Origin of the sequence: Thiomicrospira sp., assembly GCF_036568485.1 — a bacterium.
In the GTDB taxonomy this organism is placed as follows: Bacteria; Pseudomonadota; Gammaproteobacteria; order Thiomicrospirales; family Thiomicrospiraceae; genus Thiomicrospira.
This window is the reverse complement of sequence record NZ_DATCSL010000113.1, coordinates 1-41,593: the sequence shown is the minus strand read 5'-3', so window position 1 is coordinate 41,593 and position 41,593 is coordinate 1. Positions and strand designations below refer to the sequence as shown.

The window sequence follows — 41,593 nt, the reverse complement described above, 5'->3', positions numbered from 1 at the left end:
CGGTATGTGGATTTTTTGGTTGATATTATTCGTTATTATTGTTTTATTAATCAAAGTTATGGGCGTTCCATCAAAAAACTCAGAGAGCGCAATGGAATTGCTAAAAAAACGTTATGCGAATGGTGAGATTAATAAAGAAGAATTTGAAGAAATTAAAAAAACTTTGCAGTCTTAGGGTTTATTTGCAACTTAATCCTCAAGAAAAAGACTTCGATGACATTGACCGCCTTATTAAAAGCATGGGTAATTCATCGCCATACTGTTAGTAAGCAATCCATTAAATGAATAATTTAACTTGCAAAATATCATCACCAGGCCTGGTGAAACCGCTTATTTGATAGTGTTTTGCTAATGAAACAAATAAAAATATTCAATGAAACCGGGCTATAGTTCGGTTTGTGTTTCTATATAATAGAGCTTGCGGGATGGGGTGATGAGACCCTCGAGCCGATAAGTAAAACCTTGGGGCCAGACGCATTTAATGGTGAGCATCTCGCTTAATTGCCCGAGAAGCCTAAATTTCTTGCGAAGGCCGCCACCTGAACCCTCGGGTTCAGGGACCGTCGCTCCATTCCGTTCTTATTTCAGCCTCTGTGTGCTTGTTAGCATACCGAGGCTTTTTTGTTTAAGCTGATATTTTTGCGACGATCGCCTACAATCCCGGGTAGTGAACTCAGCAGATTGACAGGATAAATTTAATGACACAGCCGCTCTTAATTGAGACTTCTCAAAACCTTAACCAAGTCCGTCGTGACTTACGTGCAAGACGTAAAACATTGAGTATTTCTCAACAACGTCAGCACGCACAAGCCGCGACCCAAGCTTTATTGCGCAGTGCTTGGTTGCAACGTCCAAAACGTATCGCGGTATTTTTAGCGCAAGACGGCGAGCTGGGCACGAAAGATTTAATTCAAGCTTTGTGGCAACGGCATCATCAGGTTTATTTGCCGGTCATACAACCTAAAACCGGACATTTAAAATTTGCGGTTTATCGTGCCGACTCACGTTTGGTGCCGAATCGTTTTGATATCAATGAACCGTTGATTCAACGCGCCACTGATTTGTTGAAAGCACCACAGCTGGATTTAATAGTTCTGCCCTTGGTGGGTTTTGATAAAGAAGGTCGACGTTTAGGTATGGGCGGCGGTTTTTATGATAAAACCCTGGCCTTTAAGCTAAAACAGCCACACCGCAAACCGCGTTTGATTGGTTGGGCGCATGCGTGTCAAGAAGCAGTTGGTTTGATCTCACAGCCTTGGGATGTGCCGTTGGATGCATTGGTGACTGAAAAACGGATGCATAGGTTTTAATTGGCTCGATTTATCACAAGTCATTGTTTTTCTGAGCCTAGTTTGTTACAGAAACTACTCGGTTTGCAGAACCTATTCGGTTTCTTTTCGGAAAATCAGGTCTACCGAGCTTTTGCTATCGCTGCTGTCGCTTTTTAGGAGCCAGTCAGGCGTGAGTTGGTAGAAAATTTGTACCGCATTGTTTTGTTGTCCCGATAAGTCACGTGCGTAACGTACATACAAATCATCGGTTAAGGCTCGGCCTAACAATAAACTGCTCACTTGTTGATCTTGCACATCAAAATAAATATCTTCAATGCCTAAGGTTTGCGTGAGCTGGTTTAATAGCGGCGTATTGTTTTGAATTCCCAATTTATATAACGCTGACAAAACTTGCGATTCGTAGTTGGGTTCGGTGTCTAAATCACCCGCGCGACCAAACACCAGTAGGTTAATAATACGCGCTTGGGAAAGACTGGGCGTGGAGTAAAAAACAAAGCCCGGCTGGCTGGTGCTGCCGGTAATGTTTAAGCGAGCGGTGGTTTGATCAACCGTGCGGAATAGATTGACGTTTAATGCTGGATTAGCCATTACTCCGGTAAAATTAAAACTAGAACGATCAATTTCGATTCGGTTACGTCGGTCTAAATAGATATAACCTTCGCGTAATAAAACTTCGCCGAATGCGCGCAGATTTTGATCCTCTTCGGTTTGAACTAAACGCAATTCACCACCGAGATCGGCCTGAGCATCCAATAGGTTAATTTTAACTTCGTCGCCAAACCCAACTCGTAAATCTAGGTCTAATGTCAGATTTGATTCATCTTGTCCAATCGGTTGGTTTTGCTGATTGATGATGATCTCATCGCCATGTGGGCGTGCTTGCTGGTGCAAAGGCATGGAGTCCAAATTGACATAACTGTCATGCAGTTTCACGCCACCACTCAAATAAGCCAAGCCGTTGGTTAAGTCAAAAGCCAGTTCAGCTTGTGTATTCAAATGGGCAAAATTGGTTTTAAGCAGTTCAATCGAATCACTTTTGAGTTCAACTGCCAAATGCGGTCGGTTTTGTAAATCGGTTAAGTTCAGGCTTAACTCGGCTTGGCGACTTTCAGGCTGTTGCCAGCGCCCATGGGCTTTAATAGAGTCTTCAGCAACCTGAGCCTGTAAATGGATAGATTGTTCGGTTAACCCCAAGATGGGTAAATCAAAATCCAGCGCCATGCGTGCACGCGTATCATGTTGTGGATTATTCAGTTCACCAAATAGCGCGGTTTCTAAGTTAAGTTGGGTTTGCTTTAGAGTGATCCGTTCGGCTAAACGCTCGCCGATTTGCCATTCATTTAGCTGCAAACGTAAATGACCATCTAGTTCGGCTTGTGACCAGGCCTGGTGCTTGCGCAAGTTGACTTGTGCACTTAAACCACCGCTCTCATTCAAACCCGCAAAGCTGCTTAACTCGGCTTGCTGATTGGCGAGCTTAAAGTCAGTTTGCCAATCAGTCACACTAAGCGGCCACTCAAAACCTTGTTGCATTAATTGCAGATCCAGTTGTGGCACCTTAAGCGTTTGGCTTAAACGCAGATTATTTTGCCAATCGGCCTGACCTTGACCATTTAGGCGACCTTGCATTTGCAAGTCCTCCGGCAACCAAGGCTGGATCCAATCAATAATCGGCAAAGCATTAAACTGCCAGTTAGCTTGAGTGGCGTTTATTTCAAAACAAAGTTGAGCCAGTGAGTCTTGGTCGGAACGCAAACAGGTTTGGGCTAACTTTACTTGATTTGGTGCTTGCCAGTTGAGGTCGATGGGTTGATTTAAACGCCAGTTGCCAGTGATGGGGTTATTGATTTCTAACCAGTTTAGGCGCAAGGTTTGCGCCTGCCAGTTCGGGTTAGTTTCAAGCCACTGGGTTTCCAAACTTACTTGCGGATGTTGCCACAACAAATTCGTGGTTAAGCCCGCTTCAGATGACTGACGCGTTAGCTTGAATTGCTCAAATAGGGTGAGGGTTGGATTTTCAGCTGTGTTTTGAGCCAACTGTGATAGTTGCAAGTCCAGCTCAGCCCATTCGGGGCGGTTTAGGGGAATACGAGCCTTAAGTTGAGCTTGCTCTAATGAAAACGATTCGAACCCCAAAGGTTTAAAATCGGCTTTCAAATCCACCCAACCTTGGCTGAAAGATAGGGTTTCGCTTTGCATGTCGCGTTGACCTTTGGCTTGCAAGCTTAAGTTGGCTTGACCACTTAATTGTTTTGCTAGTTGCTGAAGTTGGTTGAGTTGGGCATTAAGCGTTAAATCAAACGCTTCTGCCCAGTGCCCCTGTATCTGCAGCTGGTTGTCGCCTAACACTGCCTGTGCTTGTCGGATTTGAATGTCTGATAAGTCTGGATTGGTTTCAATTTGAGCCTGAATACGGCCGATGTAAGCGCCATAATCCAAAGCAAGTTGCTCAATAGTCAGTGCATAATCTGTGTCGTTAATCCGTTGTGTGCCAACTTGACCCTTTAAGGTTAATCGCTCAGGTAAACCGGTTAAATTGAACGAGTTAAGCGTTAATTGGCTGGCACGTTCGCTCACATCCTCTAATTGATAACGCAAACTTGTATTGAGTTGATAATCCAGGTTGGGGCGCAACCAGTCGAGCCGAAAATCTTCAGCGTTCAGTGTGATATCCAAACCGTCGAGCGATAAAAGACTTTGGCCATTGAGTTCAAGTCTGCCCATTTGGTCGGATTGTGCCATCAGATCAAACTTTAAGGGTTGGTTGTCGGCGTATTCGACTTGCCAATCTATTTGCTTGGCAGCTAAATCATTCAATCTCAAACTCAGGTTGCCTTGACTTTGTAGTTGTTTGGTTTCAAGTTGATAACTAAATAAGCTATGTCCGTTTAATTGATGTAATCGCCATTCGGGGTTTAATAACGCTTCTAATTCTGTCCAGTCTGAACTCAGTGTTAGCTGAGTTGTATCGCGCTGAATACGATGTTGTGATTCAAGCTGATAAGGATGGGTGATCGACAAATCCAGCTCCAAATCGTTCAGTTCACCTTGCCATTTTGCTTGCCAAGCCAAGCTGGGGTTGGCAGGGTTAAGTTGATCTAAACCTGCCAACCCTTGTAATGTCAGATTCATCTCCCCAGAAAACTCGCGTGCGGTTTTGAAGTGAATCAATGCGTCGCCATTTAGTTGGTAGGGCGCGTAATCTAAACTTAGTTGATTTAACTGCAGTTTACGATCCCGCCATTGCAAGCCGACCGAAAGGTTGGGTAAGGCTTGGCTGGCTTGTTGATTCATTTGCAGAGATAACTGATCTAAGCTTAAATCATCTACTGTTAAAGCCAGTCCTAGCTGATCAACCAACGCAAATGGTTCAGTATTTGGTTCAACTGATTCTGGTGATTCATTAGAATTTATTCGCAGTTGTGCTTGTTGGATTGCTAGTTGGTTAAAGTGTAATTCCGATTGAATCAATGCCGAAAGTTGCCATTGCCATTGCAACTGTTCGACTTGTAGTTTCATTTGTGGGGTTTGAATGCGCAGCTTGTTAAGTTGCAAGCCATTTATGAGTCGGCCTTGACTGGATTCAACTTTGAGCTGGCCATGCGTTAGCCGATCCAAGTAAGGCCAAAGTTGGTTGGGCGCTTGGGGCGATAACAGCAACCAGCTCAAAATAGCCGCAGCGCTTAACACACTTAACCCCAGCAAGCTCAATAAACTAATTAAGCTGTACTTTAGTAAAGCTAGGCTTAGTGATGTTAGTCGATTCATCATAAATCTAACCCTATTGAAAAGTGCAGACGCCAATCTTGCTGATCTTCGGAGATTGGCCAGGCGATGTCAAATTTGGCGGTGCCGACTGGAGTAAAGCCACGTAAGCCAACCCCTGCACCAACCTTGAACTCATTGAGTTGATCGTCAAAAACTTGACCGGCATCACTGAACGCGCCCACACCTAGATATTTAGAGAAGCGGTAATCGGTTTCAAGGCTGCCTAGTATCATATTTTTGGCGCCCACCAAACCGGTGTCGGTTTCAACACCAATGCTTTCAAACCCATAGCCGCGTAGGTTTTCCCCACCCAGTAAATAGCGATAAGTGGCTGGTAAGCTGTCTGAGTCTTGGGCGGCACTCATTACACTTTTCGCTCGTGCGTGAAATCGCCAAAAATCAATCGGCGATACCACACCGCGAGCGCCCAGTTCGAGTTGTAAAAAATCCGTGTCGGACAAAATTTGTTGGGTTGCGCCTCGAAGCCCGCTGTCTAGTCGATAGCCTGCAGAAGGGTAAGCCTCATTGTTGACCCAGCGTTTTTGAAAATTGACTCCAGCTAATAGAGTTTGTTGAGTTTCATCGGCTTGGTCTTGGTAACGATAGGTTTCCGTTTCTAACGAAATAAATGAATTGAGTCGCCAAAAACGGTCGATTTGGTAAATATATTCAGGTGTAAAAGCGGTGCGAGAACGTTTCAAGTTGCTCGATTGAGTAGCCTCCCAACCCAACCCAATGTTCCAGCTTTGCTTACTTGGGCGTTGACCGGGGAGGCGATAATTAATATCAAAAGATTGCGCGCGTTCGCCAATCACACTTTCGATTTGATAATTATGGCCTTGTTGGTTGACGAGACGATTTTCAAACCCAAACAATAAGCGTGCACCTGTATCGCTGCCATATCCACCGCCTAGGTTATAGCGATGGCGCAAATTGTCTTCCAGTTCAACTTGAATCGGAATCGCGCCATCTTCTTCATCGCCAAATTGGGGTGCAATTCTGACTAGGCCGAAATATCCGCTGTCAATTAAACTTGTCTGCAGATCGGTTAGTGCATCACGCTGGTAACTGTCACCCGGTTGAAACTCAACAAATTTGGCTAGAAAGTCATCGTCTAACGCTTGGTTGCCAATAAATCGTACTTCGCCAAACTGGTAGGAAGATGCGGTATGAAGATGAATTTGAATATCTACCGCCTGATCATGCGGATAAACCCGAAACACACGCTGTTCAAAATCCGCGTCCATATAACCTTGATCTAAGGCGAGATTTGTAAGGTCGCGTAATGTGGCGCTGTAATCTTGGTGCTTGAAGATTTGGCCAGTTTTTAAACGCAGGTCAAATTGACGATATTGCGGCCAAACAGCCAAGTCTTTGCCAGGCCCTTTAATTTGAAGGTCAAGCTGACGAATTTTTACTGGTGCGCCTAACTTAATTTTAAACTGGGCGCGGGTCAGGCTGTCTGAGCGCGTCAGATCGCTTTGGATGCTGGCATCATAATAGCCTTGGGTTTTGAGTGTGTTCAGTAGTTCAGCTTCAGCCCGCTCAAACAAAAAGTTGGTTTGGGCAGGGAAGGCATCGTTTTCAAGGTGTGCAATTGACAGATTGCTACGTAATACTTTGATCAATTCGGTTTGATTGGCGGCATTGTGTTGGATCTGCACCTCAACGCGGGGCTGAGCTAAAACCGTGTTTGCAAAAAAACTGATACTGAATAAGCCAACAAACAGCCAAGTTGGGTGCGTGCGGGGATAAAAGTGCAGAGGAAGGCGAAAAAGCCACATGTTAATTCGTCGTAGACTCTTCAACCAAGCTTTGCATTAAGCCTTCAAGTTGTTTTTCCATGTGGTCGGTATATTGCAGGGTATCGCGTTTCATTTGCACATAGTCGTAACACAGGTTGAGGGCGACCATGAGAATCTTATTTTCGCCTTTAAGATGGGTGACTTGATCCAGCTTATCTTCCAATAAAGTAGCCGCTTCAACCAGCGCTTCACGTTCGCTATCCTCACAGGGGACTTCAAAGTGATGGTTCATCAATGTGAGGTGTAGCATTTTATGGGCTCCTATTAAGCGTCCTAGTGTCTTAAAAACGCGGGCTGGTTTGACGCGCACAGATAGGCTTTTGCTAAAAGCCTATGATATGATTGCGCCTTAATTATTGTAGCAAAAGACCGTTTTAGATGAACACAAAGTTAAGTTTTAACGAATATGCCGATGCGTTTGCGCCTTATTCACAATTAGAATCGGCTTCATTTGTACAAGGCATGTTGGTCGGGCAGTTGAGTAGCACGCCCAGTATTACTGAAGCTCAATGGATTAAACGCCTAGTTGATGAAAGTGGTTTGGGCGCGATTAAAGAGTCTTTTTTGGTCGCCTTGCATCAACTTTATATGGACACTTTGGCGGGGCTAAATAGTGCGGAGTGCGATTTTGAAATCTTGATGCCGGCTGATGATGAGCCTTTGGCTCAGCGCGCACGCCATTTGGCGGAGTGGTGCGAAGGTTTTTTATATGGCATGGGCTTGGGAAGTTTGGGCGAGCTGTCGCGAGAAGTCTCCGAGTTGTTAAATGATTTTGGTGAAATTTCATTATTAGAAGTGCCCGACGAGCCGGATGACAAAGCCGATGATAATTTAACCGAACTAGTTGAGTTCGTCCGCATGGGGGCGGTTATGGTGTATGACGAACTTAATCCTTTACCACAGCAACCGATTCCGATCCCGGAGTCAGATAAAAAACCTACTTTGCATTAATTTGTCTGAAGCCGCCAACTCGATTATTCACGGAAACCGATTATGAACTTTGCCCAACGTCGTCAAGATTTGCTCGAAAAACTGCCCGCCGGTAGTGTGGCGTTAATTCATTCCGGTGAAGAACAAATTCGCAACCGGGACGTCGAATATCCATTTCGAGCCGACAGCGATTTTATCTATCTTACCGGCTTTACCGAGCCAGATTCAGTATTGGTATTAATCCGCGCTGAAGTGTTAGCCGACACGGACTATGCAAAACCCAACCACCAGGCCTGGCTGTTTTGCCGTCCGAAAGATCCAGAGCAAGAAACTTGGCAAGGCAAACGCTTAGGTGTCGAAGCGGCCCCAACCCACTTAGAGCTAGACCAGGCCTGGTCGATTGATGATTTGGACGATATTGCGCCCCAATTCTTAACCCATGCCGATCAAGTTTATTTTAGTTTTGGTCAATTAGCTGATTGGAGTGGCCGGATGGCGGATTGGCTGTCTGAGCTTAAAACCCAAGTGCGTAAAGGCGTGCCCCTGCCCACCAGTTTGAATGATTTAGATAGCATATTGCATGAGCAACGCCTGTTTAAATCAGCGCAAGAAATTGAAGCTATGCGTGAAGCGGCGCAAATTTCGATTGCGGGTCATCTGGCTGGAATGCAAGCCACCAGGCCTGGTGCTTATGAATATCAAATCCAGAGTGCAATTGAACACGCATTCCGTTTAGGCGGTTCACCGCGTGTGGCGTTTAATACCATTGCGGCGGCCGGCGAAAATGCCTGTATTTTGCATTACACCGAAAACCAAACCCAGTTGCAAGATGGCGATTTGATCTTGCTGGATGCGGGCGCTGAATGGCAAGGCTACGCGGGCGATATTAGTCATACCTATCCGGTCAATGGGCGTTTTAGTGACGCACAAAAACAACTCTATAATCTGGTGCTAGAAGCCCAGAAAGCCGCCATTAAAGCCGTGCAACCTGGGCGGCTTTATCATTTAATGCACCAGGCGAGTGCCGAGGTAATTACGGTCGGTTTGATTGAGTTAGGTATCTTGCAGGGCGAGTTAGATGACTTGCTCGAAAAAGAGGCTTTTAAACGCTTCTTTATGCACGGCACGGGCCATTGGTTAGGTTTAGATGTGCATGATGTTGGGCGTTACAAAATCAAAGGTGAATGGCGTTGTTTTGAACCTGGCATGGTGGTGACGGTTGAACCTGGGCTTTATATTCCAAAAGGTTTAGAGGATGTGGATGTCCGCTGGCAGGGCATCGGCATTCGAATTGAAGATGATGTGCTGGTGACGGAAACAGGTCACGAAATATTAACCCAAGGCGCGCTGAAATTGCCGCGCACGGTCGAGGAGATAGAGCAGTGGATGCAAACCAACCGGATTTGAATACATTATCTGAACCTCAATATGACTGTGACTTGGTGATCGCGGGCGGCGGCCCAGTTGGACTTACCTTAGCGTTAGGCCTGGCGCAACGTGGTGCGCAGGTTGAGTTGATTGAGGCGATTGCACCCGAATCGGATCAACCTAATTCGTTTGACGGCCGCGTACTGGCCTTATCTGAAGGTTCGCGTCTGATATTGCAAGACTTAGATGTTTGGACTGATTTAAAACCTTATGTGACTGAAATTCACCATGTCCATGTATCGCAACAAGGTTATTTGGGTTTAACCCTGATGCACTCAGATGAGCTCGATGTGTCGGCGTTAGGCTACAGTATTCGCGCCAGTGATTTGGGACGTGTTTTGTGGCAAAAAGTACAAGCCAATACGGCGATCCGTTTGCATTGTCCGGCCAAGCTTTTAAGCTTTAAAGAGCAGGCCAACAGCGTATTGGTGACTCTACAGCAGGGCGAGCAAACTTTAGAACGTTCTACTCGTTTAGTGGTGGGCGCAGATGGAACTGATTCACAAGTTCGCCAAACAATGGGTTTAAAGCTGCAACAAAAACACTATGGTGCCTGGGCAATTTTAGCGCAAGTGGATACCGAAAAACCCCATCAAAACTGGGCGTTTGAGCGTTTTACCAATGAAGGGCCAGTCGCCTTGTTACCTCTCAATAGTGCGACTCACAAGCTAGTGTATGTGGCGTCGGACGAGCATTACCAAGCCCTGCTTGATTTGTCAGATGCCGACTTTCTGCAAGCTTTTAGTCAAAAAATGGGCGAGCGTTTTGGTGCCTATCAAAACCTGAGTCCTAGAGTAGCTTACCCGCTGAAAGAAACCTATGTGAAAGGTGTGGTCAAAGGTCATGCGGTTCTGATGGGCAACGCCTCACACACTCAGCACCCGGTGGCGGCGCAAGGTTTAAATTTGGGGTTACGAGATGTGGACGACTTCTTAAAAGGCTTGCAACCAGGCCTGGTGAATCTAACCGATTCGGCGTTTTTGGCGCATTATGAGCAACAACGTCAACAAGATCATCAAAAAGTGATGGGGTTAACCGATAGCCTCATTCGTATTTTTGAACATCCATCACCGCTGGTCGGTCATGCGCGTGGATTGGCGATGATGACCTTGCAAGCCTTACCCAAACTTAAACGCCGCCTCGCCCGATTTTCGATGCAAGGCGCAAAACAAGGAGCTGAAAGATGACTTCTTCACAAGATCCGTTAAAGTTTGAAGTCGTGATTGTTGGCGGCGGCATGGTCGGTGCGGCCACGGCATTGGGCTTGGCACAAGGTGGGGTCAAGGTCGCGTTACTTGAACGTGCTGAGCCTGATTTGAGCTGGTCAGATCAGGCGCCTTATCAGCCACGCGTGAGTGCTTTAACACGTGCTTCGGAAAATATTTTACGTAATTTAAATGCATGGTCGGGTATCGAACAACGCCGAGCGCATGCTTTTGTGTCGATGCGGATATGGGAAGAGGCCAGTGATGCCGAAATCAACTTTGATGCTGCCTCACTAAACGAACCTAATTTAGGTTATGTGGTGGAAAACCAAGTGATTCAGGCCGCCCTGTGGGAACAATTGAAACCGGCAGGGGTTCAGGTTTTTTGTGGTAAGCGCTTGCAAAGTTTACGGTTTGATCACCACCAGGCCTGGTTGTCGGTGGAAGACTTAGGCGAAATTCAAGCGACTTTGCTGGTTGGGGCGGATGGCGCTTTTTCTCAAGTTCGCACCTTGGCGGGGATAGGCCTGGATCAACATGATTATGCGCAATGTGCGGTGGTGGGTTGCGTGCGCACGCACGCGCCACATCAAGATACGTGTTGGCAGCGTTACCAAGCAGGTGGTCCTTTTGCTTACTTAGCAATGGATGAAAATGTCAGCTCGATTGCTTGGTATTTACCAGTTGAAAAAATGCAGTGGGCGTTGGATTTATCTGAAGAGGATTATCGCGCCGAGTTATTTAAAGCGTCGGATGGACGCTTGGGCGAGGTCACCCAAACTTGGGAGCGGGCTGCGTTTCCGCTAACGCGTCGTCATGCTCAACACTACGTTAAACCCAATTTAGCGTTGGTTGGCGATGCCGCGCATACGATTCATCCGCAAGCCGGTCAAGGCGTAAACTTAGGTTTGTTGGATGCAGCTACCTTGGTCGATGTGCTGTTACAAGCCAAGCAGGCAGGTGAATATTTGGGTGATCAGGCCGTGTTGCGTCGTTATGAACGCTGGCGTAAAGGTGATAATCTTATTGTTCAGCGTGCGATGGAAGGTTTTGATTGGTTATTTAAATCCGACCATGCGGTCAAGGATCAACTGCGTCAACGCTTATTACGTTTGACAAATATCGCTAAACCACTAAAAAACTGGCTCATTCAACAAGCCTTGTACGGACGAGATCCGTTACCGGCGCTGGCCAAAAAATCATCACACTAGATCGAACGATGGGTGAATATCGGCAAGCTCCAAACTGGGTGAAAATGCGGTTGTGTAAAGCATACAACCAGGCCTGGTGTTGGCTGAAAACGAACTTTACTTTGACATTTTAGTCATTAAAGCCTATATTCTCACGATCAATTTATTTTATGAAAAACCTATCTAATAGTAAGGGTAAACGCAATGGCCGATAGACGTCTCCAAGTGTTTCATACCGTAGCCAAAGTCATGAGTTTCACCAAAGCGGCAGAAACCTTGCACATGACCCAGCCGGCGGTCACTTTTCAGGTTAAACAACTCGAAGATTTCTTTAATACACGCTTATTTGATCGCACGCACAATAAAATCACGCTGACAGATGCTGGGCGTGTCGTGTATGAGTTTTCCGACAATATCCTAGAGCTGTATGAAAAAATGAACTCGCAGGTACGCGATCTAACCGGTGAGGTGTCGGGCAGTTTAGTGATTGGTGCAAGTACGACCATTGCCGAGTACATGTTGCCTTGCTTATTAGGTGCGTTTAAAAAGCAGTTTAAAGACGTTAATATTCGCCTACAAGTTGGTAACACCGATGCGATTGTATCGATGGTTGAAAACAACATGATCGATCTAGGCTTGGTAGAAGCGCCGGTTAACAACAAAAACCTGGAAGTAGAAGTCTGCCGCATCGACGAAATGCAAGTAATTTGCCCCATCGATCATCCATTAGCCAAACGCAGTGAAGTGACGATTGAGGATGTGCGTAAATACCCGTTTATTAACCGTGAAGAAGGCTCGGGTTCACGTTCGGTGATTGATACCTATGTGCGCGAACAAGGCCTAAGCATGAGCGATTTTAATATTGTGATGGAATTGGGTGCGCCTGAAGCCGTTAAAATGGCGGTGGAAGCGGATGTTGGTTTAGCGATTGTGTCACGTACGACTTTGATGAAAGAGTTGAAGTTGGGTACGTTAAAAGCTTTGCCGTTGAACCCGCCATTACGCCGACCTTTTTCACATGTGCGCCAGAAGCACAAATTCCGTCACCGTGCTGTAGGTGAGTTATTGGATTTTGCGGTGGCTTACTGTAAAGAAAAAGCCGTTGAACAAGGCTTTGACGTGCCCGACAAATCCGAACAACAACGTTATAGCACCCATTACGATTAAGCCAGCGGCTATATCGCCTAGTCATCCTAGCGTTTGAACGGGGGCAATGTTTCTGTTCAAATGCGCATTCCTCTGTATATCTTACATTGTTATTAATTGATTTAGATCAAGAAAATAGTCATTAATTTGGTTGTTTTTTTAGGTTTTATTCTTATTCGAAGTTTTCACAGTGTCTGTTTGTTAGCTTGATTAAGCTTTAGAGTTTTAACGAATTTTCTAAGGTTAATCAATAATATACAAGGAGCGGTACTATGTTGAATACAAAAATAACTAAGTGGGTGTTAGGTCTAGCAGGCCTGGTGTTATCGTTTAGCCTTTGGGCGGCACCAGTTAATGTGAATCAAGCCGATGCACAAAAAATTGCCAGTTCACTGAATGGTGTCGGCATGGTCAAAGCCCAAGCGATTGTTGAATACCGTGAACAACACGGTGATTTTAAAAGTCTAGATGATCTTGGAAAAGTAAAAGGTATTGGTCCTAAAACGCTAGAAAATAATGCCGATGATATAAAACTGGAAGGAAATTTACCTTAGTAATTAGGTAAGAAACATAAAAAACCGCCCAAGTGGCGGTTTTTTATGAGCTGAACCTTAGAATTATTTAAGGCTTGCGTGAAATGATCTCGCCTTTGCTGTTTAACTTCAAATCCCAACGATTATGAACCCATAAATACTGGGTTGGGTTGTTTTTAATAGCCTCTTCATAAATGGCGTGTAAACGAAGGGTGTCTTGTTCAACACTGTCGGATGGGAAATTTTCCAGTGCTGGTAAAAACGTTACAATATAGCGATTATCCGTTGTACGTTCGGTTAAGCAAGGTACCACCGCACAATCCGTTAGTTTGGCAAGTTTGGATGTGGCCGGATTGCTACGTGTCATATGTCCAAAAAACGGTACCTTTACATGTCCTCGTGATCGATAACGCTGATCCGGTAGAATCGTCATGCTTTCACCATTGCGCAATACCTTGAGCATGCCGCGCGTGTTGTGGTTTGCAATTGGATGTACCGAACGACCATCGGCAAGCGGGATCGATCGGCCTTTGGCGATTAAATAGTCCATTAGTGGATTGTCATGCGGGCGATAAATCGCGTTAAAGTGGGTTAAGAAAGACACAAATAAGCCAGTCATTTCAAGCGTGGTGAAGTGGGGCGCCAAAATCAATACACCTTTACCGCGTGCCTGAGCTTGCTCAAAGTTCTCCAAACCTTCGTAACTCACTAAGCTACGTTCAAATCCGTTATTTGGGTGTTTGCGATAATCGCCCCACCAAACAATCGCGGTTTCCATCAAACTGATGCCTAAAGACGCGAAATGCTCTTTTAGTAAGTTTTCAAGTTCGTTATTAGATAAGTCTGGAAATGCTTGTAGAATATTCTGCCGAGCCAATTTACGACGGCTGGCAGCGAGCCAATACATGCCTCGTCCTAAACTGCGACCAAACCTAAATTTGGTTTGGTAGGGCAGTAAACTCAGCAGTCGTAATAAGCCGACACCTAGCCAAATCCCCCAATATCGAGGGCATAAAAACTGTTTTTTAAATTGAATTGACTGGGTCTGAGACATGCGTTGTTTCCTCAAGTGCGCCTTGTTGATACAAACCGGCATAAAGTCCGTTAAGTGCCAAAAGTTGTTGATGATTGCCAAGCTCTTTGAGTTCGCCGTGCTCCATCACCACAATTTGATCCGCATTTTCGATCGTACTTAAACGGTGAGCAATAATAATCACAGTGCGATCACGGCGCAATTTATCCATCGCCACTTGAATCATCGCTTCGCTTTGATTATCCAAAGCCGAGGTGGCTTCATCTAGAATTAAAATCGGCGCATTCTTCAAAAACGCACGTGCAATCGCTAAACGTTGGCGTTGACCGCCGGATAATAGGGCACCATTGTCGCCAATTAAGGTATCTAAACCTTGTGGTAGTTTTTCAATAAACTCCCAGGCATGGGCATCTTTCGCCGCTTGCATAATTGCTTGTTCATCGTATTCGGTATGACCGTAAGCAATATTGGCGCGCACAGAATCATTAAACAACACCACATTTTGGCTAACAAACGCTATTTGTTGGCGCAGATAGTTCAAGTCAAACTCATTTAAAGGCGTGTCATCTAATAAAATGTCGCCATCGCTTGGCAGATAAAAACGTGCAATCAAATTCACTAATGTGGTTTTACCACTGCCAGATTGGCCGACTAAAGCCGTGGTTTTGTAGGGCGGAAAATCTAAACTGAAGTTTTTTAAAGCCAAACTATTGCTGTTTAGATATTGAAAGTTAACATTTTTAAATTCAATTTTGCCTTGAATAGCCGGGCGTAACTGGCCTGGATTCGCTTCTTCCGGTTGATCCAATAAATCAAAAATACTTTCTGAAGCGGCCATGCCTTTTTGAATTACAAGGTTGACGTTGGTTAAACGACGAATCGGTTCAAAGGTTAATGCCATGGCCGTAATGTAAGATAAAAGTTCGCCTGGGGTAAACGCATCCTGTGCGGATAATTGCATCGCAATATAAATGACGCCAGATAAAGCTAAGGCCGCTAATACTTGTACCAAGGGAACATTTAACGCCGCAACTTTGGTGACGCGCAGCGTGTGTTTAAACAACTCGTTGGCCGTATGGTGAAAGCGGTCTTGTTCGTAATGTTCGGCGCCATACATTTTAATGTCGCGGTGACCAACTAAGCCTTCTTCTAGTTGGTGGGTGAGTTGGCCCATATTACTCTGCATGTGTTTACTCGACTGGCGCATCAACTTACTGGCTTTATTAATAATCCAGGCGACGACGGGCCCGACCAATAGCATCAGTAAGGTTAATTCCCAAGAAATATAAAGCATGTAGCCAAATAGCGCCAATACAATCAAAGAGTCACGAATAATCACAATCCAGGCCTCGGATAAAGCGTTACTGGTTTGCGCGACATCGTAGGTGATTTTCGACATTAAAGTACCGGTCGAATATTGCTGAAAAATAGGCAAAGGCAAAAACTGCATTTTACGGTGCATATCGGCGCGAATTTGTAGAATCGCTTTTTGTGCAATCCACTGGCTTGCAACTTTACTAAAGTATTCAGCCACCCCTTTCACAATAAACACACCAGCAAGCATGAGGGGTAAGATTAAAAAACTGTCCGGATCTTTTTCAATCAAGCTTCGATCTACCAGATCTTTTAAAATGGCGGCGGTCGCAGGTTCCATCGCGGCAATCACCATTAGCATAAAAATAGTGAGCGCAATCATGCCCTTATAAAGCTTGATGTATCCTAATAATCGACGGTAGAGAGTAAGTGTGTTTTTATCAAACATAAAAATGGGAAGTGTTACCTTGTTGGTTTAAGTTGAGTTTATTCGCGTTTGAGGATTTTGTTAACCACAATATTCGCCCAGCCCGCGCTTTTAAATTGCGCATTTAACTTAGGTTTATCATAAACGGTTTCTAACCAAGTTAAAAAATCTATCTCGGGGTGGTCTTTTTGATAAGCAAAAAAACTATCAAAGAAAAAATCAAGCTTACCCGTGTCAGCCCAGCGAAAGTGGCCATATTTCATGCTCAGTTGTTTCACAGCGACATCAAGTGGTTCTTTTTCTATAAAGTGTTTATAAAACACACTCATTAACCCGGCGCGATCAGCACCGGATTTGCAATGGATTAAAATCGGATACTCAGCTGTTTCCAGGATTTTTTTGGCTTTTAAAACTTTCTCAACATCAGGCAAGCTTCGAGATGACATCGGGTGATTGATAAGCTGAATCCCAAATTTATCACAGGCTTCTTTTTCTAATAAATATTGGCCACTTTTATCAGCGCGGCGAAGGCTAATAATGGTTTTTAAACCATGTTTTTTTTGTAGTTTGGCAATAAACGCGGCAGAAGGGTGGTTGCTGCGAAATGCACGGGCAGATAAAGCATAAAAGTTGCGATACATTAAGCGTAAAATTTCATGGTCGACAAACCATGCGTCAAGATTTGCTTTTAGTCTTCCCCAGCGTGTATTTAACCTAGTCATTCGAAAATTCGATCTCACAAAATGACGCTATTTTACCTTTTTTGAAGGTTAAGTTAGAGGAAATGTTAGAATGCATGGTTTGGTTAAATAGCTTGATAAATTCGTGGGAAGATTCAATGTCTAAATTTCTTACGTCACATTGGTGGGCGACTTTTTTTATTTTATTTTTTCCTCTTGCTGTCATGTATGGCTATGTCGACTTTATCCGAGAGTCAGAAATTAATGCAAGAGTTGGGTGGCTACTTTTAATTGGCGGCCTTGCTTATTTATTTAGGCATAGTTTGTTACAAAAGTTTTTCCTAGCGATATTAATTGCCTTTGTCATTTCTGGTGCCTTGGATATTTTATATGCAGTCACATTTAGCGGTATTTTTAGAAGTGCCTCTTTAGAGGCCTTAATTTATACCGACTCCTCAGAGAGTTTAGAGTTCCTGATTGCCTATATAAGCTTAGAGAATAGCTTGTTATTTTTGGCTTATATTATTCTTTCTTATATCTCTTTAAGGCAGGTGGTTTTTCAAACAGCGACAAATAAAGTTCAGAAATCTTTAATTGTAATAGGCGTCTTAATGTTAGTTTTCGCCGTTCAGCAGATAAATGATCGTGGCCGCTATTTTGATGTTGTTCCAGGCTTTGCAGGCGTAGCGCTAGACTTTTCAAATGGACGCGATTCTTTAGAGGAAGTGACGCTACTAAGACAAAAGCTCTATGAAGACAACCCCTTTATTTCTGAAAAGAAATCGGATAAGCCACAAACCTATGTTGTTGTGATAGGCGAGTCGCTAAATAGGAATCACATGTCCTTGTACGGTTATCCGAGAGATACGACTCCCAATTTGGTTAGGTTGGCACCACAAAGTCATGTTTTTAAAGATGTGATTTCAGCATTTGCACAAACACGGCCATCATTGAGTGTTAGTTTGACTCAGGTGTCCAGTAATAAGCTCGATCAAACGCATTCGGCAATTAGCTTAATGGAGGTGTTTAAACGAGCGGGGTTTGAAACTTGGTGGATATCAAATCAGCAACCTTTACGCTATCCAACATCTGCTATTGCTTCGCTATCGGACCATGTGCACTTTATTAGCCACGACTTTTATGGTGTGGAACATTATAGGTACGATGGTTATATGACACCTTATTATGAGAAAGCACTGGCATCAGAAGCCAAACACAAGGTCATATTCGTGCACATGATGGGAAGTCATCTTCGGTATGAAAGTCGTTACCCGGCTCCTGAGCATGAGGTTTTTAATAATGCGAATGGTATTCGTGCCTATAGTGAGAGTCTATCAAGTGGACAGGTCCGTGACATAAACTATTATGATAATTCTGTACACTATACAGATAGTTTATTAGGAGACTGGATTGATAGACTCGCACAGACTGATGGTATTGCAGGATTGCTGTTTTTTGCTGATCATGGTGAGGAGATTTTTGATGTCAGAGACTTCAAAGGACATGGTCCAGATGCTGTGACCCATAATATGGTCGAAATCCCTTTAGTTTTTTGGCGTAATCAGGCCTATCAATCTGAGTTTTCAGAAGTTGATCGTCATCTTCAACAAATGAGGTCGACCCCGTTTATGTTGGATGAGCTTTTTCACTTAACTATTTGTTTAACGCAAGTAAAAACAGAGCTATATGACCCTAAACGTTCCTTGTGCAGTTTAGATTATCAACCTAAAGCACGCGTGCTTTATGGACAAAATTATGAGGACCTGATTCGATGAAATCGCCACATACGGGTTTAAAACGCATTTTTTACGCGGGTCTTTATTCTTGGAAAGGTTTTGTCGCCACCTGGAAGGGGGAGGCGGCGTTTCGTCAGGAAGTAGTGTTATTTGTACTAGTGTTACCGTTGGCTTTTTGGTTGGGTGATGAGCTGGTAGAGCGAATCTTGCTTATTGGTGTCTTATTGATCGTGCTTATTGTTGAATTGCTTAACTCCAGCTTGGAGACAGTAGTTGACCGGATTAGTGAAGATTATCACCCATTGTCTGGTCGAGCAAAAGATCAAGCATCCGCGGCCGTATTTGTTAGTTTTGCGCTGGCTTTATTAGTTTGGGGTGGGTTTATAGTAACTAAGCTCTCAAACTATTGGGCGGGCTAATGGATTGGGTGGCTGTGATACAATTGGCCCCAAATTTAACACATGTAAGAGGATGAAACCGTGATCGTCGTAACCGGTGGAGCAGGATTTATTGGTAGCAATATCGTCAAGGCGCTGAATGCACAAGGCCGTACCGATATTTTGGTGGTCGATAACTTAAAAAACGGCAAAAAGTTTATTAATATCGCCGATTGCGATATTGCAGACTATCTAGACAAAGAAGATTTTCAAGCACGAATTTTTTCCGAAGAAGGCCTGCCCAAAATCGATTGTGTATTCCACGAAGGCGCGTGTTCGGCTACCACCGAGTGGGATGGCAAATACGTGATGGACAATAATTACGAATACTCTAAAGATTTGCTGCACTTTTGCTTAGAGCGCAAAATACCATTTTTATATGCGTCTTCTGCTGCCACCTATGGCGATGGACCAGTGTTTATCGAAGAGCGTCAATATGAAAAACCATTAAACGTTTATGGTTACTCGAAGTTTCAGTTTGACCAATATGTGCGCCAGATTTTGCCGAAAGCACAAAGTCAGGTGGTCGGCTTCCGTTATTTTAATGTGTATGGCCCGCGCGAACAGCATAAAGGCGATATGGCAAGTGTGGCGTTTAAGTTGCACAACCAAGTTCTACGCGGTGAAAAACTCAAATTATTCGGCGCGTATGATGGTTACGAAGCTGGGATGCAAACCCGTGATTTTGTGTATATCGAAGATGTGGTTAAGGTCAATCTTTGGTTTATGGCGAATCCTGAACAATCCGGTATTTTCAACCTAGGCCCAGCTGCCGCTGAACCGTTTAGAAATATTGCCGAAGCGGTGATTAATTTTCATGGCAAAGGCGAAATCGAATTTATTCCTTTCCCAGAACATCTAAAAGGCGCGTATCAGAGCTTTACTCAGGCGGATAACAGCCGGTTACGCCAAGCTGGTTACACCGAAAAATTTCATACGGTGGCCGAAGGCGTAGAAAAATATCTGAGCTGGCTGACAGAAAATAAACACTTCTTAGATTTTACGAAATAACACTGTGCGAATTCTCATTATCAAAATGTCATCAATGGGGGATGTGTTTCACACCTTCCCAGCCTTAACCGATTTAATGCACGCCAAACCAGGCCTGGTGGTGGACTGGGTGGTAGAAGAAGCTTTCGCGGAAATTCCGACCTGGCATCCGCTGGTGGATCGAGTATTACCCATTGGCTTACGTCGCTGGCGAAAACAGCCGTTTTCAAAACAAACGCGTCAACAAAAAGCCGATTTTTTTGCCCGAGTAAATCAACAAAAGTACGACTTGGTATTGGATGCGCAAGGCTTGTTAAAAAGTGTTTGGGTCGCCCGACAGATTGACGCGCCTAAAGTCGGATTGGATTGGTCATCTGCACGCGAAAAATTCGCCAGTTTATTTTATGATCGCAAAATTCAGGTCGCAAAAGATCAGCATGCAATTACCCGTTTGCGTGAACTATTTGCCAAAGCGTTAAATTATCCTGTTCCTACCTCGCCAATAGCATACGGTTTAAACCACCAGGCCTGGTCATCACTGAGTGAGTTGGATCAGCAGCCTTATGTGGTGTGTTTACACGCAACCACCTGGGAAACCAAATATTGGACAGAAGATTACTGGCAACAGCTCATTAGCAAGCTCAACCAACAAGGTTTAAAAGTCGTCTTACCCTGGGGTAATAAAGAAGAAAAAGCGCGTTCCGATCGCTTAGCCGCCAAGCACCAGGCCTGGTGCCCGCCCCAACAACTCAAACTGACCGATATGGCGCGCTTACTTAAACATGCTCAAGCCGTTGTATCAGTGGACACCGGTTTATCACACGTAGCGGCAGCGTTAGAGGTACCAATGGTCGTGTTATACCGGGTTACTGACCCCAAGCTCGTCGGCGCACTTGGGCAACAAGTCACGCATTTGTGTTCACCTTTAGCACCGAATTACATTAAAAAATTCAAGCCAGGCCAAGCTCAACAATCCTTACAAGGATTATCGGTAGAGGATGTGTTACAAACGCTTAGAGTGAAGGGCGTTTATCATGGCTAGAGTTCTTTATATGCCTTCCACGCCGCTCAACGTATTGGTGAGTGCTGCATTAGCGAATGCGCGTCGTGAAACGGATCAAGCGGAACTTTGGTTAATTGACCAAAAACAGCTAGAAAATAACCCATATTTACAAGCCTTACAAAACTGGCCGCAAAGCCCATTTAAGCAAATCCGAATTTTGCCCGGAAAAGCAAAAGGGCGCGCCAAACTCGCAGAACGCAAAGCTAACTTTGGCGCGATTAGCCAAGGTTTAAAGCTTTTTCAACCGGATGTGATTGCGGTAGGCAGTGATCGTCGCATCGAATTTCAATATGCCATGCATCAGTTAAAAAAACACCAACCGGTCGCACAAGGTTGGTACCTAGATGACGGCTTATACTCCTATGCTGGACGACCGCATCACGCCATAAAAGATGGTATTAACAGTTTTATTAAAAAGCTGAGTTATGGCTTATGGTGGCAAGAACCTAAAACCGTGGGCGCGTCAAATTGGATCAACCAGGCCTGGTTGTTTCAACCACAGCAAGCCGTTGAGTTGCTTAAACGTAAACCCATGCACAAGCTAGAATCCAACTGGTTTTCTGCACCAGAGGTGCAATCACTGAGTCAAGCCGTCACAAATCAATTTGATTTAAAAGCTGGCGATTTAAGTCAAATTAATTATGTCATTATTATTTCGCATCCAAATAATCAGCTCAAAATGAAAGACTATGCGCGACGTATTAAGCGCTTTGTAATGCAATTAAGTGCTCAAGGTAAACGTATTGCGTTAAAATACCACCCGCGTCAAGAAGGCGAGGATGCCTTAGATTTGGCGGAGTCTGATTTGGTGATGCTTATTCCAAGCAGATTAGCGTTTGAATTTGTATTGCCACTACTGCCAAGTGGGGCCATGGTACTTGGTGATGTGGGTAGCGTTCTGCTCACGACTAAGTGGCTACGTGAGGATTTAGAACCGATCGCGGTGTTAGACGATAATGATCCGTTTCAGCAGAAATTTGAGTCAATTTTTCGTCTAAATAAAATAAATATTTATAAAAACTATGACTTTTTGCAGTCCCAAATGTTAGGTGAAACGGTTGGATAAACTCGTCTTATTTTCGGCCAGTAAAGATCAAAAAAAATATTTTACAGATTTTATTAAACACCTAAGTCTACCAATCAAAATGGTGCACTATAAATCACTTTGGTTCCCGGCATTCGGCGTTCATTTCCCTGTAGGGCAAATTAACAAACAAGTTGACTTGCTTTTGACACGAAAAAAAAATAGCGCAAAAGGAAACCAAAAGTCCAAACTTTATTGGCTCCTATTTACTTGGCTTTATCGCCAAAAAGCAAAATGGCTCTATCGTCTTTATCTTGGTTGGTTAAATAAGTTAGACGCAGGGTTGATTGGGGTTTGGAACGGAAAAAAATTTAGGCAGGCTATCTTGGTATTGGCAGCTGAACAAGTTGGAAAAAAAGTCGTCTATTTTGAAAGAGGGCCATTGCCAGGATATTCATGTATTGACCCTAAAGGGGTTAACGCTTTTAGTTCTATTCCACGCTCAGTCGAATTTTATAAAAAACGGGCGCAGCATGTCCAGATTAAAAAAAAGTCCAAAACAGTGTTAGCCCGTCCGCAAGGGTTGCCTGAACATTATGTTTTTGTGCCTTTTCAAGTTGTCGAAGATAGTAATATCTATCTTCACTCGCCTTGGATTAGAAGCATGCGCCATTTATACCATGTATTAGAGTTAGCACTTGAGTCTTGCCCCAGAGTCCATTTTGTCATCAAGCCTCATCCAGCTTGTCCAGAAAACTATGAAGATTTAATAGCTTTAAATAATCCAAATATAAGATTTGTTCAAGATGTAACATCGCAAGCTTTAGTTGAATATGCTCAAGCCGTTCTAACCGTCAATTCAACGGTTGGAATTGAAGCTCTGATGGCGCATAAAAAAGTGATTGTGTTAGGCGATGCATTATATGGCTTTGAGCCCTTAACTTTACCCGTGACTGGTCAAACGCAGCTTGAAACGACAGTCTGCCGGTTGGATAAATGGCAGCTGGATCAACAATTGATTGATTGCTTTCTTGATTATCTGGAGAAAGATTATGCAATTGAAGGGGATGCTATGAAAACACCAACAGAAAAACATTGGCAACAGGTGTCAACAAAATTGAGCATGATTCTAAGTGGAAAACCCATGGCATCTATTGGATTAAAAGACTAGCTATGCATTACATACTTCTTACCCATAAGATTGAAGGCGGCGGACTGCAGGCTGTAGTCCGTGCGCAAGCGGAAATTCTAATGTTGGCAGGTCATCAGGTGACCGTGATATGTAATAAAGAAGACCCGAGTACGGTTAAGTCTAGTGCTGACTTTAAAGTTGAAAGTATTAAGTTTCATACATGGACGGGTAGGAGGCAGCTTAAACGACTACTGCAATCACTTGACGATTTTCGTGTGTTGAGTCACAGCTTTGATGCTTATTGGGCAATGTTTTGGTTATCTCAATATAAAGGAAAAACCTATTATTTTGTTCATGTAGATTATTTTGCGATGTACTACAAAAAAACAACGCCTCTTAAAAATTTTGAGCGCTCTTTTAATTACAAACTTTTGTTTAATGGAAAGAATATAGTATTTGTATCAAAAGGTGCAGAGGCATCTATGTTAAACAAGATTGGTGTCAAACCAAACCGAAGCGCAGTTATTTATCCGCCTATGGATTTGAAAAAAATCCATAGGTTATCAGATACTGAGGCACATCTGGTTTTACCAAAAAAATATTATATTTCTTTAGGAAGGCTTGCTAAAAGAAAAAATGTAGCCTTAACCATTGAGGCTTTTTCAAAGTTTCGAGAAGAGGATGAACATTTAGTTATTGTAGGTGATGGTGAGGATATGACTAGTCTAAAAGATCAAGTAATTGCACTTGACCTCCGGGACAGAGTCCTATTTTTGGGATGGCAACAAAACCCTTATCCTATTCTTAAAAAAGCTGAAGCGCTGATTATGTCATCAAATATTGAGGGGTTTGGCTTAAATATTGTTGAAGCTATGTCATTAGGTGTCCCAGTGATTTCAACGGATGCGCCATCAGGCCCGAGAGAAATACTTGAGCCGGAGTATTCGGACTGTTTATCATCAGTCGGCGATCTTGAAGACTTGGTAAGCAAAATCGCTAGGTTTAAGCTTAACAGGTGCGAGTCGAGATTTAACCCTGAAGCCTTAAAAGCTCATGTGCTCAAGTTTAATAATATTCAAGTTGCACAACAGCTGCTCGGTTTTACTCATGCAAATACGAAGGCAGAAGATGCACTGGTTTAATTACATAAAAAATTTCTTTAAGACAAAAACAGTAAATGATCGTTTGGTTATGACGATTTTATGTCGCAACGAAGTTGATATTATTGAAGCTAATATCCGCACCCACGCAAAACTTGGTGTGGATGCTTTTGTGGTAATGGATAATGGTTCTACAGATGGCACGCGTGCCATACTTTCTGAACTAGAAAGTGAGTTTGAACTTCATATTATTGACCAGCCTTCGCAAACCTATCAGCAGGCCAAGTGGATGAAGCAATTGGCAATTTATGCCAGAGATAAGCTTAAAGCTAACTGGGTTATTAGCAATGACGCAGACGAGTTTTGGATACCGCAAGATAGCAAAAAAAGCTTAAAAGATTATTTGAATCATAGAGATTCAGTCGTTACGGTTAAACGTCATAATATGGTTTTAACCGAAGATGCACTGCGGCCTGATTACCACTTCAGCCAAGCAAAATATTATGTGCAATACCCTATTTGTTATGACAAAAGCGCGCAAATGAATGATCAACAAATATCAATGATATTTGCGCCGTTAAGCCCGAAAGTGATTACAAACCCGAATGGATTTATAAAAATTTCAGGTGGTAATCACAGGGCAAAGCATATTGGAAAAGTGTTCACGGCAAGAACAGAATATGGTATTACCGTATTTCATTACCCCATTCGATCATGGGCTCAGTTTGAGGCCAATATCAAACACCGAAAAGAACTACTTAAAAATCCGAATGCAAGAATGGGGAATCATTATAGGCGATGGGTTAAAATGCTTGATGAGGGGCAACTTTTTGAAGAGTTTAAGAGTTTTTCGTGTTCAAAAGAAGCTGTTACACAGCTTTCATTGCTTGGTGTTATTTCATCAAAAAAGATGAGTTTGTATTTTAAATAATTGTATGAGTGGTATTTATAGTGAATGGTAGGCTTGAATATATCGGTAATATACAAAAAAATATTCTACAGTTTTTTATATATACCTTGTTAGTTGGATTTTTGGGTAGCTTAGTGGTCGAAAATTATTTCGCTAAAGGTTACGTTTATGTAACGATGCTGCTTGGATTTGCTTTTATTGTTTACTTTAACTATAAAAAAATTATTTTTTCAAAAAACGAAGAGACTTTAATTTTATTTGGAGTTGGCGCATTTTTACTAGTGCTTTCAGGTTTTTTCTTTCAAGACCCTGACTATACTGTTTTTCCTAGGGCTGTAGAAAGCCAGTCTAAACATCTTCTACCACTATTACTTTTGCCAATGTTTTATTTTATAAGAAAGAATATTTCAATTAAATTTTTAGCTCTGTGTTTATTATTTGGTGCATTTGCATCATTTTTTATTACTATTTTGGCGTATTTTGAAGGTTTCCTAACTCATGGTGCAAGAGGTGGAGGGCAGATACATGGTTCTCCAATCATTTATGGAAACCTTTCTATGCTTTTTGGGGTGCTTTCACTAACATTGTCATTGTATTTCTATCCAAAAAAATACAAGTTATTTATTTTATTATTAATAGGTGGCGGCTTAGGCATTCTTTCTAGCCTGTTTTCAGGGAGTAGGGGGGGGTGGATAGTATTGTTAACATTGCCTTTTTTTATAATATTTTCATTAGGGATTTCAAACAGAAGAAAAATAATTTTATATTATTTTTTATTTCTGGTTGCTTCAGGAATTTTTATTTTATCAACCTCTAATATGATAAGTTACAGAATTAATTTGTTTTTTGACGAAATTAATTTGCTTATGAATGATCCAAGTTATTCGGGAGGGTCACTGGGCTCAAGACTAGTTTTTTGGGGTATTTCTGTAAAAGCTTTCCTTTCTAGCCCCTTAATTGGTATAGGTGCAGGTGAGTTTTATGCTTTTAAAAAAGAGTTATTGGAGGCGGGTCTCGTACCAGACCATTTAGCTAACTTTAAACATGCGCATAATGAATACTTAAGTATTTTATCTAATCATGGATTGATTGGCGTATCTTTTTATCTTTTCTTTTTTGTTTGGTTGCTTACTCTATTTTATAGATATGTTAAAAGCTCGGTAGATGAAGTAAGAAGATTCGGAGTTTTAGGGGTTGTGGCAGTTTTTTGCTATTTAGAGTTCTCTTTAACGGAGTCATTTCTTACTAGTCAGTTGGGACTGCCTGCTTTTTACTTTATTATTTCTTTACTGATCTTTCTGGCTGAACGCTATCAAGGTTATTCAGTGCAATCAAAGCAAAAGGTCCTGCAATGAAAGTCGCAATAGTTGGAACCGGATACGTTGGCTTGTCACTAGCTATATTGTTAGCTCAGCACCACGAAGTGGTAGCGTTGGATATTATTAAGAAAAAAATTGATTTACTTAATAATAAAAAATCACCGATTATTGATACAGAAATTGAACACTTTTTAGCGAATAAACCTCTTAACTTTACGGCCACGCTTGACCCAAGCCAAGCTTATAAAGACGCTGAATTTGTCATTATCGCCACGCCAACCGACTATGACACGCAGACCAATACCTTCAACACCAAATCCGTAGAAGCTGTGATTAAAGAGGTGTTGGCAATTAATCCGAATGCGATCATGATCATTAAGTCAACGGTTCCGGTGGGTTATACCGCTTCAGTAAAAGCCAAGTTTAATACCGATAACATTATGTTCTCACCAGAGTTTTTGCGTGAAGGCAAAGCGCTTTGGGATAACCTTCATCCATCGCGTGTTGTGATAGGGGAACAATCAGAGCGTGCACAAATCTTTGCCAACTTATTGATTGAAGGAGCAGAAAAGTCCAAAGACGAGATCCCGGTGCTTTTTACTGATGCCACTGAAGCTGAAGCGATTAAATTATTTTCAAACACTTACTTAGCTTTGCGTGTCGCTTACTTTAACGAGTTAGATACCTATTGTGAAACCCACGGCTTAAGCAGCAAACAAGTTATCCAAGGTGTTGGCTTAGATCCACGTATAGGTGATCACTACAACAATCCAAGCTTTGGCTACGGTGGCTACTGTCTACCTAAAGATACCAAACAGCTGCTTGCCAACTACAATGATGTACCTCAAAACTTAATCAAAGCGATCGTCGACTCCAACACCACAAGAAAAGAGTTTATCGCCGACCAAATTATTAAGCGCAACCCCAAAGTTGTCGGTATTCATCGCCTCATTATGAAACAAGGCAGCGACAACTTCCGGGCGAGTGCCATCCAAGGCGTGATGAAGCGCATTAAAGCCAAAGGTATCGAAGTCGTCATTTATGAACCAGTACTCAGTGAGCAAGGTGAGGCGGAGTTCTTCCGTTCAAAAGTCATAACAGATCTACAAGAGTTCAAAAAAACGTCCGACGTAATCATCGCTAATCGTCTAACAGATGACATTATGGATGTTAAAGACAAGGTGTACACTCGAGATTTATTTGGAAAAGACTAACCCAATTTTCAATGTTAAATTTTTAATTTTGAATGATAGTTGGTAGGTGCTGAGTTTGAAAACTGAAAACCTCGTTTTGGATAAGTCGTTTACTTTTTCTATTCGCATTGTGAAGGTCTATCAGTTTTTATCTAAAGAGCATAAGGAGTATGCGCTTTCAAAGCAATTGCTTAGAGCAGGTACTTCCATTGGAGCCAATATAAATGAAGCTCAAGCCGCTCAATCAGAAAAGGATTTTATTGGCAAGCTTAGTATTGCGAATAAAGAAGCGAGGGAGACCCATTATTGGTTACAACTTCTTACTGAAATGGGTTACCTAAACAACAAAGAACAGCATGTTGTTAGTTTATTAGAAGAAAGTATCGAACTGATTAAGTTGTTGACAAGCATTATCAAAACCACACAATTAAAAAATAAGAAATAGCTCAACTATGCAATTAAACATTCAAAACTCAAAACTAAAAATTTTAGTGACCGGCGCCGCGGGCTTTATCGGTTTCCACCTAATCCAAGCCCTAAAGCAATACAATCACAACATCGTCGGCATAGATAACCTAAACGACTACTACGACCCCCAACTAAAACTAGACCGCCTAAAAGCGCAAGGCTTCAAAAACGACGAAGTCGAAACAATGGCCGAAGGCTATAATTCAACATTAAAAATTAATAATTTAACATTCTACCGGCTTGACCTAGCCGATAGGGCAGGCATCGAAAACTTATTCAAAACCCACAAATTCGACATCGTTGTCAATCTCGGTGCCCAAGCCGGTGTGCGTTATTCAATCGAAAACCCACATGCCTACGTTGACAGCAACCTAGTCGGCTTCGTCAACATTCTAGAAGGCTGTCGTTACAGCAAAGTCAAACACCTCGTCTATGCCAGCTCCAGCTCGGTTTATGGCATGAACATCAAACAGCCCTTTAGCACCGAAGACCGAGTCGACTACCCAATTAGCCTGTATGCCGCTACCAAAAAGTCCAACGAACTGATGGCGCACACCTACAGTCACCTATACGGCATCCCAACCACTGGCCTAAGGTTTTTCACAGTCTATGGCCCAATGGGGCGCCCAGATATGGCGTACTTCTCCTTCACCAAAAAAATCCTAGCCGGTGAAACCATTGACGTATTCAACAACGGAGAAATGCAACGCGACTTCACTTACATAGACGACATCGTAGAAGGCATCACTCGCGTTATGCAAAAGCCCCCCATCATCCCGAGCAAAGCCGAGGGATCTCAAACCAGCAAAGAATCCCCCAAGCCCCAAAAAATCACCAATGCCCAAGCTCCTTACAAAGTCTACAACATCGGCAACAACCAACCCGTTAGCCTGAGACGTTTCATCACCGCCATCGAAACCGCTTGTGGCAAAAAAGCCAACGAAAATCTATTGCCCATGCAACCCGGTGATGTACCGATTACCTATGCTGATGTAGGTGAACTTATTGCCGATACAGGCTTTAAGCCCGAAACAAGCATAGAAGAGGGGATATGCAAGTTTGTGGATTGGTATAGAGGCTATTATCAAAAATAGGTTCAAACAATAACGTTAAAAAATAAGAATAATTTCTGGAGGAATGCGATGCAGAATCAACAGTCGATAAATTACCAAGACGATGAAATAGACCTGTTTGAATTGTTTCAAACCCTATGGCAGCAAAAATGGTTAATTTTAGCGACCACTTTGATTGCGCCACTATTGGCTTTTGTGTTTACGGTTAGTCAGCCTGTTAAGCCTGATATGTTTCATGGTAAGGCTTTAATAGAAATTGGTGCATATGCATCTCATGATGGTGTAATTCATACGATAGAACGCACACAAGACTTAGCACTTATAATTAATCAGCAGTTAAAGGTCGAAGCTAATGTCCCCAAAGCTTCAGTCAAGCTTTTAGAGATCCAAATATCAAACATAGATCAAGAAAAATCGGCGGAGAAACTGCAAGAGGCGATAGATTTTGTGCTGGATCGCCATGAAAATTTTACTTCTAATCAGTTAAAAGAATATGTTATTCAACCCACCCAACTAGTCGGGCAGGCGAGCATTGAACGTGTTGCGGCCAAAGACAGGTTAAAACTCATTTTAGCTGTGGCCTTTGTTTTAGGTGGTATGTTGGGCGTGTTTATTGCCTTAATCCGTAATGCAATCCAAAAACGTCGCCAACAAAACGAATCGACTGTTTAAGATTAGGGGTCTCTATAAAAACATTATCATCCTGAACAAAGTGAAGAAACGAAGTCAGCGCAAAGTGAAACAAAGTCTGAATCTCGTGCCGACAAGCAGCTACTACATAAATGACTCATAATAATAAACGAGATCAGCCAAAAACTATGCATACGAAACAACTGAATCCGCTCACCAACACTACTATTATGGTCACCGGTGGGGCCGGTTTTATTGGCAGCGCATTGGTACGTCATCTTATTAAACATACCGACTATCTCGTTGTTAATGTCGATAAACTGACTTACGCTGGTAACCTTGCATCGCTTGATGAGGTGAGTGACAATCCGCGTTATACATTTGAGCAGGTTGATATTTGCGATGCCCAACAGCTCAAGCGTGTATTTGAGCAGTACCAACCAGGCCTGGTATTTCACCTGGCTGCTGAATCGCATGTTGATCGATCAATCGAATCGCCCGCTGCGTTTATTCAAACTAATATCGTCGGCACGTTTAACCTGCTTGAACAAGCCCGCACCTACCTAGCCGAACACCCGCAAAAACAAACCAACTTTCGCTTTATCCACGTTTCCACAGATGAAGTCTACGGTGATTTAGGGTTGTCTGGCATACCGAGTGATCACGATAAAGATTCTTCACCTGCGGTTCAGAATGACACAGTCTCTCGTCATCCTGAGCAAAGCGAAGAAACAAAGTCAGCGCGAAGTGAAACGAAGCCTGAATCTCCCAACCGCCCGTGCACCACCTCACAAGATTCTTCGGCGTTGCCTCAGAATGACTCAGGCTTGTGTCATCCTGAACAAAGTGAAGGATCTTCCAGCCGACTGTGCAAGACCTCACAAGATTCTCCAGCCGCATTCACCGAAACCAGTGCCTATAAACCTAGCTCACCTTACAGCGCCAGCAAAGCGGCTTCCGACCACCTTATCCAGGCCTGGTGGCGTACCTATAAACTACCTGGAATTCTGGTGCATTGCTCGAATAACTTCGGCCCATATCAATACGCCGAAAAACTCATTCCCAAGACCATTTTTAACGCCCTAAATGGTAAGCCCATCCCCATATACGGTAACGGCAAACAAATCCGGGACTGGCTCTATGTCGAGGACACAGTAAATGCCCTAATAACAATAGCCAAAGAAGGGCAGGTGGGTGAAACCTATAATGTCGGAGGCGGCAGTGAAAAAGCAAATATCGAAGTAGTAAATACCATTTGCGAAATCCTAGATGAGCTCGCCCCACACTATCCTAAGCAAATCCAAGAACCCTCAACCCAAAGCACTGTCATCCTGAGCGAAGTCGAAGAAACAAAGTCAGCGCGAAGTGAAACGAAGCCTGAATCTCCCAACCGCTTGTGCATCACCTCACAAGATTCTTCGGCGTTGCCTCAGAATGACACAGTCACCTGTCATCCTGAACAAAGTGAAGGATCTCCCAGCCGCCTGTGCACCACATCAAAAGATTCTTCACCTTCAGTTCAAAACGACAGCTATAAACACCTCATAATCCACGTCAAAGACCGTCCAGGCCATGACGTACGTTACGCAATAGACGCCAGTAAAATTCAACGCGAACTTGGCTGGGCGCCACAAGAAACCATTGAGTCCGGCATTCGAAAAACAGTGCAATGGTATCTTAACAACCAGGCCTGGTATTCAAAGTGTAGCCACGATTACTAAGTTTATATTTCTACGTTCTAATGCTCGAAATAGTTCAGGTACTCGTGTAAACTCTTCTTAAAATTCAAATATTGAACACTAAGTTTTGAGATGTTCTGCACGCACACTGTCATCCTGAACGAAGTGAAGGATCTCCAGAAGTTGGCACGAAAGAACAATTAAAAATAAAAGATTAGCACTGGAAAAAATGGATCCTGAAACACGCCTAAAAACCTTGCGCCACATAAGCACTGAGCCTAGCCAGCGCACACTAGCGGAAAAGCTCGGCTTTAGTATTGGTAAAACCAACTACGTGCTCAAGGCTTTAATCGAAAAAGGCTTAGTCAAAGCCGAACGTTTTGCCCAAAACCCTAATAAACTCGGTTATCGCTACGTACTCACCCCGCAAGGCATTCGTGAAAGGATTGATTTAACCGAACGATTCATCCAACGCAAACGCGAAGAATACGAACAGTTAACGCAAGAGTTGCACGATATCAATCGACACGCTTCTACGGCTGACAAACTGCAAGATGAAACAAACACGCCATCAAAAGCGGAAGCTATAAAACAAGAGAGTCAAATTTAAATGTGCGGAATTGTTGGTGGCATAGCTGAACGGAATGTAGTTCCGATTTTATTAGAAGGATTAAAAAGGCTGGAGTATCGTGGTTACGATTCATCCGGTATAGCTCTGATTAATTCGGAACAACAGCTAAGCCGCGTCCGCGCAATAGGCAAAATCAAAAACCTCGAACAAAAAATTGAAAACGGTGAAGACTTCACCGGCCATATCGGTATTGCCCACACACGTTGGGCAACCCACGGCGCACCAGCAGAAAACAATGCGCATCCACACATTTGTAATAATCGTGTTGCAATCGTTCACAACGGCATTATTGAAAACTACCAGCAGCTAAAAACCGAACAACTAGAACAAGGTTATCGTTTCACTTCCCAAACCGATACCGAAGTTATCGCCCACGCTATTTATCACACACTAGAAAACTCAGTCAATCAAGGCGATACCAGTTTATTGCAAGCCCTACAAACCACAATAAAAACCCTACAAGGCGCCTACGCGCTTGCCATAATCGACAAGCAAAATCCTGACACCCTAGTGGTTGCTCGCAAAGGCAGTCCGTTAGTCATCGGAATAGGCATAGGCGAACACTTTATTGCATCCGATGTGTCTGCTTTATTACCCGTTACACAAAACTTTATCTTCTTGGAAGAGGGGGATACCGCTCGAATCACACGGCTGACGGTAGAAATTTATAATGTAGACGGCCAACCTGTTGAGCGTGAAGTTAAACAATCCAGCCTGAGTGCCGCTTCGGTTGAACTGGGCGAACATCGTCACTACATGCATAAAGAGATTTTCGAGCAGCCGCAAGCCATTATCGACACCCTCGAAGGGCGCGTGACGCACGAAGAAGTACTGGCTAACGCCTTTGGTTATCAAGCGCAAGAGCATTTCAGCACGATCAAGCAAGTTCAAATTATCGCCTGCGGCACCAGCTACCATGCAGGCCTGGTGGCGAAATACTGGTTTGAAGATATTATCGGTTTAGCCTGTCAGGTCGAAGTCGCCAGCGAATACCGCTACCGCAACCCAGTCGTGCAAGACAACACACTATTCGTCACACTAAGCCAATCCGGCGAAACCGCCGACACGCTAGCCGCCCTGCAACAAATCAAAGAAAAGCGTGCCTGCCATTTTGAGTCATTGCTTCGTCATTCTGAGCGAAGCGAAGAATCTCCAGCCACTAAGTCCGTCATCCTGAGCGAAGCCGAAGGATCTCAATCCGGCGAGCAAGATTCTTCGTTTGCAACTCAGAATGACAGCAAACCGCTAAACATCCCCACATTAACCATCTGCAACGTAGCCGAATCGAGCCTTACCCGCGAATCCGACATGGTTTTCCTCACCCATGCGGGTCCGGAAATTGGTGTTGCCTCTACCAAAGCCTTTACTACCCAATTAGTCGCCTTAGCCTTATTGCTTTGTGTAATAGGCAAAGTCCAAAAACGCCTAGACTCTAGTCGCGAAGCCTTAATCGTTAAAGGCCTTCACACACTACCAGGCTTGGTGGAAAAAACGCTACAAAGTGAAGGCCTGATTAAAGAACTCGCCAACCATATCGCCACTAAAACCAGTGCGATATTCTTAGGGCGTGGCAGCATGTACCCAATTGCGATGGAAGCCGCGTTAAAACTAAAAGAAATCAGCTACATCCACGCCGAAGCCTATCCCGCAGGTGAGCTTAAACACGGCCCATTGGCATTAATAGATGAAAATATTCCCGTCATCGCCATAGCGCCGCATGACGAGTTGCTAGAAAAACTCAAGTCAAACCTGCAAGAAGTGAATGCGCGCGGCGGTCAGCTTTATGTATTTGAAGATGAAAAATCCAATGTTAATTCAGAGGAAGGCTTTCAAGTTATCAAAGCCACCGCTAATGTCGGGCGAGTAACCGCGCCCATAACGTTTAATATTCCGCTACAATTACTCGCTTATTACGTTGCGCTCGCCAAAGGCACAGATGTTGATAGGCCGAGGAATTTAGCCAAATCGGTAACGGTAGAGTGATAGCAAAAAATACCTTCTACAATTTTTTAGGGCTAGGCCTCCCTCTTATAGTTGCCATTTTTACAATTCCAGTTCTTATTGACACTCTGGGGGTTGCAAGGTTTGGTGTTTTAACGCTTGTATGGGCATTTGTAAGCTATGCAAGTCTATTGGATATGGGGCTAGGAAGAGCGTTAACTCTGGAATTGAGCACCATAAATGCTAAGCAAAAATATTTGAGAATTCCAAAGGTTTTAGGCACTACATATGTGTTAATGCTCGGTATTGGAATCGTATTGGGTTTAGTTGTAATTGTATTTTCTTCGAGTTTTACTGACTTGTTAAAGGGTTTAGATGGTAAAAATGAAGTCATTGCAACCATACAAATCATGGCTTTGACGATTCCATTTGTTATTCTATCTGCTGGTTCAAGAGGTATTCTTGAGGCTTATGGAAGATTTGACATAGTTAACTTAATCAGAGTACCAATTGGTGTTATGACCTTTCTGGGGCCGGTTATTGTTGTCTGGTTTTGGGACGTAAGGCTCGATTTTATTGCAGTTGCATTATTCTTGATTCGGGCCATTAGTTTTATACTCTATTTTTGGTATGCTCAAGTTAATCTTCCGGTATTACAAAGAAAGCTAAAAATAGATCTAAGGTACTCTAAGTCATTAGTTATTAATGGTGGCTGGATGACGGTTAGCAATGTGATAAGTCCCTTGATGGGGTATTTAGATCGATTCTTGATCGGAGCTTTAATAGGTGCAACGGCGGTATCTTATTATGCAACCCCGCACGAAATTATTACAAAGTTGTGGATTATACCTGGCGCACTTGCTGCTGTATTATTTCCGATTTTTGCTTCTAGGTTAGCAGGTAACGAAAAGAGTGAAGCCAATCTCTATAGCGACAGTGTAAATGTCATATTTTTTATTATGTTGCCTTTGTGTGCATTTTTTATGCTTTTTGAGCAAGAAATACTGACACTATGGGTAGGAGCAAGTTTCGCCACAGAAAGTAAATATATACTCATGTTGTTATCACTTGGAATGTTAATAAATAGTTTGGCTATTGTTCCATTTACTTATATACAAGGCAAGGGCAAGGCTAAAGTTACGGCATATATACATTTAGTGGAGTTTCCTGTCTTTATTGGCTTTTTGTGGTGGTTGTTAAATGAGGTTGGTGTTGTCGGCGCCGCGATAGCATGGGTGATAAGGTTGCTGGTTGATACGGTTTTAATGTTATATTTTGCCTTAAAGTATTCAGAAAATGGTGAAGGCCGCATAGGCATCAGAAGCATTATGATTTATGTTTTTTCGATTGCATTTTTAACAATAGTAGTAATCAATGATTTACGTATAGATTTAAAAGCTTTGGTTCAAATCATGATTGGTCTGTCAGTGCTAATTTATTTTTTGATTAAATATAAAAACTTTAAAGGTGACTATGGAAACTAAGTTTGAACGCTACCCTTTGGTCACCATTGTAACGCCGACCTATAATCAAGCAGACTACCTTGCTGAAACAATAGAAAGCGTTCTGAATCAAAGTTACCCTAACATTGAATACATTGTAATCAATGATGGATCTACTGATCATACAGAGCAAGTATTGGATAGGTACCGGGATAGGGTAATATGCATATGCCAGGACAATATGGGGCAGTCCGCGACGCTTAATAAGGGTTGGGGGATATCCAAAGGTGAATATTTGAGCTATTTAAGTTCAGATGATATTTTGTACCCAAATGCAATTGAGAATCTTATTGAAGTTATAAATGAAAAAAAATATGTTTGTGTATTTCCTGATTCAAACTTAATTGACATAGGTGGAAAAGTAGTAAAAAAAAATATATGTAAAGAGTTTGACTTAGAAAAGCTAGTAGTTGATCAGGAGTGTTATATTGGACCTGGAGCAATATTTAAAAAATCTTCTTTGGAAAAGCATGGCGGATGGGATACAAGCCTGAAGTTAGCACCGGATAGAGAGTTTTGGATTCGAATATCACAGGATGGTGAATTTTATTTTCTTCAAAAAGTGCTTGCAGGATATAGATTACATCCAAGATCGATTTCTTACAGTGAAGTGTCAGAGAGTGTTTCTAATGAGTATTTAAGGGTATTGGATAATTACTTCAGTACTTTTATCGTTCCTGCGTCATTAAAGAAAAGAAAAAATGAGGCTTATGCCAAAGCCAAGTTAATAGTTGCAAGAAATTTTTTGCGTTCAGCTAGGTTTAAAAAAGCTTTCAAAGCTCATCGTGAAGCGATAGATTATTGGCCGAAAATATTGGCACCTAATTATACTTGGGTTTTATTGAGAAGTGTACTTGGTAAGCCGGTAAGATTGTTATTGGGTAAAATTAAAAGAATCGTATATCGAAAAAATTAAAATTAATTATGAGATTTTTATTTCCTAAAAGTATAAGGTTTTATGTTCCTTTAATTATAATTCAGTTTTATTTGTTTATTTCTGTTGGATTGTTTTTTTGGGGTCCATGGCCATGGCCCTATGAAAATGGGTTAAGTTTGTTTTTGTATTTAATTTTTTCACAATTTTTAATTTTACTGGGTTATTTTTTGGGGATATCGGTTTCATATAGAAATAATGCTGATTATTCTGTTTCTTTTTCAAAAAGATTTTATAGACTATCTATTATATTTTCAATTATTCTATTGGTACCTACAACCATTGCTAGAACAGGTCATTATTTTCCATTTTTTTTTACTGGTATTGAAGAAATAGGTGTTGCTTACAATATTGCACTACAAGCAAAAGAGAATATTGGTTTGTGGGTTAGTGCTGAATATTTAAGAATTGTTTTTAGTGTTTTTTTGATTTCGCTATATCCTTTAACTGTTTTTTATTGGCCAATTCTAACCTTGCGAGAAAAAATCATTAGTTTGGTTGTATTGATTTGGTTTCTTTCTATTTACATAACCACAGGTACTAATAAGTTTTTTGCAGATATTCTAATTACTATTTATTTTTTGTATTTGCTTCAAAGATATGCTTTTTACAACCCCGGATGGATGAAAAAAATCAAAATATTTATTTTTTTATTTTTTATGGCTATATTTTTTATTTATTTCTTTGCTTATGGGCAGCTTACAAGAGATGGTGGGGTTGGTGAGTTTGCTGTATTTAATACGGGGGCAGAATTAATATATGCTCAGAGATATGAAGGTTTGCCTGTTATTTTACAGGTTTTTGTAGAATCAATATCCAGGTATTTAACACAAGGATATTATGCTCTAGATTTGGCTTTTAGGGTAGAAAGCTCGCCATCTACATTTGGTTTAGGTGGGTCTTATTTTCTTGCTGAAAATGCTAACAGTTTGTTTGGTACTAGTTATTTTACAGAATCGTCCCTTCCCGGACTTATTGAATATCATTATGGATGGAGTATGTATCAACTTTGGCACTCTATATATCCTTGGCTGGCTTCTGATTTTGGATTTTTAGGTGCCCTTTTAATGCTTGGTTTTTTTTCATTTCTACTTGCCTTTTCTTGGAAAAGATCAGTTTTATATCGCGATCCTTTTATGGTAGTAATAGCTTATTTGACTATAATTTTATTTTTTTATGTCCCTGCAAATAATCAAGTGTTCCAGTTTGGTGAGTATTTAGTAGGATTTATGTCGTTATTTTTATACGCTTTCTTTTTTAGGAAAATTAAATGGAGAAAATAAAAGTATTGGTTTCTTTGTCTTATTATTTTCCTGCATACAGAGCTGGCGGGCCAGTTAAGACGTTGCAAAACATGGTGGAGCAGCTTGATAATTTTTATTTTTCGGTTGTTACTCGTGACAGAGATTTGGGCGATGAAAAGGCTTTCCATAACATTGAAATAAGCTCTTGGCAGCCTCTTGGTAAAGCATCGGTTATGTATCTATCACCAGAAAGTTTGTCTTTGAAAAATATAGTACAAGTTATTAATAATTCTGAGTTTGATGTTTTGTATTTAAACAGTTTTTTTGACTTTAATTTTACGATTAAGCCTTTGCTTGCTCGGAGATTTAGTTTAGTCAAGCCATGTCCAGTTGTGTTGGCACCTCGTGGTGAGTTTTCGCCTGGAGCATTGGAGCTGAAGTCGTTTAAGAAGAAGTTGTTTATTAAATTAGCAAGCTGGCTTGGCTTGTATCACGGTATTACTTGGCAGGCATCGAGTGAACTTGAAAAGCAAGATATTATTTCGGTGTTAAACATTGATCCTTCTTCCATATTTATAGCGAAGGATTTGCCGCCAGAGGTATCTGTAAGCATAGGTGACTTAGCTTTAAAGCCAAATGAAATTTGTAAGATTGTTTTTTTATCTCGTATCTCGCCAAAGAAGAACCTTGATTTTGCGTTGCAAGTGTTAGGTAAGGTTGAGTCTACTTTAGTTTTTGATATTTATGGTCCAATCGAGGATAAGGAATATTGGCAGACCTGTTTAGATTTGATTGAAAAGTTGCCTTCTAATATTGTGGTTAACTATTGTTGCGCGGTTACACCAGACCAAGTATCAGACGTTTTTTCTGGCTATGATTTATTTTTTTTTCCTACGCGAGGTGAAAACTATGGTCATGTCATTGCTGAATCCTTATCTGTTGGTACACCGGTATTGTTAAGTGATCAAACACCTTGGCAGAATTTAGAAAACGATAATTTGGGTTGGGATTTGTCGCTTGATTTAGACTTGTTTGCTAGAAAAATTGAAGAGGTTGCGAATATGGATGCACAATCTCGACTTAGCTGGCGACAGCAGGTTGCTGTAAACTCAGTGTCAAAAATAAACAACGAGCAAGATATTGCAGATAATATTGCGTTGTTTGAGTTTGCGTTGGAAAGTTTTAAAAATAATCATAAGGTAACGAAATGAGGGTTTTAGTTTTAGGTGTGACTGGAATGCTAGGCAGTGCGGTTTTTAAAAGCCTTTCTGAGCATCATGATGTATACGGCACAGCAAGGGGTAGTTCTGCTAAATCATTCTTTTCTGAAACGTTGCAGAAAAATTTGATAGTGGGTGTTGATGTGCTTGATCAGGATGCTTTGGTAGGCTTGTTAGCCAAGGTTCGCCCAGATGTGGTTGTTAACTGTGTAGGTCTTATTAAACAATTACCGAATGCAAAAGACCCATTGGTTGCTTTACCTCTGAATGCTATGTTCCCGCATCGTTTAGCTAGGTTGTGCGGTTTACAAGGCTCACGGTTGGTTCATATTAGTACAGATTGCGTGTTTTCAGGCGAAAAAGGCATGTACTTAGAAACTGATGAATCTGATGCCAAAGATTTATATGGCAAGTCTAAGTATATTGGTGAGCTTCATGATTATTCGCATTGTGTGACGCTGAGAACTTCAATTATTGGACATGAGTTAAACTCTAATGCTTCTTTAGTTGATTGGTTCTTATCACAAGAAGGGCAAGTTAAAGGATTCACTAAAGCGGTATTTTCCGGTTTGCCAACGGTTGAGTTAGCGCGGGTAATTCATGAGTTTGTTTTGCCGAATCCTTATCTGTCCGGCCTTTATCATGTATCAGCTGAGCCAATTGATAAGTGTACGCTGTTGAATTTGGTTAAAAATATTTATGGTGAAGAAATAGAAATTGTTGAAGATGATGCCGTAGTTATTGATCGCTCATTGGATTCCTCACGATTCAGCGTGGCAACGGGGTATTCGCCTAAAAGTTGGCCGGATTTAATTCAATTTATGTATGACAAGCGATAGAGAGTGTTTGATATGTTTAAAAATAAGGTACTGTTAATTACCGGTGGAACCGGGTCGTTTGGTAACGCGGTTTTGAAACGGTTTTTGGATTCGGATATTGGTGAAATTCGCATTTTTTCGCGCGATGAAAAGAAGCAGGATGATATGCGCAAAAAGTACTCTCACCCTAAATTAAAGTTTTATATTGGTGATGTACGTGATTACCGTTCGGTTTTGAATGCCACGCGTGGGGTGGATTTTATTTTTCATGCAGCAGCTTTGAAGCAAGTGCCTTCTTGCGAATTTCATCCGATGCAGGCTGTGAATACGAATATTTTAGGTACAGAAAATGTACTTGAGGCAGCGATTCAAAATGAAGTGAAGCGTGTAGTCTGTTTGAGTACCGATAAGGCGGTTTATCCAATCAATGCGATGGGTATATCTAAGGCGATGATGGAAAAGGTGATGGTCGCTAAGTCGCGCAATCTGGATGAAAACAAAACGGTGATTTGTGGGACACGTTATGGCAATGTGATGGCCTCTCGTGGTTCGGTGATACCTTTATTTGTTGATCAGATTCGAGCCGGGCAAGCTTTGACTATTACTGACCCAAATATGACGCGTTTTATGATGACATTGGCCGATGCGGTGGACTTGGTACTGTATGCCTTTGAACACGGCAATAATGGCGATATTTTTGTGCAAAAAGCACCTGCTGCTACGGTAGAGACTTTGGCAAAAGCCTTAGTTGGTTTGATGAATAAGCCGGAGCATCCTATCAATATTATTGGAACACGTCATGGCGAGAAATTGTTTGAAGCGTTATTAAGTCGCGAGGAAATGGTATGTGCTGAAGATTTGGGTGGCTATTTTAGAGTACCGCCGGATTTACGCGACTTAAACTATGCGAAATTTGTTGAGGTTGGGGAGGAGAAGATTTCACGTACTGAAGATTACAACTCACATAATACAGAAAGATTGGACGTGGCTGGTATGCAAAAGTTGTTGTTAAAGCTGGAGTTTATGCAGGCGATTGTGCGCGGGGAATATGTGTCACCAGAAGAATAAGGTTTAAAGGATGAAGAAATTAAAAGTGATGACGGTTGCAGGCACCCGACCAGAGTTGATTCGGTTGTCTTTAATTATTAGAAAGCTGGATGAATTTTGTGATCATGTTCTTGTTCACACAGGTCAGAATTATGACTTTGAATTGAACGAAGTATTTTTTAGTGATTTGGGTATTCGTAAGCCAGATTATTTTTTAAATGCGGCGGGGGCATCAAGTGCTGAAACGATTGGGAATGTAATCATCGCTGTTGATAAAGTTTTGGATGAGGTGAAACCGGAAGCTGTTTTAGTTTTGGGGGATACAAATAGCGGGATGGCGATTATGCCGGCCAAACGTCGTAAGATTCCGACCTTTCATATGGAAGCGGGTAATCGCTGCTTTGATCAACGTGTACCGGAAGAAATTAATCGCCGTATTATTGATCATATGTCGGATGTGAATTTGACTTATAGCACGATTGCGCGTGAATATTTGATGCGCGAAGGTTTGCCTGCAGATTTAGTGATTAAAACTGGTAGCCCGATGTTTGAAGTGTTGGATTATTTTAGACCTCAAATTGAGGCGTCTGATGTTCTTGAACGTTTAGGGTTGAAAGAACATGCATTTTTTGTAGTGAGTGCGCACCGTGAGGAAAATGTTGATTCAGAAAAGAACTTTGTAAAATTGGTCGAGTCGCTTAATACAGTTGCAGAAACTTATCAAATGCCGGTGATTGTTTCTACACACCCT

At 42.2% G+C, this 41,593-nt stretch carries 36 protein-coding genes and 2 pseudogenes; 32 read left to right on the top strand and 6 right to left on the bottom strand.

What is annotated here, in order from left to right:
* The first annotated feature begins 4 nt into the window (after window positions 1–4).
* Together VIM91_RS10760 and VIM91_RS10755 are read left to right on the top strand one after the other, a co-directional pair.
* Window positions 5–175: an SHOCT domain-containing protein gene (locus VIM91_RS10760; protein ID WP_331864814.1), complete on the top strand. Its 171-nt coding sequence runs from the start codon at window positions 5–7 to the stop codon at window positions 173–175.
* A 523-nt stretch (window positions 176–698) separates the two neighbouring features.
* Complete coding sequence (locus VIM91_RS10755) at window positions 699–1,310, top strand: 5-formyltetrahydrofolate cyclo-ligase (protein WP_331864813.1); 612 nt, start codon at window positions 699–701, stop codon at window positions 1,308–1,310.
* Between the two features lie 72 nt (window positions 1,311–1,382).
* Here VIM91_RS10755 and VIM91_RS10750 read toward each other — a convergent pair whose 3' ends face one another.
* Genes VIM91_RS10750 through VIM91_RS10740 form a run of 3 tightly spaced genes read right to left on the bottom strand, consistent with a single transcriptional unit; the run spans window position 1,383 to window position 7,115 of the window.
* Window positions 1,383–5,063 (bottom strand): translocation/assembly module TamB domain-containing protein, encoded by a 3,681-nt coding sequence (locus VIM91_RS10750; RefSeq protein WP_331864812.1) that lies wholly within the window; start codon window positions 5,061–5,063, stop codon window positions 1,383–1,385.
* Window positions 5,060–6,844 (bottom strand): autotransporter assembly complex protein TamA, encoded by a 1,785-nt coding sequence (locus VIM91_RS10745; protein ID WP_331864811.1) that lies wholly within the window; start codon window positions 6,842–6,844, stop codon window positions 5,060–5,062. The genes VIM91_RS10750 and VIM91_RS10745 overlap by 4 nt, the downstream gene beginning before the upstream one ends.
* A 1-nt stretch (window position 6,845) precedes the next feature.
* On the bottom strand, window positions 6,846–7,115 hold the full coding sequence (locus VIM91_RS10740; protein WP_331864810.1) for a cell division protein ZapA: 270 nt from the start codon (window positions 7,113–7,115) through the stop codon (window positions 6,846–6,848).
* Window positions 7,116–7,243: 128 nt separating this feature from the next.
* On the opposite strand from VIM91_RS10740, the gene VIM91_RS10735 reads away from it, so the two are divergent.
* The 6 genes from VIM91_RS10735 to VIM91_RS10710 all read left to right on the top strand — a co-directional run bounded on the left by VIM91_RS10735 (window position 7,244) and on the right by VIM91_RS10710 (window position 13,318).
* Entirely contained in the window at window positions 7,244–7,816 is a 573-nt protein-coding gene (locus VIM91_RS10735) for a YecA family protein (protein WP_331864809.1), read from the top strand.
* Between the two features lie 42 nt (window positions 7,817–7,858).
* On the top strand, window positions 7,859–9,202 hold the full coding sequence (gene pepP, locus VIM91_RS10730; RefSeq protein WP_331864808.1) for a Xaa-Pro aminopeptidase: 1,344 nt from the start codon (window positions 7,859–7,861) through the stop codon (window positions 9,200–9,202).
* Window positions 9,178–10,410: an FAD-dependent monooxygenase gene (locus VIM91_RS10725; protein WP_331864807.1), complete on the top strand. Its 1,233-nt coding sequence runs from the start codon at window positions 9,178–9,180 to the stop codon at window positions 10,408–10,410. Before pepP ends, VIM91_RS10725 begins: the two co-directional genes overlap by 25 nt.
* Complete coding sequence (locus VIM91_RS10720; RefSeq protein ID WP_331864806.1) at window positions 10,407–11,639, top strand: FAD-dependent oxidoreductase; 1,233 nt, start codon at window positions 10,407–10,409, stop codon at window positions 11,637–11,639. The genes VIM91_RS10725 and VIM91_RS10720 overlap by 4 nt, the downstream gene beginning before the upstream one ends.
* Before the next feature lie 183 nt (window positions 11,640–11,822).
* Window positions 11,823–12,785 (top strand): LysR family transcriptional regulator, encoded by a 963-nt coding sequence (locus VIM91_RS10715; RefSeq protein WP_331864805.1) that lies wholly within the window; start codon window positions 11,823–11,825, stop codon window positions 12,783–12,785.
* 251 nt (window positions 12,786–13,036) lie between these two features.
* Entirely contained in the window at window positions 13,037–13,318 is a 282-nt protein-coding gene (locus tag VIM91_RS10710; RefSeq protein ID WP_331864804.1) for a ComEA family DNA-binding protein, read from the top strand.
* A gap of 67 nt (window positions 13,319–13,385) precedes the next feature.
* Here the strand turns inward: VIM91_RS10710 and VIM91_RS10705 are convergent, their stop codons facing one another.
* Genes VIM91_RS10705 through VIM91_RS10695 form a run of 3 tightly spaced genes read right to left on the bottom strand, consistent with a single transcriptional unit; the run spans window position 13,386 to window position 16,793 of the window.
* On the bottom strand, window positions 13,386–14,351 hold the full coding sequence (locus tag VIM91_RS10705; protein ID WP_331864803.1) for a lipid A biosynthesis acyltransferase: 966 nt from the start codon (window positions 14,349–14,351) through the stop codon (window positions 13,386–13,388).
* On the bottom strand, window positions 14,323–16,092 hold the full coding sequence (gene msbA, locus VIM91_RS10700) for a lipid A export permease/ATP-binding protein MsbA (RefSeq protein ID WP_331864802.1): 1,770 nt from the start codon (window positions 16,090–16,092) through the stop codon (window positions 14,323–14,325). Before msbA ends, VIM91_RS10705 begins: the two co-directional genes overlap by 29 nt.
* A gap of 38 nt (window positions 16,093–16,130) precedes the next feature.
* Window positions 16,131–16,793 (bottom strand): fused DSP-PTPase phosphatase/NAD kinase-like protein, encoded by a 663-nt coding sequence (locus VIM91_RS10695; protein ID WP_331864801.1) that lies wholly within the window; start codon window positions 16,791–16,793, stop codon window positions 16,131–16,133.
* Between the two features lie 116 nt (window positions 16,794–16,909).
* Between VIM91_RS10695 and VIM91_RS10690 the strand changes: the two genes are divergently transcribed.
* The 24 genes and pseudogenes from VIM91_RS10690 to VIM91_RS10575 all read left to right on the top strand — a co-directional run.
* Window positions 16,910–18,526, top strand: coding sequence for a phosphoethanolamine transferase (locus VIM91_RS10690; protein WP_331864800.1), 1,617 nt, complete (start codon window positions 16,910–16,912; stop codon window positions 18,524–18,526).
* Window positions 18,523–18,906, top strand: coding sequence for a diacylglycerol kinase (locus VIM91_RS10685; protein WP_331864799.1), 384 nt, complete (start codon window positions 18,523–18,525; stop codon window positions 18,904–18,906). The genes VIM91_RS10690 and VIM91_RS10685 overlap by 4 nt, the downstream gene beginning before the upstream one ends.
* 60 nt (window positions 18,907–18,966) lie before the next feature.
* A complete protein-coding gene (rfaD, locus tag VIM91_RS10680) occupies window positions 18,967–19,935 on the top strand; it encodes an ADP-glyceromanno-heptose 6-epimerase (RefSeq protein ID WP_331864798.1) in 969 nt (322 codons plus the stop codon).
* Between the two features lie 4 nt (window positions 19,936–19,939).
* The gene (waaC, locus tag VIM91_RS10675; RefSeq protein ID WP_331864797.1) at window positions 19,940–20,956 is read left to right on the top strand and encodes a lipopolysaccharide heptosyltransferase I; all 1,017 of its coding nucleotides are present in this window, start codon (window positions 19,940–19,942) and stop codon (window positions 20,954–20,956) included.
* A complete protein-coding gene (locus VIM91_RS10670) occupies window positions 20,949–22,043 on the top strand; it encodes a hypothetical protein (RefSeq protein ID WP_331864796.1) in 1,095 nt (364 codons plus the stop codon). The genes waaC and VIM91_RS10670 overlap by 8 nt, the downstream gene beginning before the upstream one ends.
* On the top strand, window positions 22,036–23,172 hold the full coding sequence (locus tag VIM91_RS10665; RefSeq protein ID WP_331864795.1) for a hypothetical protein: 1,137 nt from the start codon (window positions 22,036–22,038) through the stop codon (window positions 23,170–23,172). Before VIM91_RS10670 ends, VIM91_RS10665 begins: the two co-directional genes overlap by 8 nt.
* Before the next feature lie 2 nt (window positions 23,173–23,174).
* Window positions 23,175–24,275, top strand: coding sequence for a glycosyltransferase (locus tag VIM91_RS10660; RefSeq protein ID WP_331864794.1), 1,101 nt, complete (start codon window positions 23,175–23,177; stop codon window positions 24,273–24,275).
* A complete protein-coding gene (locus VIM91_RS10655) occupies window positions 24,262–25,164 on the top strand; it encodes a glycosyltransferase family 2 protein (protein WP_331864793.1) in 903 nt (300 codons plus the stop codon). The genes VIM91_RS10660 and VIM91_RS10655 overlap by 14 nt, the downstream gene beginning before the upstream one ends.
* A 20-nt stretch (window positions 25,165–25,184) precedes the next feature.
* Window positions 25,185–26,498 carry an O-antigen ligase family protein gene (locus tag VIM91_RS10650; protein ID WP_331864792.1) on the top strand — a complete coding sequence of 438 codons (1,314 nt, stop codon included), beginning with the start codon at window positions 25,185–25,187 and terminating at the stop codon, window positions 26,496–26,498.
* Window positions 26,495–27,676 (top strand): nucleotide sugar dehydrogenase, encoded by a 1,182-nt coding sequence (locus VIM91_RS10645; RefSeq protein ID WP_331864791.1) that lies wholly within the window; start codon window positions 26,495–26,497, stop codon window positions 27,674–27,676. Before VIM91_RS10650 ends, VIM91_RS10645 begins: the two co-directional genes overlap by 4 nt.
* 55 nt (window positions 27,677–27,731) lie before the next feature.
* On the top strand, window positions 27,732–28,100 hold the full coding sequence (locus tag VIM91_RS10640; protein WP_331864790.1) for a four helix bundle protein: 369 nt from the start codon (window positions 27,732–27,734) through the stop codon (window positions 28,098–28,100).
* 7 nt (window positions 28,101–28,107) lie between these two features.
* Complete coding sequence (locus VIM91_RS10635; RefSeq protein WP_331864789.1) at window positions 28,108–29,217, top strand: NAD-dependent epimerase; 1,110 nt, start codon at window positions 28,108–28,110, stop codon at window positions 29,215–29,217.
* A 48-nt stretch (window positions 29,218–29,265) separates the two neighbouring features.
* Entirely contained in the window at window positions 29,266–29,868 is a 603-nt protein-coding gene (locus VIM91_RS10630) for a Wzz/FepE/Etk N-terminal domain-containing protein (protein ID WP_331864788.1), read from the top strand.
* 146 nt (window positions 29,869–30,014) lie between these two features.
* Window positions 30,015–31,109: pseudogene (locus VIM91_RS10625) on the top strand (dTDP-glucose 4,6-dehydratase); the annotation flags it as partial.
* 249 nt (window positions 31,110–31,358) lie between these two features.
* Window positions 31,359–31,547: pseudogene (locus VIM91_RS11855) on the top strand (GDP-mannose 4,6-dehydratase); the annotation flags it as partial.
* 187 nt (window positions 31,548–31,734) lie between these two features.
* The gene (locus VIM91_RS10615; RefSeq protein WP_331864787.1) at window positions 31,735–32,115 is read left to right on the top strand and encodes a MarR family EPS-associated transcriptional regulator; all 381 of its coding nucleotides are present in this window, start codon (window positions 31,735–31,737) and stop codon (window positions 32,113–32,115) included.
* A complete protein-coding gene (gene glmS, locus VIM91_RS10610) occupies window positions 32,116–34,119 on the top strand; it encodes a glutamine--fructose-6-phosphate transaminase (isomerizing) (protein WP_331864786.1) in 2,004 nt (667 codons plus the stop codon). It abuts the gene before it with no gap.
* On the top strand, window positions 34,116–35,561 hold the full coding sequence (locus VIM91_RS10605) for a flippase (protein ID WP_331864785.1): 1,446 nt from the start codon (window positions 34,116–34,118) through the stop codon (window positions 35,559–35,561). The genes glmS and VIM91_RS10605 overlap by 4 nt, the downstream gene beginning before the upstream one ends.
* A complete protein-coding gene (locus VIM91_RS10600) occupies window positions 35,551–36,495 on the top strand; it encodes a glycosyltransferase (protein WP_331864784.1) in 945 nt (314 codons plus the stop codon). The genes VIM91_RS10605 and VIM91_RS10600 overlap by 11 nt, the downstream gene beginning before the upstream one ends.
* Before the next feature lie 8 nt (window positions 36,496–36,503).
* A complete protein-coding gene (locus VIM91_RS10595; RefSeq protein WP_331864783.1) occupies window positions 36,504–37,796 on the top strand; it encodes an O-antigen polymerase in 1,293 nt (430 codons plus the stop codon).
* On the top strand, window positions 37,784–38,968 hold the full coding sequence (locus VIM91_RS10590) for a glycosyltransferase family 4 protein (RefSeq protein WP_331864782.1): 1,185 nt from the start codon (window positions 37,784–37,786) through the stop codon (window positions 38,966–38,968). Before VIM91_RS10595 ends, VIM91_RS10590 begins: the two co-directional genes overlap by 13 nt.
* Window positions 38,965–39,816 (top strand): SDR family oxidoreductase, encoded by an 852-nt coding sequence (locus VIM91_RS10585; RefSeq protein ID WP_331864781.1) that lies wholly within the window; start codon window positions 38,965–38,967, stop codon window positions 39,814–39,816. Before VIM91_RS10590 ends, VIM91_RS10585 begins: the two co-directional genes overlap by 4 nt.
* 12 nt (window positions 39,817–39,828) lie before the next feature.
* Window positions 39,829–40,863 (top strand): polysaccharide biosynthesis protein, encoded by a 1,035-nt coding sequence (locus VIM91_RS10580; protein WP_331864780.1) that lies wholly within the window; start codon window positions 39,829–39,831, stop codon window positions 40,861–40,863.
* 10 nt (window positions 40,864–40,873) lie between these two features.
* Window positions 40,874–41,593: UDP-N-acetyl glucosamine 2-epimerase (locus tag VIM91_RS10575; RefSeq protein WP_331864779.1), on the top strand; the 720-nt coding region annotated here is incomplete at its 3' end.

Bases quoted from the DNA above. Each gene is read 5' to 3' on its own strand.
- VIM91_RS10580 (WP_331864780.1), top strand. From the start codon at position 39,829: ATGTTTAAAAATAAGGTACTGTTAATTACCGGTGGAACCGGGTCGTTT.
- VIM91_RS10685 (WP_331864799.1), top strand. From the start codon at position 18,523: ATGAAATCGCCACATACGGGTTTAAAACGCATTTTTTACGCGGGTCTT.
- VIM91_RS10615 (WP_331864787.1), top strand. From the start codon at position 31,735: ATGGATCCTGAAACACGCCTAAAAACCTTGCGCCACATAAGCACTGAG.
- VIM91_RS10670 (WP_331864796.1), top strand. From the start codon at position 20,949: ATGGCTAGAGTTCTTTATATGCCTTCCACGCCGCTCAACGTATTGGTG.
- VIM91_RS10645 (WP_331864791.1), top strand. From the start codon at position 26,495: ATGAAAGTCGCAATAGTTGGAACCGGATACGTTGGCTTGTCACTAGCT.
- VIM91_RS10760 (WP_331864814.1), top strand. From the start codon at position 5: ATGTGGATTTTTTGGTTGATATTATTCGTTATTATTGTTTTATTAATC.
- VIM91_RS10590 (WP_331864782.1), top strand. From the start codon at position 37,784: ATGGAGAAAATAAAAGTATTGGTTTCTTTGTCTTATTATTTTCCTGCA.
- VIM91_RS10595 (WP_331864783.1), top strand. From the start codon at position 36,504: ATGAGATTTTTATTTCCTAAAAGTATAAGGTTTTATGTTCCTTTAATT.
- VIM91_RS10710 (WP_331864804.1), top strand. From the start codon at position 13,037: ATGTTGAATACAAAAATAACTAAGTGGGTGTTAGGTCTAGCAGGCCTG.
- glmS (WP_331864786.1), top strand. From the start codon at position 32,116: ATGTGCGGAATTGTTGGTGGCATAGCTGAACGGAATGTAGTTCCGATT.
- VIM91_RS10705 (WP_331864803.1), bottom strand. From the start codon at position 14,351: ATGTCTCAGACCCAGTCAATTCAATTTAAAAAACAGTTTTTATGCCCT.
- VIM91_RS10755 (WP_331864813.1), top strand. From the start codon at position 699: ATGACACAGCCGCTCTTAATTGAGACTTCTCAAAACCTTAACCAAGTC.
- VIM91_RS10750 (WP_331864812.1), bottom strand. From the start codon at position 5,063: ATGATGAATCGACTAACATCACTAAGCCTAGCTTTACTAAAGTACAGC.
- VIM91_RS10630 (WP_331864788.1), top strand. From the start codon at position 29,266: ATGCAGAATCAACAGTCGATAAATTACCAAGACGATGAAATAGACCTG.
- VIM91_RS10745 (WP_331864811.1), bottom strand. From the start codon at position 6,844: ATGTGGCTTTTTCGCCTTCCTCTGCACTTTTATCCCCGCACGCACCCA.
- VIM91_RS10735 (WP_331864809.1), top strand. From the start codon at position 7,244: ATGAACACAAAGTTAAGTTTTAACGAATATGCCGATGCGTTTGCGCCT.
- VIM91_RS10585 (WP_331864781.1), top strand. From the start codon at position 38,965: ATGAGGGTTTTAGTTTTAGGTGTGACTGGAATGCTAGGCAGTGCGGTT.
- VIM91_RS10635 (WP_331864789.1), top strand. From the start codon at position 28,108: ATGCAATTAAACATTCAAAACTCAAAACTAAAAATTTTAGTGACCGGC.
- VIM91_RS10655 (WP_331864793.1), top strand. From the start codon at position 24,262: ATGCACTGGTTTAATTACATAAAAAATTTCTTTAAGACAAAAACAGTA.
- VIM91_RS10690 (WP_331864800.1), top strand. From the start codon at position 16,910: ATGTCTAAATTTCTTACGTCACATTGGTGGGCGACTTTTTTTATTTTA.
- VIM91_RS10740 (WP_331864810.1), bottom strand. From the start codon at position 7,115: ATGCTACACCTCACATTGATGAACCATCACTTTGAAGTCCCCTGTGAG.
- VIM91_RS10715 (WP_331864805.1), top strand. From the start codon at position 11,823: ATGGCCGATAGACGTCTCCAAGTGTTTCATACCGTAGCCAAAGTCATG.
- msbA (WP_331864802.1), bottom strand. From the start codon at position 16,092: ATGTTTGATAAAAACACACTTACTCTCTACCGTCGATTATTAGGATAC.
- VIM91_RS10695 (WP_331864801.1), bottom strand. From the start codon at position 16,793: ATGACTAGGTTAAATACACGCTGGGGAAGACTAAAAGCAAATCTTGAC.
- VIM91_RS10600 (WP_331864784.1), top strand. From the start codon at position 35,551: ATGGAAACTAAGTTTGAACGCTACCCTTTGGTCACCATTGTAACGCCG.
- VIM91_RS10720 (WP_331864806.1), top strand. From the start codon at position 10,407: ATGACTTCTTCACAAGATCCGTTAAAGTTTGAAGTCGTGATTGTTGGC.
- pepP (WP_331864808.1), top strand. From the start codon at position 7,859: ATGAACTTTGCCCAACGTCGTCAAGATTTGCTCGAAAAACTGCCCGCC.
- VIM91_RS10660 (WP_331864794.1), top strand. From the start codon at position 23,175: ATGCATTACATACTTCTTACCCATAAGATTGAAGGCGGCGGACTGCAG.